Here is a 56795-nt window from a genome sequence, read left to right as displayed (position 1 = left end):
GCGTTGACGTCCTGGTGCGCGGCCAGCGGAGCGGCGATCTCGGCGGTCCGGCCGGACAGGATGTTGACGACGCCGCCGGGCACGTCGGAGGTGGCCAGTACCTCGCCGAGCGACAGGGCCGGGAGCGGGAACCGCTCGGAGGCGATCACGACCGCCGTGTTGCCGGTGGCGATCACCGGGGCGATCACCGACACCAGGCCCAGGAACGACGACTCCTGGGGCGCGAGCACGGCCACCACGCCCGTCGGCTCCGGGGTGGAGAGGTTGAAGTACGGGCCCGCGACCGGGTTGGCGCCGCCGACGACCTGGGCGATCTTGTCGGTCCAGCCCGCGTACCAGACCCAGCGGTCGACCGCCGCGTCGACCTGGGCGGCGGCCTCGGCCTGCGACAGGCCCTCGGCCTCCGCCACCTCCCGGACGAACTGCTCCCTGCGGCCCTCCAGCATCTCGGCGACGCGGTAGAGGACCTGCCCGCGGTTGTACGCGGTCGCGCCCGACCAGCCGCCGAACGCCTTCCGCGCGGCGACGACCGCGTCCCGGGCGTCCTTGCGGGAGGAGAGGGGCGCGTTGGCCAGCCATGTGCCCTGCGAGTCGGTCACCTCGTACACCCGGCCGCTCTCGGAACGCGGGAACTTCCCGCCGACGTACAGCTTGTATGTCTTGAAGACCGACAGGCGCGGTGCGGCGCCCGCGGTGCCTTCGGGCTCTCCGGGCCGCTCGCCCTTCCCGGCCTTCGCGGTCTTCCCGGTCTTCCCGGTCTTCTCGGGCTTGTCAGACATCGAGGTACGCCTCCAGGCCGTGGCGGCCGCCCTCGCGGCCGGAGCCCGACTCCTTGTAGCCGCCGAACGGCGAGGTGGGGTCGAACTTGTTGAACGTGTTGGACCAGACGACACCGGCGCGCAGCCTGTTCGCGACCGCCAGGACGCGGGAGCCCTTCTCCGACCAGATGCCGGCGGAGAGGCCGTACGGGGTGTTGTTCGCCTTGGCGACCGCCTCGTCGGGCGTGCGGAAGGTCAGCACCGACAGGACCGGGCCGAAGATCTCCTCGCGGGCGACGGTGTGCGCCTGCGTGACGCCCGTGAACAGCGTCGGGGCGAACCAGTAGCCGGTGGACGGCAGCTCGCAGGCGGGGGACCAGCGCTCGGCGCCCTCGGCCTCGCCGCGCTCGGCCAGCGCGGTGATGCGGGCCAGCTGCTCGGCGGAGTTGATCGCGCCGATGTCGGTGTTCTTGTCGAGCGGGTCGCCCAGGCGCAGGGTGGTCAGCCTGCGCTTGAGCGCGTCGAGGAGCTCGTCCTGGACCGACTCCTGCACCAGCAGCCGGGAGCCCGCGCAGCAGACCTGGCCCTGGTTGAAGAAGATGCCGTTCACGATGCCCTCGACGGCCTGGTCGAGCGGGGCGTCGTCGAAGACGATGTTCGCGCCCTTGCCGCCGAGTTCGAGGGTGAGCTTCTTGCGGGTGCCCGCGACCGTGCGGGCGATCTCCTTGCCGACCGCCGTGGAGCCGGTGAAGGCGACCTTGTCCACGTCCGGGTGGGCGACGAGCGCCGCGCCCGCGTCCCCGTAGCCGGGCACGATGTTCACGACGCCCTTGGGCAGGCCCGCCTGGCGGCAGACGTCCGCGAAGAAGAGAGCGGAGAGGGGGGTCGTCTCGGCGGGCTTCAGGACGACCGTGTTGCCGGTCGCGAGGGCCGGGGCGATCTTCCAGGCCAGCATGAGGAGGGGGAAGTTCCAGGGGATGACCTGGCCCGCGACGCCGAGCGGGCGCGGGCTCGCGCCACTGTGCCCGTTTGTCGTCCTCCGGCCGAACCCCGCGTGCTCCAGCTTGTCGGCCCAGCCCGCGTAGTAGAAGAAGTGCGCGGCGACCAGCGGCAGGTCGCTGTCGCGGGTCTCCTTGATCGGCTTGCCGTTGTCCAGCGTCTCCAGGACGGCCAGCTCGCGGCTGCGCTCCTGGACGATGCGGGCGATGCGGAAGAGGTACTTGGCGCGCTCGGAGCCCGGCAGCGCCGACCACGAGGCGAAGGCCCGGCGGGCGGCCCGCACCGCGCGGTCGACGTCGGCCTCACCGGCCTGCGCGACCTCGGACAGCACCTCCTCGGTGGCCGGGGCGACCGTCTTGAACACCCGGCCGTCCGCGGCCTCGGTGAACTCGCCGTCGATGAACAGACCGTAGGACGGCGCGATGTCGACGACCGCGCGCGACTCGGGCGCGGGGGCGTACTCGAATGCCGATGCCGGCTTTTCCATGCTCATGGGTGTCAGTCCACCGTCACGTAGTCGGGGCCGGAGTACCGGCCGGTGGCGAGCTTCTGACGCTGCATCAGCAGATCGTTCAGGAGCGAGGACGCGCCGAAGCGGAACCAGTGGTTGTCCAGCCAGTCCCCGCCCGCGGTCTCGTTGACCAGGACCAGGAACTTCAAGGCGTCCTTGGCGGTGCGGATGCCGCCCGCGGGCTTCACGCCGACCTGGACCCCGGTCTGCGCCCGGAAGTCCCGCACCGCCTCCAGCATCAGCAGGGTGTTCGCGGGGGTCGCGTTCACCCCCACCTTGCCGGTCGAGGTCTTGATGAAGTCGGCGCCCGCCAGCATGCCGAGCCAGCTCGCGCGCCGGATGTTGTCGTACGTCGACAGCTCGCCGGTCTCGAAGATGACCTTCAGCCGGGCGGCGCCCGAGGCCTCCTTCACGGCGACGATCTCCTCGTACACCTTCAGGTAGCGGCCCGCGAGGAACGCGCCGCGGTCGATGACCATGTCGATCTCGTCGGCGCCCGCGGCGACGGCGTCGCGCACGTCGGCGAGCTTCACCCCCAGCGCGGCGCGGCCCGCCGGGAAGGCGGTGGCCACGGAGGCGACCAGCACGCCGGAGCCGGCGACGGCCTCCTTGGCGGCGGCCACCATGTCGGGGTAGACGCAGACGGCGGCCGTCGTGGGCGCCGTGCGGTCCGTCGGGTCGGGGTGGACGGCCTTGGCGCCGAGCGCCCGGACCTTGCCCGGGGTGTCCGCGCCCTCCAGGGTCGTCAGGTCGACCATGGAGATGGCGAGGTCCAGCGCGTACGCCTTCGCGGTGGTCTTGATCGAGCGGGTGCCGAGCGCGGCGGCGCGCGCCTCCAGGCCGACCGCGTCGACGCCGGGCAGCCCGTGGAGGAAGCGACGCAGCGAGCTGTCGGACGCGGTCACGTCGCCGAGGGGGCTGCCGCCCGCGCGCGGGGCGGTGGGCGGGTGCGCGGCGTTGGGTGCAGAGGTGGGCATGGTCACGAGGGGAGCATATCTACGCGCGTAGCGGCTGTCACCCCCTCGCGTTCCGGGACGCGAGGGGCCCCTGGGGCGGGAGGCCATGTACGTGGCGGCCGCCGGGCGTCGGGCACAATCGGGACCATGACGACCCCGGACCACCAGTCACCCGCGCCGGACGCCCCGGAACCCGAGTCCAAGGACCGGATCTACCGCTCGGCCGGCGGGATCGCCGGCGGCGTCCTGCTGCTCGCGATCTTCGGCTGGCTGGGGATCGACGCGCTGATCGCCGGCGAGGGCCGCACGCCGTGGATCGCGCTCGCCGCGCTGCTGCTGTCGGTTCCGCTGATCGTCGCCTTCACCCTGCGCCCCGCCGTCTTCGCCGACGACGACCGGCTGCGCGTCCGGAACCCCTTCCGCGTGATCGTGCTGCCCTGGGGCACGGTCGCCTCGCTGCGGTCGGGTTACTCCAACGAGGTGACCGACACGGCGGGCACCAAGTTCCAGCTGTGGGCCGTGCCCGTCTCGCTGCGCGCCCGCAAGCGCGCCGCCCGCCGCCAGGCCCGTGCCGAGTCCGGGCGGGGCGGCGCCGGCCCCGTGCTCCCGGACGCGCCCGTGCGCGCGCAGACCGACCAGGTCATGGACGAGCTGCGCGAGCTGTTCGAGGCCCGGGCGCAGGCGCCGGGCTCGCGGGGCGAGGTGTCGGTGCGCTGGGCGTACGAGGTGCTGGCGCCCGCGGCGGCCGGGGCGGTGCTGCTCGCGATCCTGCTGGCGGTGGGCTGAGGCCCTCGGCCCACCGGGAGCGCGGTGGGCCGGCAGGCGCCCGGCGTCAGGACGGCCGGGCGCCTTCGCTCGTTCGTCCGTGCCGTCTTGCGCGGGCGTCCGTGCCTGTGCCGTCTTGCGTGGGCGCCTGTGCCGTCCGTGCCTGTGCTGTCTTGCGCGGGCGCCTGTGCCGTCCGTGCCTGTGCCGTCCTGCGGTCGTTGGTCAGATGCCCGCCGCCGCGGCCACGTCCCGCTTGAGGGACTCCAGCACCTCGCGGGCCTTGGCGCGGGCCGCCGGCAGTTCCCCGGGGGAGCCGACCGGGACCACGGCCTCCAGGTAGCACTTGAGCTTCGGCTCGGTGCCGCTGGGGCGGACGATGACGCGGGCGCCGTCCAGCGTGTAGCGCAGGCCGTCGGTGGGCGGCAGCGTGTCCGTCCCCTGCGACAGGTCCTCGGTCCTCGTGACCGGCAGGCCCGCGAGGCTCGCCGGGGGCTGCTCGCGCAGCCGGCGCATCGCGTCCGCGATCAGGGACAGGTCCGCGACCCGCGCCGACAGCTGGTCCGTGGCGTGCAGGCCGTGCTCCACGGCGAGGTCGTCGAGCAGGTCGAGCAGCGTGCGCCCCCGCTCCTTCAGCTCGGAGGCGAGCTCCGTGACGAGGAGGGCGGCCGTGATGCCGTCCTTGTCCCGCACGCCCTCGGGGTCGACGCAGTAGCCGAGCGCCTCCTCGTAGCCGTAGCGCAGGCCGTCGACGCGGGCGATCCACTTGAAGCCGGTCAGCGTCTCCTCGTACGGCAGGCCCGCCTTCTCGGCGATCCGGCCGAGGAGCGAGGAGGAGACGATGGACTCGGCGAACGTGCCGCGCGCCCCGCGGTCCACCAGATGCGCCGCGAGCAGCGCGCCCACCTCGTCACCGCGCAGCATGCGCCAGTCGCCGCCGTCCTTCACGGCCACGGCGCAGCGGTCGGCGTCGGGGTCGTTGGCGATCACCAGGTCCGGCTCCGCCGCGCGGGCCGCGGCGAACGCCAGGTCCATCGCGCCCGGCTCCTCCGGGTTGGGGAAGGCGACCGTCGGGAAGTCCGGGTCGGGCTCGGCCTGCTCGGCGACCAGCACCGGCTCGGGGAAGCCCGCGCGGGCGAACGCCGCCAGGAGGGTGTCCCTGCCGACGCCGTGCATCGGGGTGTAGACCGTACGGGCGGTGCGCGCGGAGCCGGCCGACAGCGCGGCGCCGGTGCGCTCCAGGTAGGCCTCCAGGACGTCGTCGCCGAGGACCTCCCAGCCGGAGTCCGGGCGCGGGACGTCGTGCAGGCTCGCGACCGCGTCGATCAGGGCGGCGATCTCCGCGTCGGCCGGCGGCACGATCTGGGAGCCGTCGCCGAGGTACACCTTGTAGCCGTTGTCGCGCGGCGGGTTGTGGCTCGCGGTCACCTCGACGCCCGCGACCGCGCCCAGGTGCCGGACGGCGAAGGCCAGGACGGGGGTGGGGAGGGGGCGGGGGAGCACGGCCGCGCGCAGGCCGGCGCCGGTCATCACGGCGGCGGTGTCGCGGGCGAAGTCCGCCGACTTGTGGCGGGCGTCGTACCCGATGACGACGAGTCCGTCGCCCTGCCCCCGGTCCTTGAGGTACGCGGCGAGGCCGGCGGCCGCCCTGACCACCACGGCCCGGTTCATCCGCATCGGGCCCGCGCCCAGCTCGCCGCGCAGGCCCGCGGTGCCGAACCGGAGCGTGCCGGAGAAGCGCGCGGCGAGCTCGGCGGTGTCACCGGCGTCGAGCAGTGCGGCGAGCTCCTCGCGGGTCTCCGCGTCCGGGTCCTCGGCGAGCCATGTCTTCGCCCGCGCGATCAGTTCGTCCTGCACGTCGGGTCCAGCCTCTCTTGTTCGTACGGGGTGGGTCGCTCCGCCGGGCTCCTCCAGGGTGCCCGGTCGGAGGCGGGTGCGTCTCGGGGACCCTCGCCGGTCGGGTCGTGCGTTCGTTCCGTGCCGTCGTGGTCCGGGGTGGCCGCCGGGTGCGTCTCGGGGGCCCTCGCCGGTCGGGTCGTGCGTTCGTTCCGTGCCGTCGTGGCCGGGACGCCCGCCGCGGCGAGGGGGCGGGTGCGCGCCGGGGGGTGTCCGTGCTCGGTCCGGCGGGAGCCGTACGGCCCTGGGAGGGCGGGCGGCGGCGGACGCCGGCCGCTGCGCGCGGACACCCCCCGACACGCCCCCTTCCCGCCGTACGCGGCCGCCGGTCCGCCGGGGCCGGCGTCGCACCCCCGGGCGGGTCAGATCTTGTTCAGCACCTGGACCAGCAGGGAGCCCATGCGCGTCGCCGAGTCGCGGCCCGCCTGCAGGACCTCCTCGTGGTTGAGGGGCTCGCCCGTCATGCCGGCGGCGAGATTGGTGACCAGGGAGATGCCGAGGACCTCGGCGCCCGCCTCGCGGGCCGCGATGGCCTCCAGGACCGTGGACATGCCGACCAGGTCGGCGCCGATGGTGCGGGCCATGCGGATCTCGGCGGGCGTCTCGTAGTGCGGCCCGGGGAACTGGGCGTACACGCCCTCCTCCAGGGTCGGGTCGACCTCCTTGCACAGCGCGCGCAGGCGCGGCGAGTACAGGTCGGTCAGGTCGACGAAGTTCGCGCCGACGATCGGGGACGTCGCCGTGAGGTTGATGTGGTCGCTGATCAGCACCGGCTGGCCGGGGCGCATGCCCGCGCGCAGGCCGCCGCAGCCGTTGGTCAGCACGATCGTCTTGCAGCCGGCGGCCACGGCGGTGCGCACGCCGTGCGCGACCGCGGCGACACCGCGTCCCTCGTAGTAGTGCGTGCGGCCCAGGAAGACGAGCGCGCGGCGGTCGCCGATCCGGTAGGAGCGGATCTTGCCGCCGTGGCCCTCGACCGCCGGCGGCGGGAAGCCGGGCAGCTCGGTGACCTGGAGCTCGGCCTCGGGCTCGCCGAGCGCGTCGACGGCCGGGGCCCAGCCGGAGCCCATCACGAGGGCGACGTCGTGGGTGTCGGCGCCCGTGAGGTCGCGCAGGCGCGAGGCGGCGGCGTCGGCGGCGGCGTAGGGGTCGCCCTGGATGTCGTCCGGAAGAAGAGATGCGTTCACGCGCACGAGGGTAGCCGGTCGCGGCCTACGCGCGTAGATGAAGACAGGTCACGGGTTGCCATCGTTGTCAGAGAGGCCTCCGGGGCCGCTGTGGCACCTGATTCGGGGAGCGACACGGCCGCTGCCGGGCCGACGTTCCCCCGCGCGGCCGAGCCGGCGTCCCGTGGGGGCGGGGCGACGTTGCCACGCGTGGCCGGGGCGATGTCCCGTGCGCGGCCGGGACCGCCTCCCTGTCCGTGGCCGGTTCGTGCCCCCTGCGCGTGGCGCGTCGGTGTCTTCCGCGAGTTCCGCCCATGGCCGGAACGGTGTCTTCCGTCGTAGCGCTCAGCAGGGGCGTTTGCGCAGCTCCATGACGTAGTCGTGGGGGGCGCCCGCCGACTCGGCGGCGTCCGCCAGCTCGCCGAGGTAGCGGGCGGAGGGCAGCCCGCCCTCGTAGCCGTTGAGCACGTACAGCCAGGCCGGCTCCTCGCCCTCCAGGGTCTGCACCCGCACCCGCATGCGCCGGTACATGCCGAGGCCGACGCCCTCCCAGCGGTCCAGGGAGTCCTCGTCGGGCGGCGCGAGCTCGTACAGCGCGACGAAGACCTCCGAGAGCGGTTCCTCGACGACGGTCGCCAGTGCGCCCTCCCAGCCCATGTGCTCGCCGCCGAAGGTCAGCCGCCAGCCGCTGAGCCAGCCGGTGGCGCGCAGCGGGGAGTGCGGGGCGCGGCGGGACATCAGCCGCGCGTCGAGATTGCCGGCGTACGCGGCGTAGAGCGACATGGGTCGAGACTACGGCAGCAGTGGCGTGTGTCACTTCGGGGCGGGAACGGACGTACGGCGTTCGTGGGAGCCGTGCCGTCCCCGGTGGCCAGGGAGAACCCTCCCGGCGGACGCCGCCCCCGCCCCCGGGGAGAAGCACCTTGGCGCGTGCGGGACAATGGAGTACGTGACTCGGATCGTGATCATCGGTGGCGGACCCGGCGGATACGAGGCGGCGCTGGTGGCCGCCCAGCTCGGCGCGGAGGTGACCGTCGTCGACTGCGACGGCCTCGGCGGCGCGTCGGTGCTCACCGACTGCGTGCCGTCGAAGACCCTCATCGCCACGGCCGAGGTGATGACGACCTTCGACTCCTCCTACGAGGAGCTCGGGATCATCGTGGCCGACGACACCCCGCACATCGACACGCCCGCGCGGGTCGTGGGCGTGGACCTCGGCAAGGTCAACCGGCGTGTGAAGCGCCTCGCGCTCGCCCAGTCGCACGACATCACGGCCTCCGTGACCCGGGCCGGCGCCCGGGTGCTGCGCGGCCGCGGCCGCCTGGAGGGCCAGCAGGCCATGGACGGCTCCCGCAAGGTGGTCGTGCGGGCCGCGGACGGCACCGAGGAGGCGCTGACCGCCGACGCCGTGCTGATCGCCACCGGCGGCCACCCGCGCGAGCTGCCCGACGCGCAGCCCGACGGCGAGCGCATCCTCAACTGGACGCAGGTCTACGACCTCGACGAACTGCCCGAGGAACTCATCGTCGTCGGCTCCGGCGTCACCGGCGCCGAGTTCGCGGGCGCGTACCAGGCGCTCGGCTCCCGTGTGACGCTGGTCTCCAGCCGCGACCGCGTGCTGCCGGGCGAGGACCCGGACGCCGCCGCGGTCCTGGAGGACGTCTTCCGGCGGCGCGGCATGAACGTGATGGCCCGCTCGCGCGCGCAGTCCGCCAAGCGCGTGGGCGACCGGGTCGAGGTCACGCTCTCCGACGGCCGCGTCATCTCCGGCACGCACTGCCTGATGGCGGTCGGCGCCATCCCGAACTCCAGCGGCATGGGCCTGGAGGAGGCCGGGGTCAAGCTCCGGGAGTCCGGCCACATCTGGACCGACAAGGTCTCCCGCACGACGGCCCCCGGCGTGTACGCGGCCGGCGACGTCACCGGCGTCTTCGCGCTCGCCTCGGTCGCCGCGATGCAGGGCCGCATCGCCATGTACCACTTCCTCGGCGACGCGGTGGCCCCGCTGAACCTGAAGACGGTCTCCTCGAACGTCTTCACCGACCCCGAGATCGCCACCGTCGGCTACTCGCAGGCCGACGTGGACGCCGGCAAGATCGAGGCCAAGGTCGTGAAGCTGCCGCTGCTGCGCAACCCGCGCGCCAAGATGCAGGGCATCCGGGACGGCTTCGTCAAGATCTTCTGCCGTCCGGGCACCGGTATCGTCGTCGGCGGCGTTGTCGTGGCGCCGCGCGCCTCGGAACTGATCCACCCGATTTCGATCGCGGTCGACAACAATCTGACGGTCGAGCAGATCGCCAACGCGTTCACGGTCTATCCGTCGCTGTCCGGCTCGATCGCCGAGGTGGCCCGGCAGTTGCACACGAGGAAGACCGAGGGCGGGAGCTGACGGGAGCGCCGGTGCCCCCGGGGGACCGGCGACTCTCGGTCACCGGGAAGCGGCCGGTCAACCGTAAGGCCTACCCGTGGGGTAGGGGCGTATACCACTTCCCATGCTTCTGTGCGAACAACTTCTGTTATTCGGCGCAAACTGCTGAAAGCATCCGGTCGTTGGCGTTACTGTCAGTTTCGTGTTCGCTGCAGAACGTCGCCAATTGATCCTCGAAATGGTGCGAGCGAACGGTGCCGTGTCGCTCCGTGAGCTCGCCCGCGTCGTCCAGACCTCCGAAGTGACCGTACGGCGGGACGTGCGCGCACTGGAGGCAGAAGGACTCCTCGACCGCCGGCACGGCGGTGCGGTACTGCCGGGCGGGTTCACGCGGGAGTCCGGCTTTCCGCAGAAGTCACATCTCGCGACCGCCGAGAAGACGGCCATCGCCGACCTCGCCGCGAGCTTCGTCGAAGAGGGCGAGGCCATCGTGGTGGGTGCGGGCACCACGACGCAAGAGCTGGCGCGCCGGCTCGCGCGGGTGCCCGGGCTGACCGTCGTCACCAACTCCCTCCTGGTGGCCCAGGCGCTGGCCCATGCCAACCGCGTGGAGGTCGTGATGACCGGCGGCACCCTGCGCGGTTCCAACTACGCCCTGGTGGGCAGCGGTGCCGAGCAGTCGCTCCAGGGGCTGCGGGTCTCCCGGGCCTTCCTGTCCGGCAGCGGGCTGACCGCCGAGCGCGGCCTGTCCACCTCCAACATGCTGTCGGCCAGCGTCGACCGGGCGCTCGTGCAGGCGGCCGCCGAGGTGGTCGTGCTCGCCGACCACACCAAGCTCGGCACGGACACCATGTTCCAGACGGTGCCCACGGACGTCATCACCCGGCTGGTGACCGACGAGCCCCCGGCCCACGACGACCGCGCCGCCACCGAGCTGCAGGCCCTGGCCGATCAGGGTGTGCAGATCGCGGTGGCCGGGTCCTCGGCGGGCGGCGGCGACGCGGCCCCGGCGGGACGGCAGCAGCCGCGCCGGGACGTGCCGCTGCCCGGTCCGCGCCGGGGCCAGATGCCGGCCGGCGGACCGCAGCTGCGCAGCGCCGCCTCGGTGCTGGGCGAGCAGCAGCAGAACGAGCGGGAGCGGGCCCGCGTGGCCGACCTGCGGCGCCGCTAGTGCCGTGACCGGAAGGGTCCACCGGCTCGCGGCGTCCGGCGCGGCACTCCCCCTGGCTCTTCGAGCAGGGGGACCCCACGCCGCGCTGCCGGAGCCACCCGGGTACGCCCGCTACGAGGGTGGTCCTCCGCCTTGCGACGCACCGCACCGGACGCCGCGAGCCCACGGCAGACCTTTCCGGTCACGGCACTGGCCGCCACGAGGGAACGGAGAGCCTCCGACGCGCCCGCCCGCACCCGGTGCGCGGCGGGCGTCGGTGTCCTCGCCCGGTTCCAGAGGAGCGGGGGACCAGGGCCGGTGAGCGGCTGTGCGGGGCGCGGCGGGCACGCCGACGGCCCCCGGCGGGTGCCGGGGGCCGTCGGTGAACCGCTCCGAACGGCGTGGGCCGCGGTCAGTCCTTGATCTCGCAGATCGGGGCGCCGGAGGTGATGGAGGCGCCGACCTCGGCGGCCAGGCCCTTGACGGTGCCCGCGCGGTGGGCGTTGAGCGGCTGCTCCATCTTCATGGCCTCCAGGACGACGATCAGGTCGCCCTCCTTCACCTCCTGGCCCTCCTCGACGGCGACCTTGACGATCGTGCCCTGCATCGGGGAGGCGAGGGTGTCGCCGGAGGCCGCGGGGCCGGACTTCTTCGCCGCGCGCCGCTTGGGCTTGGCGCCCGCCGCGAGGCCGGTGCGGGCCAGGGACATGCCCAGCGAGGCGGGCAGGGAGACCTCCAGGCGCTTGCCGCCGACCTCGACGACGACCGTCTCGCGGGTGACGTCCTCCTCGGCCTCGCCCTCGGCGGGGGCGGCGAAGGGCTTGATGTCGTTGACGAACTCGGTCTCGATCCACCGGGTGTGCACCGTGAACGGGTCCGTCGAGCCGGTCAGCTCGGGCGCGAACGCCGGGTCCTTGACCACCGTGCGGTGGAAGGGGATGGCGGTGGCCATGCCCTCGACCCGGAACTCCTCGAGGGCCCGCGAGGCGCGCTGCAGCGCCTGCTCGCGGGTGGCGCCGGTGACGATCAGCTTGGCCAGCAGCGAGTCCCAGGCCGGGCCGATGACCGAGCCGGACTCCACGCCCGCGTCCAGGCGCACGCCCGGACCCGAGGGCGCCTCGAAGCGGGTGACCGTGCCGGGGGCGGGCAGGAAGTTACGGCCCGGGTCCTCGCCGTTGATGCGGAACTCGAAGGAGTGGCCGCGCAGCGGCGGGTCGTCGTAGCCCAGCTCCTCGCCGTCGGCGATGCGGAACATCTCCCGCACCAGGTCGATGCCGGAGACCTCCTCGGTGACCGGGTGCTCCACCTGCAGCCGGGTGTTGACCTCCAGGAAGGAGATCGTGCCGTCCGCGCCGACGAGGAACTCCACCGTGCCGGCGCCGACGTAGCCGGCCTCCTTCAGGATCGCCTTGGAGGACGAGTAGAGCTGCTCCAGCTGGGCCTCGGACAGGAACGGCGCCGGGGCCTCCTCCACCAGCTTCTGGTGGCGGCGCTGCAGGGAGCAGTCGCGGGTGGAGACGACCACCACGTTGCCGTGGGTGTCGGCCAGGCACTGGGTCTCCACGTGCCGCGGCTTGTCCAGGTAGCGCTCGACGAAGCACTCGCCGCGGCCGAAGGCGGCCACCGCCTCGCGCACGGCCGAGTCGTACAGCTCGGGGACCTCTTCGAGGGTGCGGGCGACCTTCAGGCCGCGGCCGCCGCCGCCGAAGGCGGCCTTGATGGCGATCGGCAGGCCGTGCTCCTTCGCGAAGGCGACGACCTCCTCCGCGCCCGAGACCGGGTCCGGCGTGCCCGCGACCAGCGGGGCGCCCGCGCGCTGCGCGATGTGCCGGGCGGCCACCTTGTCGCCCAGGTCGCGGATCGCGGCCGGCGGCGGGCCGATCCAGATCAGGCCCGCGTCCAGCACCGCCTGCGCGAACTCGGCGTTCTCCGAGAGGAAGCCGTAGCCGGGGTGGACCGCGTCCGCCCCGGAGTCCTTCGCCGCCTGGAGCACCTTGGCGATGTCCAGGTAACTGGTGGCCGGGGTGTCCCCGCCCAGTGCGAACGCCTCGTCCGCCGCACGGACGTGCAGGGCGTCCCGGTCCGGGTCGGCGTACACGGCAACGCTCGCGATCCCGGCGTCCCGGCACGCCCGGGCGACACGGACAGCGATCTCACCGCGGTTGGCGATCAGCACCTTGCGCACGTTGGCTCCCTCTCCTTGAAACAAGCTGAGTTTAGGGAGGGCCGACACGACGTTTCGACCCGTCCTCAATGGTGAGCTTGCCCACACGGAGCGTGATTCGAGGCCCGCTCGACCGCGAAATCCCTTGTCGCACCAGGGTACGCAGGGGTCCTGGGGAGAACCCTAGTCCTCCGGTGTGCTCAAGGTCTCTGTGAGAGCGTGCTGCGGCCCACCCGGTTTCTTTGTGGAGTCCCTACGAATGGCCCAATGATTCTTTGCCCCCGCCGGGTCCCTTGTCCCGGGGTTTACCCGTTAGTAGCGTTCACGATGTCTCGAACGTACTTGGGGTAACACGGCCGAAGGTGGGTGGGACCGGTGGTACGCAGACCGGTGGCGTGGGCGGCGGCGATCGTGCTCCTCCTGGAGGGGGTCGGGGTCGCCCTGCTCAACTGGCTCCTGGGGGTCGTCGTCGACCGGCAGGACATGTCCCTCGCGGGCCTCGACCCGCACGCGATGTCCGTCTCGTCGAAGGCCGCGGGGATCGTCTTCGGTCTGTACTTCGCGTTCTGCGCGGTCGTGGCCCTGCGCGTCGCCCAGCGCGACCGGCCCCCGGCGGGCGTCGGCCGCATCCTGCTGATCAGCGCCGCGGTGGTGCACGCCCTGCTCGGCGCGTTCTGCGTGGGCCTGGTGGGCTGGGGCGCGTTCGCGTTCATGATGGTCGTGCTGGGGATGCTGCTCCTCCTGCTGCTGGGCTACGACCGCCGCGAGGGCGCCGGAGCCGCCACGGGGCCCGGTGGCGCGGAGCCGGGGCCCGGCGGCACGGAGGCCGGCAGCGGAGGCAAGGAGGGCGGCAGCGGCGGTCCGGCACGGCCGCCCGCCCCTGCGGCCCCCTAGAGCCCCTACCGGAGCCCCTACGGCCTACCGGGGTGCCGCGTGCTCGGCGGGGGTCCGGGGACGCGGGCCGGGCGCGCGGCGGCCCCGGTCCCGCCCGGGCGCGCGGCGGCGGGCCCGGTTCCGGCGCCGGCTCAGTCCCGGGGCGCCCACAACTCCGTGATGCCGACGCCCAGATCCGCGAGCAGGCGGCGCAGCAGCGGCAGCGAGAGGCCGATGACGTTGCCCGAGTCGCCGTCGATGCCGTCGACGAACGGGGCGGAGCGGCCGTCCAGGGTGAACGCGCCCGCGACGTGGAGGGGCTCGCCCGAGGCGACGTAGGCGGCGATCTCCTCGTCGGTCGGCTCGCCGAAGCGGACCACGGTGGAGCCGACCGCCGAGACGAAGCGCCCGGCCGTCGTGTCGTACACGCAGTGCCCGGTCTGCAGCGTGCCCGCGCGGCCGCGCATCGCCTTCCAGCGCGCCGTGGCCTCCTCGGCGTCCGCGGGTTTGCCGAGCGCCTGCCCGTCCAGGTCGAGGACGGAGTCGCAGCCGACCACCAGGGCGCCCGCGGCCTCGGGCCGGGCCGCGACGACGGACGCCTTCGCCTCGGCCAGCGCGAGCGCCAGCTCGGCCGGGGTGGGGGCGGTCACGGCGTCCTCGTCGAACCCGCTCACGATCACCTCGGGGGCGAGGCCGGCCTGGCGGAGCAGTCCGAGGCGGGCGGGGGACTGCGAGGCGAGCACGAGTCTGCGGCGCTGATCGGTCATGCGGTCAGCGTATCGGCGCCGCTCACCGGGTGCCGATCACGATCATCACGAGCACCATGGCCAGGGCCACGAGAACACCGAGGCGGCGCAGCATGTCCTGCATGTCGCGCAGTTCCTTCGGGGGTTCGTTCTCGGGGTCGGACCACAGCATGCAACCGATCGTGCGTCCCCGCAGCTCCGGGCGCCTGAGTACGCGTACTCAACTCCTCCGGCGGACCGTCCCGGGCGTCCGGGCCGGCCCGCCGGAACCGGGGTCAGGCGGGCCAGTACGTGCGGCCCCACGCGCGCGGGCCCGGGACGGGCAGCCGGCCGCGGGCCACCCGCGCGGGGTCGGCCCAGGCGTCCGCGCGCGGCTCCTCGGGCGCGCCGGACGGGGCGGACGCCTCCGCCGCCGCGGCGCGCGCCCTGACCACCGCCAGGGCGGCGGCCAGCTCCTCCGGGGTCGGATTGCCCCGTACGACCTTGATCGTCATGTCCGCTCCCAGGGCTAGAGGGGGATGTTGCCGTGCTTCTTCGGGGGCAGGTTCTCCCGCTTGGTGCGCAGCTGGCGCAGGCCGCGGACCACGTGGGCCCGGGTGTCGGAGGGCAGGACCACCGCGTCGACGTAGCCGCGCTCGGCCGCCGCGTAGGGGTTGAGGAGCGTGTCCTCGTACTCCTGGACGAGCCGGGCCCTGACCGCCTCGACGTCCTCGCCGTTCGCCTCGGCCTCGGCGATCGTGCGGCGGTGCAGGATGTTCACCGCGCCCTGCGCGCCCATCACCGCGATCTGCGCGGTCGGCCAGGCCAGGTTCAGGTCCGCGCCCAGGTGCTTGGAGCCCATGACGTCGTAGGCGCCGCCGAACGCCTTGCGGGTGATGACGGTGATCAGCGGGACCGTCGCCTCCGCGTACGCGTAGATGAGCTTGGCGCCGCGGCGGATGATGCCCTCGTGCTCCTGGCCGACGCCGGGCAGGAAGCCGGGGACGTCGACGAAGGTGAGCACGGGCACGTTGAAGGCGTCGCAGGTGCGCACGAAGCGCGCGGCCTTCTCGGAGGCGTCGATGTCCAGGCAGCCGGCGAGCTGGAGCGGCTGGTTGGCCACGATGCCCACCGGGTGGCCCTCGACGCGGCCGAAGCCGGTGAGGATGTTCGGCGCGAACAGGGCCTGCGTCTCGAAGAACTCGGCGTCGTCCAGGACGTGCTCGATCACCGTGTGCATGTCGTACGGCTGGTTCGCGCTGTCCGGGATCAGCGTGTCCAGCTCGCGGTCCTCGTCCGTGAGCGCCAGGTCCGCCTCCTCGGGGAAGACGGGCGGCTCGCTGAGGTTGTTCGAGGGCAGGTACGACAGGAGCTGCTTGACGTACTCGACGGCGTCCTTCTCGTCGCCCGCCATGTGGTGGGCCACGCCCGAGGCGGTGTTGTGGGTGCGGGCCCCGCCCAGCTCCTCGAAGCCGACGTCCTCGCCGGTGACGGTCTTGATGACGTCGGGCCCGGTGATGAACATGTGCGAGGTCCGGTCGACCATCACCGTGAAGTCGGTGATCGCCGGGGAGTAGACCGCGCCGCCCGCGCACGGGCCGACGACCAGGCTGATCTGCGGGATCACACCGGAGGCGTGGGTGTTGCGGCGGAAGATCTCGCCGTACATGCCGAGCGAGGCCACGCCCTCCTGGATGCGGGCGCCACCGGAGTCGTTGATGCCGACGACCGGGCAGCCGGTCTTCAGCGCGAAGTCCATCACCTTCATGATCTTCTGGCCGAAGACCTCGCCGAGGGCGCCGCCGAAGACGGTGAAGTCCTGCGAGAAGACGGCCACGGGGCGGCCGTCGACCGTGCCGTAGCCGGTGACGACGCCGTCGCCGTACGGGCGGTTGCTCTCCAGGCCGAAGTCGGTCGAGCGGTGCCGCGCGAACTCGTCCAGCTCCACGAAGGAGCCCTCGTCCAGCAGCAGCCCGATGCGCTCACGGGCCGTCAGCTTCCCCTTGGCGTGCTGCTTCTCCACGGCGCGCTGGGAGCCGGCGTGCGTCGCCTCCCCGATGCGCCGCCGCAGATCCGCGATCTTTCCCGCGGTGGTGTGGATGTCGGCCTGTTGCGGCTGTTCCTGCTCGGACATCGGGATGCGGCTCCCTACCTGCTCAAAGGGGACGTGAAGGGGCGTACGGGGGTTCGTGCCCGTGAACCCGGCGGGGAACCGGGGAGGGCGGTCGCGGTTTTCGGCCTGGCTGGTGACTCATTGCTACTGACTCGTAGGGTAATGGGGCGTCCGCCGGTCGGCAGTGCGGCGTTTCCCACACCTAGGGTGGGTTGCATGACGCCGCGAGATCATTCAGACGCCCATGACGGACCCTGGTCGGACCTGGAGCGGCCGCCGCTGAGCGCCGCGTCCCTGCGGCGCGCGCTGGTGCGCGGCGGCAGTCTGTGGCGGGAGGTCGAGGTGGTGCGCCGCACCGGCTCGACCAACACCGACCTCGTGGCCCGCGCCGCCGCGGGCGAGGCGGCCGAGGGCGCGGTCCTGGTCGCCGAGGCGCAGGACGCCGGGCGCGGCCGCCTCGACCGGCGGTGGACGGCGCCCGCCCGCTCCGGCCTCTTCTTCTCCGTGCTGCTCACCCCCACCGGCGTCCCCGTGCAGCGGTACGGCTGGCTGCCGCTGCTCGCCGGCGTCGCCACGGCGACCGCGCTGTCCCGCGTCGCGGGCGTCGACACGGCCCTGAAGTGGCCCAACGACCTGCTCGTCACGGTGGACGGCGAGGAGCGCAAGGCGGGCGGCATCCTCGCCGAGCGGGCCGGGGCGGACGGCGTCGTGATCGGCATCGGCGTCAACGTCACCCTGCGCGCGGACGAACTGCCCGTCCCCACCGCCGGGTCCCTCGCCCTCGCGGGCGCGGCCACCACGGACCGCGACCCGCTGCTGCGGGCCGTCCTGCGCTCCCTGGAGCAGTGGTACGGCGACTGGCGTGCCGCGGGCGGCGACCCCGGGGAGTCGGGACTGCTGGAGACGTACGCCGCCGGCTGCGCCACGCTCGGCCGCACCGTCCGCGCCGAACTGCCCGGCGACCGGTCCGTCACCGGCGAGGCGGTCGCGGTGGACGGCGACGGCCGCCTCGTGCTCGCCACGGAGAAGGGCGTGCAGGAGCCGGTCGGCGCGGGCGACATCGTGCACCTGCGGCCCGCGGAGGACGCGTGAGGCGGCGGAGGGGACACGTGAGCCGGGTGGCCGAAGGGGTACCCGTGGCCGTTGATGAGGAACGGGACGCGGCCGCGCCGGACGACTCGGGAGTGAGCCACAGCACACCTGCCGTAGAGTTGAGGCCGGTCGATACCTGACCGTGGCAGATCGGAAGGGCAGCAGGCGTGACCGTCGACGACTCGGGCTCCGGCACGGGCGCAGGATCCGCCCCCGAGGGTGATCCGGGGCGCACCGCCGGTTCCCCCGCCGACTCGTCGGCCACGCGGAGCGAGCGGACGGCGGCGCACCCCCGGGTGGACGCGCCCGACGCCCAGTCCGGCGAGAACCCGCTCGCCCTGCGCCTCGAACAGCTCATCCTCGGGGCCGAGCGCCGCTACACCCCCTTCCAGGCCGCCCGCAGCGCCGGTGTCTCCATGGAGCTGGCGTCCCGCTTCTGGCGGGCGATGGGCTTCGCCGACATCGGCCAGGCCAGAGCCCTGACCGAGGCGGACGTCCTCGCACTGCGGCGCCTGGCCGGCCTCGTCGAGGCCGGGCTGCTCAGCGAGGCCATGGCCGTCCAGGTCGCCCGCTCCACCGGCCAGACCACGGCCCGCCTCGCCGAATGGCAGATCGACTCCTTCCTGGAGGGCCTCACCGAGCCGCCCGAGCCGGGGATGACGCGCACCGAGGTGACGTACCCCCTGATCGAGCTGCTGCTGCCGGAGCTGGAGGAGTTCCTCGTCTACGTGTGGCGGCGCCAGCTCGCCGCCGCGACCGGCCGCGTCGTGCAGGCCGGGGACGACGAGGAGATGGTCGACCGGCGCCTGGCCGTGGGCTTCGCCGACCTCGTCGGCTTCACCCGGCTGACCCGCCGCATGGAGGAGGAGGAACTCGGCGAGCTCGTCGAGGCCTTCGAGACCACGGCCGCGGACCTGGTCGCCGCGCACGGCGGCCGGCTGATCAAGACCCTGGGCGACGAGGTGCTGTACGCGGCGGACGACGCCGGCGTGGCCGCGGAGATCGCCCTGCGCCTCATCGAGACGATGGCCAACGACGAGACCATGCCGGAGCTGCGCGTCGGCATGGCGTTCGGCACGGTGACGACCCGCATGGGCGACGTCTTCGGCACCACCGTGAACCTGGCCTCCCGGCTCACCTCCATAGCTCCTCGCGACGCGGTCCTGGTGGACGGCGCCTTCGCCGAGGAGCTGATCCGCACCGGTGAGGCACCCGTCTCGGAGACGGAGGCGGCGGAGGAGGCCGCCGCGGCGGAGAAGGAGGGCGAGGAGCCCCCGACGTACCGTTTCGCCCTCCAGCCGATGTGGCAGCGCCCGGTCCGCGGCCTGGGCGTGGTCGAGCCCTGGCTGCTGACGCGCCGGGAGTCCTGAGCGGGACGCGGCCGCGCGGAGCGGTGACGCCTCCCGCCGACGCGCCGGGAGCCCTGGGCGGGCCGGTGCCGTTCGCGGAGGTTCCTGGCCGGGGCCGTGACCGCCCGTCGGGGCGTCCCGCACCGCCGCGCCACCGGCGGGCGCGCTCCGGCCGCCCGGTGGCGTCGCGCTCCGGCCGCTCAGCGCCGTCCACCGCCGAAGAGGTCCACGCACAGGTCGAGGATCGGCACGCACAGACCGGAGCCGGGGCGGGACGGGGAGGGCGCCGGGACCCCGGGCGTACGGCTCGGGGCCGGGGCGGTGGTCGCGGCCGGCGGCCGGGTGGCCGCGGGCGGGCGCGGCGTCGGCCGGGCGGGGGTGTGCGCGGGAGGAGCCGGGGTCGTCGTCCCCCGGTCCGCCGGGGGCCGGGCGGACGCCTTGGCGGGAGGGTCCGCCGGCTCGTCCGCCGAGGTCGGGACGGGCGCCTTGGAGGCGGTCGCCGCCGAGGGGCCAGAGGACGCGGCCGTGCCACGGCCCTCGCCGTCCGCCGCCGGTGGGGGCGTACGGGACGTGCCGTCGGCGGGAGCCGACGGGAATGTGCTCCCGGTGGCCGCCGCCGCGCTGTCGCCGTCCGGGCCCGGTGCCGTGTGCACCGGGCCGGCCGGGCCCCGGGCGGCCGCCGCGCCGCCGCCCGGCGACTCCGCCGCCGGATGCATCAGGCTCAGCGCCCCGGCGGCCAGCGCGAGCCCTCCGGCAGCGAGCAGCACGCGCCGCGGACGCGGCCGCCGGTGCCGGCCGCGCACCCGCCGGAGCCACCCGGAGGCGACCGCCGTCATGGACGCGGTCGAGGCCGCGGTGGCAGGGGCGGACGTGGTCGCGGCCGTGCCGGCGGGGGCGGTGACGGTCGTGGTGGCGGGGGTGGCAGCCGTGGCTGGGGTGGTAGCCGTGGCGGGCGTCCTCTCCGCCTCCTCCTTCGCGGCCTTCCTCGCGGCTCCCTCCGCGCTGTCCGCTTCCGGCGGCCCGGGCGTCCGGGGCGCGGTCCTCGCGGGCCGTGCGGGGAGTACGACCTTGACGGACAGGGTGGCTCCTGGAGCTGCCGCCGCCGGTGGCGCCTTCTCCGCGCCCGTCGCCGGGCCGGTCGTCCGGGGTGCGGTTCTCGCGGGCTGCGCGGGGAGCGTGACCTTCGGGGACCGGGTGGTTCCCGCTGCTTCCGCCTTCGGCGGCGTCCTCTGCGCGCCCGTGGTCGGCTCGGTCGTCCGGGGTGCGGTTCTCGCGGGCCGCGGGGGAAGCGTGACCTTCGGGGACCGGGCGGCCCCTGCCGCCCCCGCCTTCGGCGGAGTCCCCTCCGCGCCCTTCGCCGGCCCGTGCGTCCGCCGCGCGGCCTTCGCGGGACCCGCGGCTCCCTCGGCTCCTGCGGTTCCCGTGGACTCCGTCTCCGTCCCCTCGGCGGGCGTCTTCTCCGCGCCGTCCGCCGGTTCGCGTGACGGGCGTACGGTTTCCGCGGTTCTCGCGGGTCCCGTGGCTTCCGCGGGCCCCGTGGCCTCCGCGGTCCTCACGGGTGCCGTGGCCCCTGCTCGCGTCGCTTCCGGCGGTGTCCTCTCCGTGCCGTCCGCCGCCCCGCGCTCCCGGGACGCGGACCCCGAGGACTCCTCGGACCCCGCGGACCCCGCAGGTCCCGCGGACGCCGCGGCCCCTGCTCCCGTCGCTTCCGCCGGTGTACTCGCCATGGTGATCCCTCCCCGCCGCGGGCGGCGCCCCCCGGCGCGCTCACGCCTGGGCAGGCTATGCACGCGCTGGTCCGGCGCGGGCCGGGGCCGGGCGCGGTTCACTCGAACGGGGAATGGACGCAGGCGCCGGGAGCGGTGCTCCCGCCCGGCCTTTTCCCGGGCCGCGCCCGGTGCGATGATCTGGACGACAGGAGTTAACCCGCGTTAACAAGGAGGGTGTCATGGCCGAGCAGGAAGCCGGGCGGCGGTTCGGGGAGCACGTCGTCGTACGGCGGCACGGGCACGTCGCGGAGTTCGTCCTCGACCGGCCCAAGGCCATGAACGCGGTGTCCACGGAGATGGCCCGCTCGATCGCCGCCGCCTGCGAGGCCCTGGCCGCCGACCGCGACGTGCGCGCGGTCGTCCTCACCTCCACCCACGAGCGCGCCTTCTGCGTCGGCGCCGATCTGAAGGAGCGCAACTCCCTCACCGACGCGGAGCTGGTGCGGCAGCGCCCGACCGCGCGGGCCGCGTACACCGGCGTCCTGGAGCTGCCCGTGCCGACGGTCGCCGCCGTGCACGGCTTCGCGCTGGGCGGCGGCTTCGAGCTCGCGCTCTCCTGCGACCTGATCGTGGCCGACCGTACGGCCGTCGTGGGGCTGCCCGAGGTGTCCGTCGGCGTGATCCCCGGCGGCGGCGGCACGCAGCTGCTGCCGCGCCGGGTCGGTGCGGCGCGCGCGGCCGAGCTGATCTTCTCGGCGCGCCGCGTCGAGGCGGCCGAGGCACGCGAGCTGGGGCTCGTCGACGAGCTGGTGGACGAGGGACGGGACCGGGAGGAGGCGCTGGCCCTGGCCGCACGCATCGCCGGGAACTCGCCGGTCGGCCTGCGCGCCGCCAAGCGGGCCCTGCGCCTGGGTCACGGGCTCGACCTGCGGACCGGTCTGGAGGTGGAGGACGCGGCCTGGCGCTCGGTGGCGTTCTCCGGCGACCGCGCCGAGGGCGTCGCGGCCTTCAACGAGAAGCGGAAGCCGCAGTGGCCTGGGGAGTAGCGAAGCCGGGCGGAGAGCCGTCCGTGGCGTAGGCGTAGGCACGGGTGCGGGTGCGGGTGCGGGTGCCTGTGTCGGCACGGACGCGGACAGGGCGCGTGTGGGCGCGGACCCTGGGTGCGTACGAGTGCGGGTGCGCACGGACAGAGGCGCGCACGGGGGCTTCGTGACCGTGTTCCGGCCGCTGTGACGTGCCCGTATTCCCCCGTGTGCCGCTTCCATGCCCGCGGCCCCCTGTTCGCCGCCTCGATGTCCCAAAGAGTGGCAAAACTACCTAACCTGGGACGATGGGTGAGGACAGACGCCTTCGGGCCGTGGTGGCGCTGGCGCAGGGCATGGCGGCGGCGCACTCTCCGCGCGAGTCCTGGCGGGCGGCCGCGCTGGGGGCCCGGGACGCGCTGGGCGGAAACTTCGCGGCGCTCTCGGTGTGGGAGCGCGAGTGCGGCCGGCTGCGGGTCCTCGCGAACGTGGGGGAGCTGACGCCGGACGAGGAGGAGTTCCCGACCGGCGAGGCCTACCCGGTCCACCAGTTCCCGGAGATCACCGAGTTCCTGCACGAGCGCTGGGCCGGGGGCGGGGGGCCCAACGCCTGGGTCGAGACCGCGAGCGGCACCGCGACCGGGCGGGCCGGGTACTGCCACCAGCGCGTCGCGGCCCTGCGCCGGCGCGGCCGCGGCTGCTGCGTCGTCGCCCCGGTCGTGCTGCACGGCCGCGCCTGGGGCGAGCTGTACGTGGCCCGGCCGCCGGGCGAGCCCGTCTTCGACCGCGCCGACGCCGACTTCGCCACCGTCCTCGCCTCGGTCGTCGCCGCCGGGATAGCCCAGACCGAGCGCCTGGAGGAGGCCCGCCGCCTGGCCTTCACCGACGCGCTCACGGGGCTCGCCAACCGCCGTGCCGTGGACGTCTGCCTGGAGGAGGCGGTCGAGCGCCACCGCGGGGAGGGGGCCGTGGTCAGCCTGGTGGTCTGCGACGTCAACGGGCTCAAGAAGGTCAACGACACCCGGGGGCACGCGGTGGGCGACCGGCTCCTCGAACGGTTCGGCTCGGTGCTCTCGCTGTGCGGCGCGATGCTCCCGGGCGCGCTCGCCGCCCGGCTCGGCGGCGACGAGTTCTGCCTGCTCGCGGTGGGTCCGGACGCCGACGCCGTGGTCCGGGTGGCCGACGAACTGTGCCGCCGGGCGGCCGAGTTGGAGCTCGGTGAGGGCGTGGCCTGCGGGGTCGCCTCGACCCAGGACCCGATCGGGCCGGTGCTCTCGGCGCGCCGGCTGTTCCGGCTCGCGGACGCGGCGCAGTACCGCGCCAAGGCCGTCCGCGCCGGGAAGCCGGTGGTCGCCGGGCGCGAGGGTGAGGGTCCGGAGGACCCGGTCGTACGGCTGGCCGACGCCCCGCCCCCCGAAGGGGCGGGCGAGCGGCGGCGCTTCAGAGGCCGCCGCTCCTAGCCGTACGCCCGGTCGTGCGTCCGGTCATGCGTCCGGCCGCGCGCCCGCCGCGGCCGCGGACGGCTCCGGCCGCACATCCGGCCGTACGCCTCTCCGGCCGCGGACGGCGGTCGTCCGGGCGTAAGGGTCCGTTCCGTATTCCGCCCGTGACATCCGTAGATTCACTGCGTAGGCTCCTGAATATGAATATGCACACTGTGGTGGTGGGGACCTCCGGGGCCACCGCGTCCGACGTGCTCGCCGTGGCGCGGGGCGGTGCCCGCGTCGAACTCTCCGGCGAGGCGGTGACCGCCCTCACCGCGGCCCGCGAGACCGTGGACGCGCTCGCGGCCAAGCCGGACCCGGTGTACGGCGTCTCCACCGGCTTCGGCGCCCTCGCGACCCGGCACATCGGCCCCGAACTGCGGGCGCGGCTGCAGCGCAACATCGTCCGCTCGCACGCCGCCGGCATGGGCCCCCGCGTGGAGCGCGAGGTCGTCCGCGCCCTGATGTTCCTGCGCCTGAAGACGGTGTGCTCGGGCCGCACGGGCGTCCGGCCCTCCGTCGCGCAGGCCATGGCGGACGTCCTGAACGCCGGCATCACCCCGGTCGTGCACGAGTACGGCTCGCTGGGCTGCTCCGGGGACCTCGCCCCGCTGTCCCACTGCGCCCTGACGCTGATGGGCGAGGGCGAGGCGGAGGGACCCGACGGCATGGTGCGCCCGGCCGCCGAACTCCTCGCCGCGCACGGGATCGCCCCCGTGGAACTGCGCGAGAAGGAGGGCCTCGCGCTCCTCAACGGCACCGACGGCATGCTCGGCATGCTGGTCATGGCCCTCGCGGACCTCGACGTCCTCTACAGGTCGGCGGACGTCACGGCGGCCCTGTCCCTGGAGGCGCTGCTCGGCACGGACAAGGTGCTGGCACCCGAGCTGCACGCGATCCGCCCGCACCCCGGCCAGGCCGCGTCCGCCGCCAACATGCTCGCCGTGCTGAAGGGCTCGGGGCTGACGGGACATCACCAGGACGACGCGCCGCGCGTGCAGGACGCGTACTCGGTGCGCTGCGCGCCGCAGGTCGCGGGTGCGGGCCGGGACACGCTCGCCCACGCCCGGCTGGTCGCCGAGCGCGAACTGGCCGCCGCCGTCGACAACCCGGTGGTCCTGCCCGACGGCCGCGTGGAGTCGAACGGCAACTTCCACGGGGCGCCCGTCGCGTACGTGCTGGACTTCCTGGCCATCGCGGCGGCGGACCTCGCCTCGATCGCCGAGCGCCGCACCGACCGGCTGCTCGACAAGAACCGCAGCCACGGGCTGCCGCCGTTCCTCGCGGACGACGCGGGCGTGGACTCGGGCCTGATGATCGCCCAGTACACGCAGGCGGCGCTGGTGAGCGAGATGAAGCGGCTGGCCGTGCCCGCCTCGGCCGACTCCATCCCGTCCTCGGCGATGCAGGAGGACCACGTCTCCATGGGCTGGTCGGCGGCGCGCAAGCTGCGCACGGCGGTCGGCGACCTCTCGCGCGTGCTGGCGGTCGAGCTGTACGCCGCCACGCGCGCGGTCGAGCTGCGCGAGGGGCTGACCCCGGCGCCGGCCACCCGCGCGGTCGTCGACGCGGCCCGCGCGGCGGGGGTCGCGGGCCCGGGGCCCGACCGCTACCTGGCCCCGGACCTGGAGGCCGCGGACGCCTTCGTCCGCACCGGCGGGCTGCTGGCGGCGGTGGAGGCGGTGACGGGGCCGCTGAGGTGACGCGGCGGCCGCCGGAGCGGTCGGGGCGGGGGCGGGTGCGGCCTCAGGCCGTCGCGCGCTCCCGCCGCACCGAGTACACGACGAAACCCGCTCCCAGGCCCAGCAGCAGCGTGCCGCCGGCCACGTACGGCGTCGTGTCGAAGCTGCCGGTGTCGGCGAGCCGGGCGCCGTCCGCGGAGTCCGTCGACGAGGTCTGTGAGGTCCGAGAAGCCCGGGAGGTCTGAGAGGTCCGCGCGACGGACGAGACCGCGGTGGTGTCCGCCGTGCCGTCCGCCGTGGTGGACGCCGCGGTCCCCGCGTCCGCCCCGGCCCGCGTGGACGTCGTCGTCGCGGTGGTGCGGAGGACGTCCTCCGGGGCGGTCCGGTCCACCGTCGCGTTCGCGGACGGGACGAACCACAGCGCGCCCAGCAGGGTCCCTGCTGCGGTGGCGGTCAGCAACGAGCGACGAGCGGCGGACACTGAATATCGATCCCCTTGTGGCGCTGGCGAATTGGCCGTATGAGGGGATGCTAATGAAAGGCGCGGGTCGCGGGAAAGTCGTGGGCGTCCGGGGCCGTACGCTCCGTCCCATGAGCACTCCTGAGACATCATCCTTTGTCCGGCTTCGCGTCGACCTCGTGCTGGAGATCACTGACGCCGAGGCCCTCACCGGGGCCGCGCTGGGCAGAATCGCCGACTCCGCCGCCGCGGGCGACCTGCCGGCCGGCGAGCGCGCGCACGCCGAGAGCGCGGTGACGGAGGACACGGCCGAGGCCCTCGCCTATCTCGTCGATCCGTTCGACCTGGTCAGCGCGGTGCCCGGGATCGACCTCGCGCAGGCGTCGTGGAGCAGCGAGGAGGTCGACCACGATCCGGATTCGCTCGAATGGGACCTCGACGACGATGATGACGACAGCGGCTACGACGGTGACGGCGATCGCGACGGCGAGGAGGCCGGAGTGCGCTGACGCGCTTGGGGAAAACTTGACCCCGGGCGGCAACCGGCCCCCGGGGTTTCGTCGTCTCAGCAGGCGCGGTGACCGATGTACGCACCATGCGCCGCGGGACGTGGCGTGCCCCACACATGCGATGGATGTGGAACGGGACGAACCGGTCGTAGCGTTGAAGTCTTAACGGGGACTCTCGGGGTTTTGGGGATTCGGCAACGATGGAGAAGCGTGTGATGACGGACAGTAGGCGGCGCAGGGGCCTGGCGGCCGCGTCCGCCCTGCTCGGCGGTGTACTGGTGCTCTCTGCGTGCAGCGGAAGCGAGGCCGACGGCGACTCGGGCGGGGGGACCACCTCTCAGGCGAAGGCCGACGAGGCGGCCGCCGAGAAGAGCTCCGAGGCCCAGATCAAGATCACTCCCGGCGACGGCTCCGACAACGCCTCCATCAACAACGCCGCCAAGGTGACCGTGGCCAAGGGCACCCTCACGGACGTCACGATGAAGACCGCGGACGGGCAGGCCGTGCCCGGGGAGATATCGGCCGACAAGAAGAGCTGGGCGCCCAGCGGGCAGCTGGAGCGCGCCACCACGTACAGGATCTCGGCGGTGGCCGCGGACTCGGAGGGCCGCAAGGCCCACGAGAACGCCTCGTTCACCACGGTCTCCCCGGCCAACAGCTTCATCGGCAACTTCACGCCCGAGGACGGCTCCACCGTCGGCGTCGGCATGCCGGTCTCGATCAACTTCGACAAGGCGATCACCAACAAGGCCGCGGTGCAGAAGGGCGTCACCGTGACCTCCAGCTCCGGCCAGGAGGTCGTCGGCCACTGGTTCAGCGCCAACCGCCTGGACTTCCGGCCCGAGGAGTACTGGAAGGGCGGCTCCAAGGTCACCCTGAAGCTGTCCCTCGACGGCGTCGAGGGCGCGGACGGCGTCTATGGCGTGCAGCAGAAGACCGTCAGCTTCACGATCGGCCGCAACCAGGTCTCCGTCGTCGACGCCCAGACCAAGCAGATGAAGGTCATGCGCGACGGCAAGGTCGTCAAGACCATCCCGATCTCCGCGGGCTCGCCGGAGAACAAGACGTACGAGGGCCAGATGGTGATCTCCGAGAAGTTCAAGGAGACCCGGATGAACGGCGCGACCGTCGGCTTCACCGACGACGACGGCGAGGGCGAGTACGACATCAAGGACGTGCCGCACGCCATGCGCCTGTCCACCTCCGGCACCTTCATCCACGGCAACTACTGGGGCGCGAAGTCCATCTTCGGCTCGGTGAACACCAGCCACGGCTGTGTCGGCCTGTCCGACACCAAGGGCGCGAACGACCCGAACACCGCGGCCGCCTGGTTCTACAACAACTCGCTGATCGGCGACGTGGTCGTCGTCAAGAACACCGGCGACAAGACCATCGCCCCGGACAACGGCCTCAACGGCTGGAACATGGACTGGGCCACCTGGAAGCAGGGCTCGGCGGTCTGACGCCGCGCGCCTCCCGGCCGGCACCTCGTACGACGGCGCCGGTCCCCCTCCGGAGGGGGACCGGCGCCGTCGGCGTTCCCGGGGCCGGAGCGCCGGCCCGGCGCGGCCACAGGCTTCTCATCGTTCTCTTATGCCGGCCTTACGTCTTCATCACGCGCCGTCCCTACCTTGCCGCCATGTTCTTCACCTATCTGAGGCGCGAGCTGCGCCGCCGCAGGAAGGCGGCGCTCGTCGTCGCCTCCGGCCTCGCGCTGGGCATCGCGCTGGTCATCGTGGTCACCTCCGTGTCGTCCGGCATGGAGAAGGCACAGGGCAAGGTCCTGCAGTCGCTGTACGGGCTCGGCACCGACATGACCGTCACCAAGGCGGCCCAGGCGCCTCAGGAGGGGGAGCGGCGGGGGCCGCGCTTCGAGTTCGACGCCCGCGACGGCGACTCCGACGAGGAGCAGAGCAGCGACCGCGTCATGGTGCAGGGCTTCCAGACCCTGGCGGCGGGCACGGTGACGAAGGTCGGCGGCCAGAAGGGCGTCGCGGACGCCGTCGGCGGGCTGAGCCTGAACGTGGTGAAGGTCAGCGGGCAGTTCCGGCGCGGCGAGCTCCAGCAGGACCAGGGCTCCGGCCGGCAGGGCGGTCCGGGCGGCGGTGGGTCCGGCGGCCAGCCGCAGGGCCGGGTCCAGGGCGGCGGCGCCGACTTCGACGTCGACAGCTACACGGTCTACGGCACGGACGTCACCGAGCCCGCCCTGGGCCCGCTGACCTCCTCGAAGATCACCGAGGGCCGTACCTTCAAGACCTCCGAGACGGACGCGAAGGTCGTCGTCGCCGACGCCTCCTACGCGAAGGAGAAGAAGCTCGACCTCGGCGACAGCGTCACCGTCAAGGGCACGAAGTTCGAGGTCGTCGGCATCGCGACGCCCGACAGCGGGGACGCGGCGGCCGACCTCTACCTCCCGCTGGAGCAGGCCCAGACGCTGAGCGACTCCCAGGACGAGGTCACCACGATCTACGTCAGGGCGTCCGACTCGCAGCGGATCGACGCGGTGAAGTCGACCATCCAGGAGAACATCCCGGGGACGACCGTCACCACCTCCGCCGACCTCGCCGACACGGTCTCCGGCTCCCTGTCGACCGCCTCCGACCTCGCCTCCGACGTCGGCAAGTGGCTGTCCGCCGTGGTCCTCGCGGCCGCCTTCCTGGTCGCCGGGCTGCTGACCTCCTCGGCGGTCTCGCGCCGCGTGCGCGAGTTCGGCACCCTCAAGGCGCTCGGCTGGCGCTCCGGCCGCGTGACCCGGCAGGTCGTCGGCGAGGCCGTCGTCAACGGACTGGTCGGCGGCGTCCTCGGCATCGCCCTCGGTCTGGCCGGCGCGTACGCCGTCACCGCGATCAGCCCCACGCTGCAGGCGCAGGTCGGCGCCACCGGCGGTGGCGGCGGCGCGGGCGGTCCCGGCGGGGGCGGTGGCTTCATGGGCGGCGGCGGCCCCGGCCGGCAGGCGTCCCAGGCCCTGGAGGTCGCGCTGACCGCGCCCGTCGGCCTCACCACCATCGCCGTCGCGGTCGGCCTCGCGGTCGCCGGCGGCCTGATCGCGGGCGCGTTCGGCGGCTGGCGCGCCTCCCGGCTGCGGCCCGCGGACGCCCTGCGCCGCGTCGAGTAGTCCGGCAGTCCGGCCCCCCTCCCGTATCCCAGTCCCAGGAGCTGCACCATGTACGAACTCAGAGGCGTCACCAAGCGCTACACACGGGGCAAGGCCACCGTCGACGCGCTCGCCGGCGTCGACCTGACCATCCCGGACGGCGACCGGCTCGTCATCCAGGGCCCCACCGGCGGCGGCAAGTCCACCCTGCTGCAGATGCTCGGCGGACTCGACCGGCCGACCGCCGGCAGCATCGGCCTCGACGGCACGGACCTGGCGAAGCTCTCCGAGGCGAAGCTCACCCAGGTGCGCAGCGAGAAGATCGGCTTCGTCTTCCAGAGCTTCAACCTCATCCCCACGCTCACCGCCCAGGAGAACGTCGAGACCGCGCTCGTGCCGCTGCGGCTGAAGGCGGGGGAGCGGCGGGAGCGGGCCGCCGAGGCGCTGAGGTCGGTCGGTCTCGGCGAGCGGCTCGGCCACCTCCCGTCGGAGCTGTCCGGCGGGCAGCAGCAGCGCGTCGCGATCGCCCGCGCGCTGGTCAAGCAGCCGAAGGTGCTGCTCGCCGACGAACCCACCGGCAACCTCGACGAGTCCACGCGCGACGAGATCATGGACGTGCTGGAGGGCCTGTGGAAGGAGCACGGGCTCACTTTCGTGATGGTCACCCACGACTCGTCCCTGGCCGAAAAGGCCCCGCGCCTCGTGACCATCCGCAAGGGGAGGATCACGGTGAAGGAGAACGCGGGGGCGTGATGCGTCCGGAGGCGGCGTACAAGGGCAGATGCCTGCCCGGGGCGATGCGGTCAGCGCCTGACGATTCGGTGATTTCCGATCGGTTGCGTAGCTAATCAGTCAACTCTTCACACACGTCACACTATTGAGCACGCGATCACCTCCCCGGCATACTGCGTGCACCGGGGGGTGCGTACGGCTGCGTGCGGGGATTCCCCCTGGCCGGACGGGCGGTCTCGTTCGTCCGGACTTCAGCTCCAGGGGGAGTTTTGCGCAGACAAGTGAAGAGAGCATGCGCTGCCGCAGTGGCCACCGCGGCCGCCGTGGCGCTGACGGCGGGCCTGACCAGCCCGGCGTCGGCCGGAGCCCGGCTCGCGAACGGCGCCGGTACGGCCGGCACCACCGCCGGGAACCACCGCATCACCCTGATCACGGGTGACCGCGTCGTCGTCGACGGGAAAGGCCGCCCCGTGGGCGTGCAGCGGGCGAAGGGCCGGGAGGGGATACCCTTCCGGATACGCAGGGCCGACGGCCACACCCTCGTGGTGCCCGCCGACGCGGCCCGCCTGATCGCCACCGGCAAGCTCGACCAGCGGCTGTTCGACATCACGGTGCTGAACAAGTCCGTGACCCGCAAGGCCCAGAAGAAGGGCCTGAAGGTGATCGTCGGTTACAAGGGCGCCGCCGCCGGAGCCCGCGAGGACGTCCGCGACGCGGGCGGCACCCAGGTCCGCCGCACCCTGAAGGCCCTGAACGCGGACGCGGTCCAGACCCCGAAGGGCGACGCGCACGAGCTGTGGAACGCGGTGACCGACACCGACGGCACCACCGCCTCCGGCATCGCGGGCATCTGGCTCGACGGCATCCGCAGGGTGAGCCTGGACAAGTCCGTACCGCAGATCGGCGCGCCCACGGCGTGGAAGGCCGGCTACGACGGCAAGGGTGTCAGGATCGCCGTCCTGGACACCGGCATCGACGCGACGCACGACGACCTCAAGGGCCAGGTCGTCGCGGCGAAGAACTTCTCCGCCGCCAAGGGCACGAACGACGCCTACGGCCACGGCACGCACGTCGCCTCCATCGCGGCGGGCACGGGCGCGAAGTCGGGCGGTACGTACAAGGGCGTCGCCCCGGGGGCCGAGCTGCTCAACGGCAAGGTCCTCGACGACTCCGGCTACGGCGAGGACTCCGGCATCCTCGCCGGCATGGAGTGGGCCGCCGCGCAGGGCGCCGACGTGGTGAACCTCAGCCTGGGCGGCCTCGACACGCCCGGGACCGACCCGCTGGAAGCGCAGATCGACAAGCTCTCCGCCGAGACGGGCGTGCTCTTCGCGGTCGCCGCGGGCAACGAGGGCGAGTTCGGTGAGCAGACCGTCGGCTCCCCGGGCAGCGCGGCCGCCGCGCTCACGGTCGGCGCCGTCGACGACAACGACAAGCTCGCGGACTTCTCCAGCCGTGGTCCCGGCGCGGACGGCCAGATCAAGCCCGACGTGACGGCGCCGGGTGTGGCCATCACCGCGGCCTCCGCCAAGGGCAGCGTCATCGCGCGGGAGGTCGGCGAGAGCCCGGCCGGCTATGTGACGATCGACGGCACGTCGATGGCGACCCCGCACGTCGCGGGCGCGGCGGCGATCCTGAAGCAGCGGCACCCGGAGTGGACGTACGCCGAGCTCAAGGGCGCCCTCACGGCGTCCGCCAAGGGCGGCGCGTACACCCCGTTCCAGCAGGGCACCGGCCGTATCCAGGTGGACAGGGCGCTCGAGCAGACGGTGATCGCCGACCCGGTGTCGGTGAGCTTCGGCACCCAGCAGTGGCCGCACACCGACGACACCCCGGTGACCAAGGGGGTGACGTACAGGAACCTCGGAGAGGAGGACGTCACCCTCACGCTGTCGGTCGCGGGCACGGGCCCCAAGGGCCAGGCGGCTCCCGCCGGGTTCTTCACGCTCGGCGCGGACACGGTGACGGTCCCGGCGGGCGGCACCGCCTCCGTCGACCTGACCGCCGACACCAGGCTGGGCGGCACCGTCGACGGCGCGTACTCCGCGTACGTGACCGCCACGGGCGGCGGCCGGACGGTGCGCACCGCGGCCGCCGTGCAGCGCGAGGTGGAGTCGTACGACGTCACCTTCGAGCACATCGGCAGGGACGGCAGGCCGACGGACGTCCACAACACCACGCTGGACGGTTACTCGGGGCTCGGAGCGGACCGCGGCTACACCGTCCCGGCCACCGGCTCCGGCACGGCGACCCTGCGGGTGCCCAAGGGCACGTACCTGCTGGACTCCTGGATCGCCAAGGACCTGGAGACCTTCAAGGGCGGCATCGACTGGCTGGTCCAGCCGAAGCTGGCCGTCACGAAGAACACGACCGTGACGCTCGACGCCCGTAGGACGAAGGCGGCCGACATCACGGTGCCGGACAAGAAGGCCAAGCAGGTGTCCGCGTCGATCGACTACGTCTACGACGCAGCGGGCATCGCCATCAGTGTCGGCCTCGACACCTTCGCCAACGTGCGCATGGCCCACCTCGGCCCGGAGGCGAGCGGTCTGCAGCAGACGTGGGGCGGCCAGTGGACCAAGGGCGGCTCCGCCGAGTACGACGTGGCCACCACCGCCGAGGTCAAGAAGATCGTGCCGGACAAGGTCCGCCACTACAAGGCGGGCGAGTTCGCCACGGTGCGCAACGACCTCGCGTCCGGGGCGGCGGGCAAGACCGGCGGCCTCGACGTCATCGGCGTCCTCCCCGAGAACGCCGTCTTCGGCTCCGCCGTGGAGCAGAAGCTGCGGAGCTCGCGCACGCTGTACCTCTCGACGTCCGACAAGGTCCGGTGGACGTTCGACTTCACGCAGTACTCGGGCAAGAAGGACGACCAGGGCCTCCCGGTCCCCGAGGCCTACTACTCGCTCGGTGACCCGCAGACCTTCAAGGCGGGCAAGAAGTACACGAAGACCTTCAACAAGGCGGTCTTCGGCCCGGCGCTGGGCGCGGACCACGGCCTCTTCCGCGAGGGCAACACGCTCTACGGCTCGCTGCCGCTGTTCGCCGACGGCAGCAAGCACGCGGGTTCGTCCGACTTCACCTCGGTCAGCACCACCCTCTACCGCAACGGCAAGAAGGTCGGCACCAACAAGGACCCGCTGTTCGGGGAGGAGTTCACGGTCCCGTCCGGGGACGCCGCGTACAAGCTGACCACGTCGGTCGAGCGCAGCTCCAGGATCGCCGCGGCCTCCACCCGCATCGACGCGAGCTGGACGTTCCGCTCCAAGAAGCCCGGCACCGACGGCGTGAAGCTGCCCGCCTCCGTGGCCCGCTTCAGCCCGTCGCTCGACGACACCAACCGCGCGACGGCCGGGAAGAAGGTCACCGTCCCGGTCACCGTCCAGGGCACGGCCGCCGGCAAGAACCTGAAGTCGCTGTCGGTGTACGTGTCGTACGACGGCGGCAAGAAGTGGACCAAGCTCACCGTCAAGAGCGGCAAGGTCACCTACAAGAACCCGGCCAAGGGCAAGGCGATCTCCTACCGCGCCAAAATCACCGACAAGAAGGGCAACGAGTCGGTGGTGTCGATCTACAACGCGTACTACGGGAAGTGAGCCCTCGGCCCGCTGAACCGGTTCGCCGAGCGCTGACGCGCCGGGGCGGCCCGCCGGAGATTCTTTCTCCGGCGGGCCGTCCGTGTTCGTATGGGCGTATGACCGTGCGAACCGTGGAGTACATCCGCTACCGGATCCCCGAGGAGCAGTCGGCCGAGTTCCTGGCCGCCTACACCCGTGCCGTCGCGCACCTGGCGGCGGCCCCGCAGTGCGTCGAGTACGAGCTGACGCGCTGGGAGGAGGACTTCGAGCACTTCGTGCTGCGCATCGTGTGGACCTCGGCCGAGGAGTACGTCGAGGGGTTCCGCACCTCGGAGCTGTTCCCCGACTTCCTCGCCGAGGTCGAGCCGTTCACCGGCCGCATCGAGGAGATGCGCCACTACACGCCGACCACGGTGCGCGGCACGGGCGGCGCCGTGCCGGCCCTCCACGAGCGCGCGGGCGGCCCCGAGGCCCTCGCCCGGCTCGTCGAGGTCTTCCACGACAGGGCCCTGAAGGACGACGTCCTGGCGCCGGTCTTCGCGGGCCTCCTGCCCGAGCAGGCGGAGCAGATCGCGCTCCGGCTCGGCGAGGCGGCCGGCGGACCGGTCGCGGACCTCGAGCAGCCCGGCGGGCCCGACCACGTGATCGCCCGCCACCTCGGCCGCACCCTCACCGAGCCGCAGCGGCGCCGCTGGGTGAACCTGCTCCAGGACGCGGCGGACGAGGCCGGCCTGCCGGCGGACGCCGAGTTCCGGGCGGCGTTCCTCGCCCACGTCGAGCGGACCACGCGGCGCGTCGCGCACTTCTCCGCGTCGGACGCGGCGGGCCCGGCGGGGCCGCAGCGGCCGAAGGAGACGTGAGGGGCGGTCCGGCGCACCGGACGCGGCGTCGGCTGCGGCTGCGGCGACGGCTGCGCGGCCGCCGCCCGCGCGTCCTCAGGCCGGCGCCGTGCCCGTCCCCGCGCGGGTCGCGTCCGCGCCCCAGCTCGCCAGCAGGCGCAGCGCCTCCGCGGACGGCGTACCGGCCTCCGCGTGGTACGTGATGAGCATCTGCTCCGGCTCGGCCGGCGGCTGGAACGACTCGAAGTTCAGCGTCAGGTCGCCCACCAGCGGATGGCGCAGCGCCTTCACACCGTGGGACTTCTCCTTGACGTCGTGCCGTGCCCACAGCTGCCGGAACTCCGGGCTCTTCACCGACAACTCGCCCACCAGCGCCGACAGCTGGGGGTCGTCCGGGTGGCGGCCCGCGTTCATCCGCAGCATGCCGACGATGTCCGTGGCCTTGGACTCCCAGTCGGCGAACAACTGGCGGTAGTCGGGCCGCAGGAACACCAGGCGCGCCCAGTTGCGCTCCTGCGCCGGCAGCTCGGACCAGTCGCCGAACAGGGCGGCGGCCATCCGGTTCCAGGCCAGGATCTGCGTACGCCGCCCGGTGACGTACGCGGGGGTGCCCTCGAAGGTGTCGAGCAGCTGCCGCAGGGACGGCCGCACCTGCTGCGCCCGGTACGCGTGCTTCCTGCGCTGCGGCCGCGGCCTCGCCAGATGCGTCAGGTGCGCGTGCTCGGCGTCGCTCAGGCGCAGCGCGCGGGCGATGGAGTCGAGCACCTCGGCCGACACGTTGCGCCCGTTGCCCTGTTCCAGCCGGGTGTAGTACGCGACGGAGACCCCGGCCAGCTGCGCCAGCTCCTCGCGCCGCAGCCCCGGCACCCGGCGGTGCCGCCCGAAGTCCGGCAGCCCCACGTCCTCCGGCTTCAGCCGCGCCCGGCGGGTGCGCAGGAACTCGCTCAGCTCCGCACGCCGGTCCAGCGCGCGGCCGGCCTCCCCGGTTCCGTCCGAGGAGTCCGTGGCGAGAGGATGCTGCTGGTCCATAGACCCAGTATCCCCGGTCGTACGCACGTCAGCCTGACCCCGCCAGTAGTAGGACCACTGGACGTACGCAAAGCTGTGACCTGGGTGGATGTCACAGGAGGAGGCAGAGTGGCACAAGTGCCGGACGGAACGTCCGGCCGGTCCACGACTCCTCGGCAGGATTGGAAGAGGCATGACCACCGTCGCCGCGTACGCCGCCCCCGCAGGCAAGGCCCCTCTGGAGCGCACCACCATCGAGCGCCGCGAGGTCGGGGAGAACGACGTCCTCATCGAGATCAGGTTCGCGGGCATCTGCCACTCGGACATCCACATGGCCCGTGAGGGCTGGGGCGAGGCGATCTTCCCGATGGTGCCGGGGCACGAGATCGCCGGTGTCGTCACCGAGGTCGGCTCCGGTGTCACCAAGTTCGAGGTCGGCGACCACGCGGGCGTCGGCTGCATGGTCGACTCCTGCCGCGAGTGCGACAACTGCAAGGCCGGTCTGGAGCAGTACTGCGCCAAGGGCAACGTGCAGACGTACGGCGCCGTCGGCAGGGACGGCGAGGTGACCTACGGCGGCTACTCGACGCACATCGTCGTCGACCAGGACTTCGCCCTCCGCATCCCGGACGGGCTGTCCCTCGACGTCGCCGCGCCGCTGCTGTGCGCCGGCATCACCACGTACTCCCCGCTGAAGCACTGGAACGCCGGTCCCGGCAAGAAGGTCGCCGTCCTCGGCATGGGCGGCCTCGGCCACATGGGCGTCAAGATCGCGCACGCGCTCGGCGCCGAGGTGACGGTGCTGTCGCAGTCCCTGCGCAAGAAGGACGACGGCCTGAAGCTGGGCGCCGACCACTACTACGCCACCAGCGACCCGGAGACCTTCGAGAAGCTGCGCGGCTCCTTCGACCTCATCCTGTCGACGGTGTCGGCGCCGCTGGACTTCGGCGCGTACCTGTCCCTGCTGAAGACGGACGGCGCGCTGGTGAACGTGGGCGCCCCCGAGGAGCCCATCTCGCTCAACCTCTTCTCCGTGATCGGCGGCCGCAAGACCCTCGCCGGTTCCATGATCGGCGGCATCCGGGAGACCCAGGAGATGCTGGACTTCTGCGCGGAGCACGGGATCGGCGCCGAGATCGAGCTGATCTCCGCGTCCGAGATCAACGAGGCGTACGAGCGGGTGCTGGCGAGCGACGTCCGCTACCGCTTCGTGATCGACGCCGCGACGATCTGAGCCGTCGGACCCGCCTCCCGTCCCGCCGGGCCCGGACGGGGACGGGAACGCACGGGCCCGCCACCGCCCCCGCCGGCGGTGGCGGGCCCGTGCGCGTGAACGGACCCGTACGCGTCGGGGGAGCGCGCCGTGCGCCGGTTCCTCACCGGTGCGCGGCGCGGGGACCCGGAGGAGCGCCGCCGTGCGCGGGGCGGGGCGTCAGCCCTCGGCCCCGGCGACGCCGACCGGGCAGGACACGCCCGTGCCGCCGATGCCGCAGTAGCCCGCCGGGTTCTTGTCCAGGTACTGCTGGTGGTAGCCCTCGGCCGGGTGGAAGCGGCGGCCCTCGGCCGGGAGGATCTCCGTCGTGATCGTGCGGTGGCCCGCGGCCGTGAGCACCTTCTGGTAGGCCTCGCGGGACGCCTCGGCCGCGGCGGCCTGCTCCGGGGTGTGGGTGTGGATCGCCGAGCGGTACTGCGTGCCCACGTCGTTGCCCTGGCGGAAGCCCTGCGTGGGGTCGTGGGACTCCCAGAAGACCCGCAGCAGCTCCTCGTAGGAGATCCGCTCCGGGTCGTGGACCACCCGCACCGCCTCGGTGTGGCCGGTCAGGCCCGAGCACACCTCCTCGTACGTGGGGTTCTCGGTGTGGCCGCCCTGGTAGCCGACCAGGGTGGTGTACACGCCCTCGGAGAGCCGCCAGAACGTGCGCTCGGCACCCCAGAAGCAGCCCAGGGCGAAGTCGGCGATCTCCAGGCCCTGCGGGTAGGGGCCCTGGAGCGGGGTGCCGAGGACGGTGTGGCGCTCGGGGACCGTGTACGACGGCTCGGGGCGACCGCGCAGGGCCTGTTCGGGGGTGGGCAGCTGCGGCGTGCGGCTGTACAGGAACATGCGGTCTCCACGGTGTCCGAAGGAGTGGGATCCGAGCACCACAACGCCTGGTCAGGGGCCGTCATTCCGGACCGGCCGGGGACCGGCCGGGGAGAGGGCGGGAGGGGGAGGGCCGGGCGGTTCCCCGGGACTCCGGCGGACGGAGGGAGCCCAGGGACTTCCGGCGGAGGGGTCCCAGGCACTCCCGGCGGAGGGGTCCGCCGGGAGCACGGCGGCTCAGTGCAGCAGCGTCGCCGGGCTGCCGCCGTTGGCCTCGTAGCCGGCCACCGCCAGCGCCCGGTACACCGCGTACTCGGCGGCCGGGTCCGCGGTCAGGGTCCAGGGCAGCGCGCCGACGTGGCCGTCGACGTGCACCAGCTGGCTCATCGCCTCGGCCCAGCGCTCGCCGCGCACCAGGAAGAACACCAGCAGGTGCCGCACGTGGGCCAGCATCGGGTCGTCCGGGCGGGCCGAGTGCACCGCGTACAGCGCGCCGTGCACCGCCTTGGTGACGACCTCGCTCTCGTAGAAGCCGCGGACCAGGTTCACCTCGGGGAGGTGCTCGAAGACCGCGAAGAGCGGCATCGCGGCGAGCAGTGAGCCGCGGGGCGCCCGGGCGGCCGCGGCCTCCGCGAAGGAGTACGCCTCCTCCCGCGAGCCGTGCCACTTCTCGCACCAGTAGTGCAGGGCCGCCAGATGCGCTCCCATGTGCGCGGGCGCCCGGTCCAGGATCTTCAGCCAGAGCTTCTCGAACTCGGCCCGCCCGTAGCCGAGCCCACGGCCCACCGACAGCTCGACGATGTACGGGATCGGGTCGCCGGGGGCCAGCAGCGCCGCGTCCGCGCACGCCTCCCGGGCCTCCTCCATGATGATCCGGAACGCGTCCGTCCCGGGCGTCGCCGTCCGCCACGCCTGCTGGACCAGGAACTCCGCGTGCACCGCGGCCCCGCCCGCGTCCTTGGGCGCCTCGGTCCGCCACACCCGCAGCCACTGCCCGCCCGGCGTGTCGCCCACGCCGCCGGGGCGCTGCTGCAGCTCCAGCGACGCCGCGCCCGCGAACGCCTGCACGCGCTGCCAGCGCACCTCCCCGTCCGTCTCCGTCCCGGCGAGCAGCTGCGCCGCCGCGCGGTAGTCCTGCGTGCGCTGCACCAGGTCCAGGACCTGCAGCAGGTCCTCGTCGGAGCCGGGCATGCGGACGTCCAGCTCCTCCTGGCGCGCGAAGCCGTAGGTCGCCGGGTCCGCGCCGTCCGGGTGGCCGGGCGCGACCTGCTGGATGCCGGCGCGCCTGCGCATCATGATCGGCCCGATGACGAAGCCCAGCATGACCAGCGCCATCAGGACCCAGAGAATCTCCATGCCACAAGCGAACCAGACCGGTCGGACAATTGGCCAACCTGGTGAGGGAGAAAGCTGTTTCCGGGCCGGTCCGGGGGGCTCCGCCCCACCGGAGCCGGAGGTTCCGCCAGTACCGGGCCCGGAATTCCGTCCGTACCGGGCCCAGGGTTCCGTCCGTACGGAGGGCCGGGTTCCGTCCGCGCCGCGGTCCGGGCTCCGTCCGCCTCGCGCGCCCGCGGCGGCCGTTCTCCGCCATGTGCGCCGTCGCGCCCCGGCGTGGCCGCCGCAGGGCGCGGCGGCGCACTACGCTCGGTGTCCATGAGCGACAGGCACATCAGTCAGCACTTCGAGACCGTGGCGATCCACGCGGGCAACACCGCCGATCCCCTCACCGGCGCGGTCGTCCCGCCGATCTACCAGGTCTCGACCTACAAGCAGGACGGCGTCGGAGGCCTGCGCGGCGGCTACGAGTACAGCCGCAGCGCCAACCCGACCCGGACCGCCCTGGAAGAGAACCTCGCGGCCCTGGAGGGCGGCCGCCGCGGCCTCGCGTTCGCGTCCGGGCTGGCCGCCGAGGACTGCCTGTTGCGTACGCTGCTGGCCCCCGGCGACCACGTGGTCATCCCCAACGACGCGTACGGCGGCACGTTCCGCCTCTTCGCGCAGGTCGTCTCGCGGTGGGGCGTCGCCTGGTCCGTGGCCGACACGAGCGACCCGGCCGCGGTGCGGGCCGCCATCACCGAGAAGACGAAGGTCGTCTGGGTGGAGACCCCCTCCAACCCGCTGCTCGGCATCACCGACGTCGCCGCGGTCGCGCAGGTCGCGCGCGAGGCGGGCGTGAAGCTCGTCGTCGACAACACCTTCGCCAGCCCCTACCTCCAGCAGCCGCTGGCGCTCGGCGCCGACGTCGTCGTGCACTCGCTCACCAAGTACATGGGCGGCCACTCCGACGTCGTCGGCGGCGCGCTCGTCGTGGCCGACGAGGGGCTCGGCGAGGAGCTGGCGTACCACCAGAACGCGATGGGCGCCGTCGCCGGCCCCTTCGACTCCTGGCTGGTGCTGCGCGGCATCAAGACGCTGCCGGTGCGCATGGACCGGCACAGCGAGAACGCCGGCCGGGTCGCCGAGATGCTGACCCGGCACCCGCGCGTGACGCACGTGCTGTACCCGGGCCTGCCGGACCACCCCGGCCACGAGACCGCCGCGAAGCAGATGCGGGCGTTCGGCGGCATGGTCTCCTTCCGCGTCGAGGGCGGCGAGGAGGCGGCCGTCGAGGTCTGCAACCGCACCGGGGTGTTCACCCTGGGCGAGTCCCTGGGCGGCGTCGAGTCCCTGATCGAGCACCCCGGGCGCATGACGCACGCCTCCGCGGCCGGCTCCGCCCTGGAGGTCCCCGCCGACCTCGTGCGCCTCTCCGTGGGCATCGAGAACGTCGACGACCTCCTCCAGGACCTCCAGCAGGCCCTGGGCTGAGCGATCCGGGGCCGGCGGGCCCCCGGGCCGAGTGCTCCGGGGCCGCCGGGTCCCGGGCCGTCGGGTTCCCGGCCGAGTGCTCCGGAGCCCTCCGGCCCCGGCCGGTCACCAGCCCGTCAGCGGCGGAGTCGTGTCGGACGGCGGCTGCACCCACGGCCGCGCCACGGACGCCCACACCAGGAAGGCCGTGGCCGCGGCCACCAGCAGCAGCCACAGCAGCCGCCGCGCGGCCGTCCTGCGCCTTAGCATGCGGTCGCCGCGCCGCACCGTGTCCGCGTACAGCTCCGGAGGCACGGACGGCGCGGGGCCCTCCTCCAGCAGCCGCCGGACCATGTCCTCCTTGCGTATCGGCCGCGTCATGAGGGCGCCGCCTCCGCCACCGTGCGGGCCGGACCCCGCGGCGGGCGCAGCAGGGCCGTCGTCGCCCGCGCGCAGATCGCCCGTACGCGCTCCGCGGGCAGCCCGAGCAGCGCCGCCGTCTGCTCCTCGGCCACGCCCTCGTACAGGCGCAGGACGAGGACGAGCCGCTGCTGGGGCGTGAGGGCGCACAGGACGCCGCCGTCCGCGGCCGCCGGGCGGGCGCGCTGCCGCAGGAGGGCGGGGGCGAGGCCGTCGCGGTGGTACTGGAAGCCGTGCGCGAAGCGCACCGCGAGCTGCCGCCGGGCGTGGTCGTAGGGGTCCTCGCCGCGCAGCCGGTGCCAGGAGGCGTACGTGTGGGCGAGGCTGAGGGCCAGCAGGCGACGCGCGCGCGGGTTGTCGCCGGGGGACTCCGCGGTCAGCAGCGTGGCGGCGTGCAGCAGCCGCCCTGCCGCGCCCGCGACGAACGCCTCGAACTCCCGGGCACGGCGGGCGCCCCGGAACGCCTGCCGTTCTCGCACCGCGCCTCCCGCCTGAGCCCGCCCGAGGGAAAGGGAGCCCTGCCGCCGGCAGCGGCGGCGGCCGCGGACGACGGGGACCCGATCTCATATGAGGCCAGGCGGGGCCCGCCGGTCAAGAGGCCGGGCGCGAACCGGCGTGCACCGGACCGGACCGGACGCCGGCCGGGCCGGGACGGGCGGGACCGGGCGGCACGGGACCCGGGTCCGGGCGTCACCGGAACCGTCACCGGAACAGGGGCGGCCGGGACGGGGACGAGCCGTCGCCCGGACCACCGGCGGCACCGCCCGGGACGACGACGGCGGTGCTGCGCCAGATGGCGGCCGGCGAGGCGGCGCTGCCCCGGGTGACGACGGCGGTGCCGCGCCATGGCGAGGCGGTGCTGCGCCCGAACGGCGGCCGGCGAGGCGGCGCTGCTGCGGGTGGCGACGGCGGTGCTCAGGCCGTCGGCGGCGTCTCCGGGGCCGGCGCGCTCATGCGGTCGGAGAGCGCGGTGTTGAAGCGCGACAGGAGCGTGCAGAACGCCTCACGCTCCTCCGGCTCCCAGTTCCGGGTCAGTTCGGCCATCAGCTGCCGCCGCGACGTGCGGACCTCGTCCAGGCGGGCCTGGCCGCGCGGCGACAGCTGGAGCACCACCGCACGGCCGTCCTCCGGGTGGGAGGTGCGCTTGACGAGCCCGGTGTCGACGAGCGGGGCGACCTGCCGGGTGACCGTCGACGAGTCGATGCCCATGCTCGCGGCGAGCGCCTTGACGCCCATCGGGCCTTCCTTGTCGAGGCGGTTGAGCAGCAGGTACGCGGCGCGGTCCATGGAGTTGCGCACCTGCCCGACACCGCCGAGCCGGGTCTGTTCGGCACGGCGCGCGAACAACGCCACCTCGTGCTGGAGCGTTTCGAGAAGACCGGTGTCACCGACGGTCGTCATGTCCATCGACATTTCAGGTGTTGTGGGCATGGCCGGGGGCTCACTTCATACGTGGGGCTGGGTTGGGGGACAGGGTACGCGGACGGAGCGGAGGTCGTACCGGGGCTGCGTAAACCGGTCTCGTGCGGCGATCACCCCAGTGGGGCACGGCGTGAACTGCGAGACTGGAGTACATGAGCTACAGCACGGCCGACTCGCTGCCGTCCGTCACCCTCGACGACGTGCGTGGCGCCCAGAAGATGCTCGCGGGCGTGTCCAGGGTGACGGCGATGGAGGGCAGCAGGTACCTGTCGCGCCTCGTGGGCGCGCCCGTGCACTTCAAGTGCGAGAACCTCCAGCGGACGGGCTCCTTCAAGCTGCGGGGCGCGTACGTGCGGATCGCGGGGCTGATGCCGGAGGAGCGGGCGGCCGGCGTGGTCGCGGCGAGCGCCGGGAACCACGCGCAGGGCGTCGCGCTCGCCTCCTCCCTGCTCGGGGTGCGCTCCACGGTCTTCATGCCGACCGGCGCCCCGCTGCCCAAGGTGGCGGCGACCCGGCACTACGGCGCGGAGGTGCGCACGCACGGCACGGTGGTCGACGAGACCCTGGCGGCGGCCCAGGAGTACGCGGCCGGGACCGGAGCCGTCTTCATCCACCCCTTCGACCACCCCGACATCATCGCCGGCCAGGGCACGGTCGGCCTGGAGGTCCTGGAGCAGTGCCCGGAGGTGCGCACGGTCGTCGTGGGCATCGGCGGCGGCGGTCTCGCGGCGGGCGTCGCGGTCGCGGTGAAGGCGCTGCGGCCGGACGTGCGGGTCGTCGGCGTGCAGGCCGCCGGCGCGGCGGCGTACCCGCCCTCGCTGGCGGCCGGGCGCCCGGTGTCGATCGGCAACCCGGCGACCATGGCCGACGGCATCAAGGTCGGGCGGCCCGGCGACGTGCCGTTCGGGATCATCGGCGACCTCGTGGACGAGGTGCGCACGGTGTCCGAGGACGCCCTGTCCAGCGCGCTGCTGCTGTGCCTGGAGCGAGCGAAGCTGGTCGTGGAGCCGGCCGGCGCGAGCCCGGTCGCGGCGCTGCTGAGCGAGCCGGACACGTTCGAGGGACCGGTCGTCGCGGTGTTGTCCGGCGGCAACGTCGACCCGCTGCTGATGCAGCGCATCCTGCGGCACGGCATGGCCGCGGGCGGCCGCTACCTGGCGGTGCGGCTGCGGCTGACCGACCGCCCCGGTGCCCTCGCCCGGCTGCTCGGCGTGCTGACGGTCGTCGACGCCAACGTCCTCGACGTGAGCCACATCCGCACCGACCCGCGGCTCGAACTCACGGAGGCGGAGGTCGAGCTGCACCTGGAGACGAAGGGGCCGGCGCACTGCGCCGAGGTCAACCTGGCGCTGCGCGAGGCGGGGTACACGGTCATCGACTGACCCGACCGGCTGACCCGACCGACTCGGCCGTCCGATCGACTGGCCGATCGGCCGACTCGACCGACCCGGCCGGGGCGGGACCGGGGCGGTGGCGACGGCGGGAGAGGGGCGCCCGTGGAAGCGCGGGGGCGCGGGGATCCGGCCGCGCTCCCGTGGGCCTCGTCCGCGGGGGATAACCGGTTGAGGAGACGCGATACATCGCGTTACGGTGTGTCTTGTGATGTGGGACCGCCGTACTCCGGTCCGCCGCGGACCAGGGCGGGCCGAGGGGGAATCGCGGAGCGAAACGGGTCGCGGCGACGGTCAAACCGGGTGAAACTTAGCTCTTCGCGCAGCTCTTTCCGTCGGACGACCACCACTCGACCATCTCTTGGGGGATCTCATGCCGGGCGCCATCTACGCCGAAGGCCTGGTGAAGACCTTCGGCAAGGTAAGAGCCCTGGACGGCGTCGACCTCGACGTCCCGGAGGGGACCGTCCTCGGCCTGCTGGGGCCGAACGGCGCGGGGAAGACCACCGCGGTCCGCTGTCTGACCACCCTGCTGCGCCCGGACCGGGGCAGGGCGGTCGTCGCGGGCATCGACGTACTGGAGAAGCCGAACGAGGTACGGCGCTCGATCGGCCTGTCCGGCCAGTTCGCGGCGGTCGACGAGTACCTCACCGGCCGCGAGAACCTCCAGATGGTCGGCCGGCTGTACCAGATGAGGGGGAGGGACGCGAAGGCGCGGGCCGTGGAGCTGCTGGAGCAGTTCGGGCTCGCGGACGCGGCCGACCGGCCCGCCAGGACCTACTCGGGCGGCATGCGCCGGCGCCTCGACCTCGCCGCCGCGCTCGTCGTCTCGCCGCCGGTCATGTTCATGGACGAGCCGACCACCGGTCTGGACCCGCGCAACCGGCAGCAGCTGTGGGAGGTCATCAAGCAGCTCGTCTCCGGCGGCACGACCCTGCTGCTGACCACGCAGTACCTGGAGGAGGCCGACCACCTCGCCCACGACATCTGCGTCGTCGACCACGGCCGCGTCATCGCGCGCGGCACCTCCGACGAGCTCAAGGCGCGCACCGGCGGCGAGCGCGTGGAGGTCGTCGTGCACGACCGGGGGCACGTCGCGGCCGCCGCCGGGGTCCTGCGCGGCTTCGGCACGGGCGACACCGGCGTCGACGAGCACACGCGCCGCCTCACGGTGCCCGTCACCGGCGGCGCCAGGCTGCTCGCGGAGGTCATCCGGGAGCTGGACGCCCGCGGCATCGAGATCGACGACATCGGCCTGCGCCGCCCCACCCTCGACGACGTGTTCATCTCGCTCACGGGCCACGCCGCCGAGACGCGGGACGGGACCGGGGAGGACGACGGGACCGGGAGGGACGACGCGACCGGCGGGAGCGGCAGGACCGCCGGAGCCGGCGGGAGCGGGCAGGACGACAGAGCGGCCGCCGGAGTGCGGGGCCGCCGCACGAAGGAGGCCGCCCAGTGAGTTCCGTGATCCACCCCGTACCCACCGCACCGCCGGGGAACGCCCTGGTGCAGTCCGTGCGCGACTCCCTCGTCGTCGCCCAGCGCAACCTGATCAGGATGTCGCGCATCCCGGAGGTGATCCTCTTCGGCCTCCTCCAGCCGGTCATGTTCGTGGTGCTGTTCAGCTACGTCTTCGGCGGCTCGATGCAGATCGGCGGCAGCACGAGCGCCGCCGACTACCGCAACTTCCTGATCGCCGGCGTCTTCGCCCAGACGGTCACCTTCGCCACCGCGGGCGCCGGCGCGGGCATCGCCGACGACATGCACAAGGGGCTCGTCGACCGCTTCCGCTCCCTGCCCATGGCGCGCGGCGCGGTCCTCACCGGCCGGACGCTCGCCGACCTCGTGCAGACCGCGCTGACCCTGCTGGTGCTGGCCGTGGTGGCGCTGCTGGTCGGCTGGCGCGTCGGGTCCCACGGCGACACGAACGCCGGGAAGGTCGTCGCCGCCTTCGCCCTGCTGCTCCTGGTCGGCTACGCGTTCACCTGGATCGGCGCCCTGATCGGCCTGTCCGTGCGCACCCCCGAGGCGGCCACCTCCGGCGGGCTGATCTGGCTCTTCCCGGTCACGTTCATCTCGAACGCGTTCGTGGACGCGGGCAACATGACGCCCTGGCTGCGGCACATCGCCGAGTGGAACCCGTTCAGCGCCGTCGTGCAGGCCTGCCGCATACTCTTCGGCAACCCCGGGGTCTCGCAGTCCGACGCCTGGCCGATGGCCCATCCGGTGTGGGCGTCGCTGATCTACTCGGTGGTGATCATCCTGGTGTTCCGCACCCTCGCCGTGCGCAAGTACCGCTCGGCGGCATGACGAGGCCCCCGGCGCCTCGCGCCGGGGGCCATGGGTCCGTCACCGTGCCCGCTCAGCCGTTGTACGGCTCAGCCTTCAGGATCTTCACCGAGGCCAGCTTGCCGTTCGGGAGCTCGTACTGCGCGTCCTCGCCGACCTTCTTGCCGTTCACGCCGGAGCCCAGCGGGGACTGCGGCGAGTACGTCTCGATGTCGGAGCTCGCGTACTCGCGCGAGGCGAGCAGGAAGGTCAGCGTGTCGTCCTCGTCACCGTCGAAGGCGATGGTCACGACCATGCCGGGCGCCACCGCACCGTCCGCCGCCGGGGCCTCGCCCACCTTGGCGTTCTCCAGGAGCTGGGTCAGCTGGCGCACGCGGAGCTCCTGCTTGCCCTGCTCCTCCTTGGCCGCGTGGTACCCGCCGTTCTCGCGCAGGTCGCCCTCCTCGCGCGCGGCCGCGATCTTGGCTGAGATCTCGGCGCGTGCGGGACCAGACAGGTACTCAAGCTCATCCTTGAGCTTGTTGTACGCCTCCTGGGTCAGCCAGGTGACGTTCTCGCTGGTCTGGGTCACAGGTGCTCCTCGTCGGTACTGGGAATACAAAGCATCGCCCTACCCAGAAGAATGTTCTCCCATGGGTGGGCGAAACCACGAGCCTAACAATTGGATGGCCGAAGGGGGAGGACATAAGCCCTCGAAGTTACGTAAGTCGAGGTAGGTGCCGTCTTCGGACCAGGTGGCCGGCGGCCCGGTGCGGCCGGGGCCCAGGGGGGCGCGACCCGTCCGGCACGGCGCCCTTCTCCGGGCTCGCGCCCGGCCGCAGGCCCGGACGGCCACCGGCCCGGACGGTCGCCCGCCGGGCCGCGGACGCGGTGCCCGGCGGCGCGGGTCAGTCGGCGTGGCAGCCGAGCAGCTCCGCCGAGGTGCCCCGCGACGTCGTACGGAGGGTGACCACCTTGTCGATGCGGGTGGTGTCCTGGTCGAAGCGGAAGTCGGCGCGGCCCACCTCGGCGCCGTCCTCGGCCTGCGAGCGCAGCGTGCAGTAGCCGTCGGCGTCGGCGTCCTTGCGCACCTCCAGGTGCACGTCGACCGAGGAGTCCGAGGTGCTGAAGCTGATGACCTGGGCGCTGATCCTGTTCCCGCCGACGTAGTGGTAGGCGAACCAGCCGATCAGCACCAGCAGGGCCACGCCCAGGACGCCGCCGACCACCTTGAGCGTGCGGTCGGCGCGCTCGTCCGCGGTGCGGCCGTAGCGGCCCTCGGGCGGCCGCGTGCTCACCGTGCTCATGGGCGTCCTCTCGACAGGGGGCCGGGACCGCCGTCCCGCGGGGAGAAAGCGGTCGTGGACCCCGGAATTTTCCGTCCCCCAAATCGGTCACTATAGAAGCGTCACACCGCACCGTACGACACGGGGCGCCGACTTATGAGGATCGAGTCTTGACTGACCAGCTGCGACTGATGGCCGTCCACGCCCACCCCGACGACGAGTCGAGCAAGGGCGCGGCCACCATGGCGAAGTACGTGTCCGAGGGGGTGGACGTGCTGGTGGTGACCTGCACGGGCGGGGAGCGCGGCTCCATCCTCAACCCGAAGCTGCAGGGCGACAAGTACGTCGAGGAGCACATCCACGAGGTACGCAAGAAGGAGATGGACGAGGCGCGCGAGATCCTCGGCGTCAAGCAGGACTGGCTCGGCTTCGTCGACTCCGGGCTGCCCGAGGGCGACCCGCTGCCGCCGCTGCCCGAGGGCTGCTTCGCGCTGGAGGACGTCGACAAGGCGGCCGGCGAGCTGGTCCGCAGGATCCGTTCCTTCCGCCCGCAGGTGATCACCACCTACGACGAGAACGGCGGCTACCCGCACCCCGACCACATCATGACCCACAAGATCACGATGGTGGCGTTCGAGGGTGCGGCGGACACCGAGAAGTACCCGGAGCAGGAGTTCGGCCCGGCCTTCCAGCCGCTGAAGGTCTACTACAACCAGGGCTTCAACCGCCCGCGCACCGAGGCGCTGCACCACGCCATGCTGGAGCGCGGCCTGGAGTCGCCGTACGGGGACTGGCTCAAGCGCTGGGACGAGTCCGAGCGCGTGGAGCGCACGCTCACCACGCACGTGCCCTGCGCCGACTTCTACGAGATCCGCGACAAGGCGCTGATCGCGCACGCCACGCAGATCGACCCCGACGGCGGCTGGTTCCGGGTCCCGATGGAGATCCAGAAGGCGGTCTGGCCGACCGAGGACTACGAGCTCGCGAAGTCCCTCGTCGACACCTCCATCCCCGAGGACGACCTCTTCGCGGGCATCCGGGACAATGGATGACATGAGCGCAAGCGCAAGCCTGGCAATGACGCACTTCGTCTCCCTCGCCAAGGAGGTGGACGAGAACAAGGTCACCCCTGGCGTCCTGGGCTTCATCGTCTTCGCGGTGATGGCCGTGGCGGTGTGGGGCCTGATGAAGTCGATGAACCGCCACATGGGCAAGGTCGACTTCAAGGAGGCCTCCGACGAGGACGGCTCCCGCACGGACCGCAAGCAGGGTCCGGCCTCGTCCGCGGCGGGCTGACCGCGCGCGGGCCGGACGGGCTCGCACCACGACTCCACGGCACCCGGATGCCGTGGAGTCCTGACGCGTACGCGTACGCGGACCGCCGCGTAACCCGCCGGCCGCGCGTACGACCGGCGGCGGCCCGCCCGGGCCGCCGCTCCGGCGACCGGCCGGCCGGGCCTCCGCCATGGCCGCCCTCCCCGGCCGGGCCTACGCCGACCGGGCCGTGACCGGCACCCCCATGATCTCGCGGGCGTGGCGGCTGGGGACCATGCCCAGGCGCCACGCCTGCCAGCCCGACTCCAGGCTCACGCCCCGCTCCAGCAGCAGCTGGTAGGCCTCCGCGTAGTCGTCGAGGCGCCCGTCCCTGACCGGGTTCCCGGTGCGCAGCAGCTGGGCCAGCTCCTCCTGGGCCACCGCGGTGCCGACCTCCACGCCGCCGGGGGAGGCGTACGGCAGCAGGGTGCAGCGCAGGAAGCGCGCCCAGTCCTCGCCGCGGCGGTCGCCGTAGGAGGCGAACAGGGCCGCCGCCTCGTCGCACAGGGCGAGGGCCGCCCCGGTGCGGGCGTTGCCCGCGTCCACCACAGCCAGTTCCAGGCACGTCCACGCCTCGCCGTGGGCCACCCCGATGCGCTGGAAGTCGGCGCGGGCGTCCACCAGCAGCTGCCGGGCGAAGCCGGAGTTGCGCAGCGAGCCCGTCCGGGCCGCCCGCTGGTCGCGGGTCACCCGGGCCGAGTGGTGCCGGGCGCAGGCCAGCCCGTACACGTCCCGCATCCGCGAGAACATCGTGCGTGAGCGCTCCAGCTCCCGCACCGCCCGGTCCAGGTCGCCGGTCTCCTCCAGCGCCTGCCCCAGGTAGTACACCGTCCACGCCTCGCCGCGCGCGTCCTCGTTGTCGCGGTGGCGGGTGGCGGCCCGGTTCAGCGCGTCGACCGCGGCGGACCCGTCGCCGTCGACGAGCCGGGCCCGCGCCAGCTGCGTCATGGCCCACGCCTCGCCGCGCGCGTCGCGGGTGCGGCCGTACAGGTCGAGCGCCGCACGCAGCTCCTCCTCGGCCCGCGCCACCTCGCCGGTGCGCAGCCGCAGCTGGCCGAGCTGGTAGTGCGCCCACGCCTCGCCGTGCACGGACTCGCTCGCGCGGTGCAGCTCCAGGGACTCCGTGAGCAGTTCGAGGGCCTCGGCGAGCCGGGCCCGGTCGCGCTCCACGGCGGCCAGCGCGTGCATCGTCCAGGCGCGGTCACCGGCCAGTTCCGGGGAGGCCTGCAGGTCGAGGGCCTCGCGGAGCTTGGCCGCCGCCTCGGTGAGGTTGCCCTGGTGGTGCAGGGTGATGCCGAGCGAGCCCAGCGCGCGGGCCGCGCCCGCGTCGTGGCGCGTCTCGAAGTAGAGGTCGACCACGGAGGAGAGCGTCGTACGGGCCTTGTCCAGCTCGCCCAGGTGACGGGCGGCGATGCCGGTGCGCCACTGCACCGACCGCATGAGCAGTCCCTGGTCCACAGCCTGGGCCAGCTCGCTGATCTCGCCGAGGCGGTACAGGTCGCCGCGTAGCAGGCAGTAGTCGCACAGCGCGCCGAGCAGGTTCAGCACCGCCGCCTGGTCCACGCCCTCCGCGTGCCGCAGGGTGGCCGTGATGAAGCTCGACTCGTCGTCGAGCCAGCGCAGCGCCGCGTCCAGGGACGTGAAGCCGTGCGGCCCGAACCGGTCCGCGCGCGTCGAGGTCCTGCCGTCCACCAGCCGGATCACCGAGTCGGCCAGTTCGGCGTAGTCCACGATGAGCCGCTCCTGCGCGGCCGCGCGCTCGGCGGCCTCCTCCTCGTCCAGCAGCCGGGCGTGCGCGAAGGCCCGTACGAGGTCGTGCAGGCGGTAGCGGCTGCCGCGGACGTGGCCGACCAGACCGGCCCGGGACAGCGCCTCCAGGTGGCGGGCGGCCTCCGGTTCGTCCGCCGCCAGCAGGGCCGCCGCCGCGGCCTTGCCGAGCGAGGCCCGCCCCGCCAGGGCCAGTCGGCGCAGCAGCCGGCGCGCGGGCTCGGACTGGTCGGTGTAGCGCAGCCACAGGACCCGCTCGACCGGGTCGACCGGGCCGTACGCCGCGAGGTCGGCGGCCAGCTGCCGGGGCGTGCGCGGCCCGAGCGAGGAGCCCGCGATCCGCAGGGCCAGCGGCAGTCCGCCGCACAGCTCCCGGACGCGGTCGGAGGCCTCGGCGTCGTAGGGGTCGGAGGCGTCCTGGGCGGCCGCGGCCAGCAGCTCCTCCGCGCCGGCCTGGTCCAGCGCCTCCACCGGCAGCTGGTGCACCCGGGCGGGCAGGTCCCCGGGGAGCTCCAGCGGGCGGCGGGCGGTGACCAGGACGACGCTGTCGGAGCGCTCGGGCACCAGCGTGCGCACCTGCTCGGGATCGGAGGCGTCGTCGAGGACGATCGCGACGGGCAGGCCCGTCAGGTGCTGGTGGTACAGCTCGCTCAGCCGGCGCACCTGCTGCTCCTGGGAGGAGCGCTCGCGGAACAGCAGCTGCTCGCGGGCGGCGCCGAGCCGGTTCAGCAGGTGCAGCAGCGCGTCGCGGGTGGACAGCGGCCGCTCCCCGGGGCTGTCGCCGCGCAGGTCGACCACGCAGGCGCCGCGGAACTGGTCCCTCAGCGCGTGCGCCGCGTGCACGGCCAGCGTGGTGCGGCCCGATCCGGGCGCGCCGTGCAGCACGATCACCGTCGGCCTCGTCTCCGTGCTCGCGCGGCCCGCGTGCACCCACTGCGCGATCCGCGCCATCTGCTGCCTGCGGCCCGCGAAGGGGCCCTCGGCGCGGGGCAGGTGGTCGAAGGAGCGCTCCAGGACGTTGCGGCGGCGGGCGGCCGCGCTCTTGTCCGTGCGCCGCAGCTGCGGCGAGCCCTTCTTCGCGCCGGCGGCCGAGGACAGCACCCGCTGCTGGTCGAGGAACGGGCGGATGCCGCGCACCTCCAGGGCGGTCAGCCACTGCAGCCGCAGCTGCTCGGGGCCGCCCGGCTGGCCCAGCGCCCCGGCCCGGCGGCTCGCGGCCGGCAGGTGCGACGCCGTCACCTTCGCCACGGTCGCCGCCGCGCCGGCGACCGCCACGACCGCGCCGGTGCCCAGCGCGGTGCCCGCGCCCGTGCCGAACGACAGGTCCGCCACCGCCGCGGCGACCGCCGCGACGGCCGCCACCAGCAGGGGGGTCCCCGCGCCCTCGCGCGCGTAGCGCCGGCCGAACGTCAGCCGGTCCGCCTCCGTCTCGTCCAGCGCCTTCGTGTACGCCTCGTACTCCTCCGCGGCCGTCCGCGCCATCGCGTCCAGCGCGGCGCGCGCCCGCGACAGCAGCACGCTCCCGTCGGTGCGGCCGCCCGAGCGCCGCACCTCCTCCTCCACGGCCCGTGCCAACAGCCGTTCGGCTTCCGCCCGGTGGCTGTCCCGCATGTCACGCCCCCCTCTGCCGGTATCGGCTCTCCCGGCCCTCCAGTGTCCTGCTCGCGCCCGGCTCGCGCGAGAGAGCCGGGAGCACTCGAGTCGCTGCGGAACGGGAGGAGCCGGACGCGCCCCCGCGGGGAACGCCGCCGCGGCGGCGGACCGGGGGAGGCGAACGGTGCCGTGACCCCGGCGGCCCCGCGCGCGGACACCGGACGGACCGCCCCGCCCCGTGGTGCGTGGCCGGATCGGGGTACTGCGGCAGGATGGACCCCATGCCGAACCGACTGGCCCGTGAGACGTCCCCCTACCTGCTCCAGCACGCCGACAACCCCGTCGACTGGTGGCCCTGGTCGGCCGGGGCCTTCGAGGAGGCACGCGAACGGGGGGTGCCCGTGCTGCTCAGCGTCGGGTACAGCTCCTGCCACTGGTGCCACGTCATGGCGCACGAGTCCTTCGAGGACGAGGAGACGGCCGCCTACCTGAACGAGCACTTCGTCAGCGTCAAGGTCGACCGCGAGGAGCGCCCCGACGTCGACGCCGTGTACATGGAGGCCGTGCAGGCGGCCACAGGACACGGCGGCTGGCCCATGACCGTCTTCCTCACCCCGGACGCCGAGCCGTTCTACTTCGGCACCTACTTCCCGCCCGAGCCCCGCCACGGCATGCCCTCCTTCCGGCAGGTCCTCGAAGGCGTGCGGAACGCCTGGACGGACCGGTACGACGAGGTCGCCGACGTGGCCGGGAAGATCACCCGCGACCTCGCCGGGCGGGAGCCGGCGTTCGGCGGCACGCAGGTCCCCGGCGAGGAGGAGCTGGCCCAGGCCCTGCTCGGCCTCACCCGCGAGTACGACGCCTCGTACGGGGGCTTCGGCGGCGCGCCGAAGTTCCCGCCGTCGATGGTGCTGGAGTTCCTGCTGCGCCACCACGCCCGCACCGGTTCCGAGGGCGCCCTGCAGATGGCCTCCGACACCGCGGAGCGGATGGCCCGCGGCGGCCTCTACGACCAGCTCGGCGGAGGCTTCGCCCGCTACTCCGTGGACCGGGAGTGGGTGGTGCCGCACTTCGAGAAGATGCTCTACGACAACGCGCTGCTGCTGCGCGTGTACGCCCACCTGTGGCGGGCCACCGGCTCCGAGCTCGCGCGGCGCGTGGCCCTGGAGACCGCCGACTTCATGGTGCGCGAGCTGCGCACGGACGAGGGCGGGTTCGCCTCGGCGCTCGACGCGGACAGCGAGGAGGAGGTGCCGGGCGAAGCCCGTCCGCAGAAGGGCGGTGGTGGGCGACGGGAGGGCGGCACGGGCAGGCACGTCGAGGGCGCCTACTACGTGTGGACCCCGCAGCAGCTGCGCGAGGTGCTCGGGGACGCCGACGCGGAGCTGGCCGCCGCCCACTTCGGCGTGACCGAGGAGGGCACCTTCGAGCACGGCGCGTCCGTCCTGCAACTGCCGCAGGACGAAGGCGTGTTCGACGCCGGGCGGATCGCCTCCGTCCGGGAGCGGCTGCTCGCGGCCCGCGCGCGGCGGCCCGCCCCCGGCCGCGACGACAAGGTGGTCGCCGCCTGGAACGGCCTCGCGGTCGCCGCCCTGGCCGAGACCGGCGCCTACTTCGGCCGGCCCGACCTCGTCGAGGCCGCGACCGCCGCCGCCGACCTCCTCGTCCGGCTGCACCTGGACGAGCACGGCCGCCTCGCCCGCACCTCCAAGGACGGGCGGGCCGGGACCAACGCGGGCGTCCTGGAGGACTACGCCGACGTCTCCGAGGGCTTCCTCGCGCTGGCCGCCGTGACCGGCGAGGGCGTCTGGCTGGAGTTCGCGGGCCTCCTGCTCGACCAGGTCCTCGCCCGGTTCGCGGACGAGGGGTCGGGCGCCCTGTACGACACCGCGGCCGACGCCGAGCGGCTGATCCGCCGCCCGCAGGACCCGACGGACAACGCCACCCCCTCCGGCTGGAACGCGGCCGCGGGCGCCCTGCTCGCCTACGCCGCCCACACCGGCTCGGAGCGCCACCGCACCGCCGCCGAACGGGCGCTCGGCGTGGTCGGGGCGCTCGGCCCGCGCGTCCCGCGCTTCGTCGGCTGGGGCCTGGCGACCGCCGAGGCGCTGCTCGACGGCCCGCGCGAGGTCGCGGTCGTGGGCCCGGCCGACGACCCCGCGACCCGGGAGCTGCACCGCACCGCCCTGCTCGGCACCGCGCCCGGCGCGGTCGTCGCCGCCGGCGCCCCCGGCAGCGACGAGCTGCCGCTGCTCGCCGACCGCCCCCTGGTCGGCGGCCGCCCGGCCGCGTACGTCTGCCGCAACTTCACCTGCGACGCCCCGACGACCGACGCGGACGCCCTCAAGGAGGCCCTGAACGGCTGAAACGTGCGGTTCGGACGGGATGCGGAGTGATACGTCCCACTAGCATCCCGAGCGTTACGAAACACGCTCTTTATCGGAAGACCTCCCGGACTTCACAGTTCCCCCTTAGTCTCTCCTGCGAGACGGCGTGAGCGAACGCCCGCCGTCTCGGGGGGACTTGGGGATCTGGGGGGATCTTTTGCTGACGTCTGTCTTCATCGCGGCCGTCTCACTCGCACTGTTCTGGATGGCGGCCTTCACCCTGTGGTGGCAGATGCACGCGTGGCGTACGCCCGAGGTGCTGGCCTCCACGAGATTCGGAAGACCGGAGGGCGGAGAGGGCCTGTCCTTCTCGCTCCTCCTACCGGCCCGGCACGAACAGGCCGTGCTGGACCACACGATCCAGCGGCTGCTGCAGTCGCGCCACACCGACTTCGAGATCATCGTCATCGTCGGGCACGACGACCCGGAGACCACCGAGGTGGCCTGCGCGGCGGCGGACCGCGACCCGCGCGTGCGCGTCGTCGTCGACACCCACGAGAAGAAGAACAAGCCGAAGGCCATGAACACGGCGCTGCCGTACTGCCGCGGCGACGTCGTCGGAGTCTTCGACGCCGAGGACCAGGTCCATCCCGACCTCCTCGCCCACGTCGACCACGCCTTCCGCGCCACCGGCGCCGACGTCGTCCAGGGCGGCGTCCAGCTCATCAACTTCCACTCCAGCTGGTACAGCCTGCGCAACTGCCTGGAGTACTTCTTCTGGTTCCGCTCCCGGCTCCACCTGCACGCCCAGAAGGGGTTCATCCCGCTCGGCGGCAACACCGTCTTCGTCCGCACCGAGGTGCTGCGCGACGCCAAGGGCTGGGACCCCGACTGCCTCGCCGAGGACTGCGACCTGGGGGTCCGCCTCTCCAGCGCCGGCAAGAGGGTCGTCGTCGCCTACGACTCCGACATGGTCACCCGCGAGGAGACCCCGGGCAGCCTGGTCTCCCTGCTCAAGCAGCGCACCCGGTGGAACCAGGGCTTCCTGCAGGTCTACCGCAAGGGGGACTGGAAGCGGCTGCCCGGGTTCGGCCAGCGGCTGCTCGCCCGCTACACGCTGATGACACCGTTCCTGCAGGCGGCCTCCGGCGTGCTCATCCCGCTCAACGCGGCCATCGCGCTGTTCCTGGACGTACCGGTCGGCGTCGCCTTCGTCACCTTCCTGCCGGCCGTCACCGCCCTGGTCACCTTCGTCTTCGAGGTCGTCGGACTGCACGACTTCGGCAGGCAGTACGGCCTGCGCGTCCGGCCCGTCCACTACCTCAAGCTCGTCGTCGGCGGGCCCTTCTACCAGGTGCTCCTCGCGGGCGCGGCGATCCGCGCCGTGTGGCGGGAGCAGCGGGGCCGCAGCGACTGGGAGCTGACCTCGCATGTCGGCGCGCACCTCACCGAAGTGACCCGAGAGGACGTCCCCGCGTGACCTCCACACTTCCCGCGACGGCCACCGCCCCGGCCGCCGCGCAGACACCCCCTGCCCGCACGGACCGTCCCGGCCGCCGGACGAGACCTCCGGGGCTCCGCTCGTCCCGCTCCGACCAGGTGCTCTGCGGGCTGCTGCTCGTGGCGGTCGTCGCCGTCCAGGGCTGGAACATCACCCACTACCCGACCCTCAGCGACGACGAGGGCACCTACCTCGCCCAGGCCTGGGCCGTGCAGCAGGGCGAGGGCCTGGCCCACTACACCTACTGGTACGACCACCCGCCGCTGGGCTGGATCCAGATCGCCCTGCTCACCTGGGTCCCCTCGCTGGTCAGCCCCGAGTCGATGACCGTCGGCCCGATGCGGATCGCGATGCTGCTGGTCTCCGCCGCCAGTGCGGTCCTGCTCTACGTGCTCGCGCGGCGCCTGGCGCTGCCCCGCTGGGCCGCGGGCCTGGCCATGGCGCTCTTCGGGCTCTCGCCGCTGTCGGTCGTCCTGCAGCGCGAGATCTTCCTCGACAACCTCGCGGTGATGTGGACGCTGCTGGCGTTCTGCCTGGCCGCCTCGCCCAGCCGCCACCTGTGGCACCACTTCGGCGCGGGCATCGCCGCCGCCACGGCCGTGCTCACCAAGGAGACGATGCTCGTCGTCCTGCCCGCCCTGCTCGTCACCATGTGGCGCCACAGCCACCGCGACACCCGCAAGTTCGCCCTCACCGGCGCGATCACGGCCTGCGCCCTGATCGGCGTCTCGTACCCGCTGTTCGCGCTGCTCAAGGGCGAGCTGCTGCCGGGCGGCGGCCATGTGTCGCTGTGGGAGGGCATCACGTACCAGATGAGCCGCCCGGGCTCCGGGTTCGTCCTCGACGAGGGCTCGGGCTCGTACGGCGTGCTGCAGTCCTGGCTCTACTACGACCGGGTCCTGCCGCTCGGCGGCCTCGCGGGCGCCGTGCTGCTCCTGGCCGTGTGGCGCTGGTCGGTGACCGCGCGGGCGCTGGCCGGACCGGCGCTCGCCGTCGGCATCCTCGCCCTGGTCGCGCTGCGCCCGTCCGGCTACCTGCCCGCGATGTACATCATCCAGGCGCTGCCCTTCCTCGCGCTGGTGCTGGCCGGGGCCGCCGCGAGCGTCGCCCACGCGGTGCTGCGCCGGGGCCGCCGCGAGGGCGAGCGCCGGTACGTCACCGGGATCCGCGTCGTGGCCGCCGCGCTGCTCGCCGCCGCGGCCGCCGTGTACGTCGTGCCGCGCTGGTACGACGGCGACCGCACCGCCGTGACCGCCGACGCCAACGCGCCCTACCGGGGCGCCGCCCGCTGGCTCGCCACCGAGGTCGAGGACCGCGCGGACCAGCGGGTGCTCGTCGACGACGCGCTCTGGCTCGACCTCGTGCACGCCGGGTACGAACCGGGCCCCGGCGCGATCTGGTTCTACAAGGCCGACCTCGACCCGGCCGTCACCGAGACGATGCCGCGCGGCTGGCGCGACCTCGACTACGTCGTCGCCTCCCCGACGGTGCGGCGGGACGCCGTCGACCTGCCCACCGTCAGGGACGCGCTGGAGCACTCCCGGACCGTCGCCTCCTTCGGCGAGGGACCGGCCCGCATCGAGATCCGGCAGGTCACGGCGGACGCCGCCGTCGGCGCGAGCAGGGGGGACGCCCG

General features: G+C 73.6%; 47 protein-coding genes (2 of these 47 cut by a window edge). 25 read left to right on the top strand and 22 right to left on the bottom strand.

Annotation, left to right across the window (positions count from 1 at the left end):
- The 3 genes in view from IE271_RS05110 to deoC are tightly spaced (at most 11 nt apart) and all read right to left on the bottom strand, a layout consistent with a single transcriptional unit that may run on beyond the window.
- Nucleotides 1–779, bottom strand: the 5' portion of a protein-coding gene (locus IE271_RS05110) for an aldehyde dehydrogenase family protein (protein WP_229919121.1). 208 nt of this gene lie to the left of the window's left edge; 779 of the gene's 987 nt are visible here — the first part of the coding sequence; the start codon lies at nt 777–779; its stop codon lies off the left edge, out of view.
- Nucleotides 772–2244, bottom strand: coding sequence for an aldehyde dehydrogenase family protein (locus IE271_RS05105; RefSeq protein ID WP_190188995.1), 1473 nt, complete (start codon nt 2242–2244; stop codon nt 772–774). Before IE271_RS05105 ends, IE271_RS05110 begins: the two co-directional genes overlap by 8 nt.
- 11 nt (nt 2245–2255) lie before the next feature.
- Nucleotides 2256–3245 carry a deoxyribose-phosphate aldolase gene (deoC, locus tag IE271_RS05100; RefSeq protein WP_190188994.1) on the bottom strand — a complete coding sequence of 330 codons (990 nt, stop codon included), beginning with the start codon at nt 3243–3245 and terminating at the stop codon, nt 2256–2258.
- A gap of 126 nt (nt 3246–3371) precedes the next feature.
- Here deoC and IE271_RS05095 point away from each other — a divergent pair, with 126 nt between their 5' ends.
- Complete coding sequence (locus IE271_RS05095; RefSeq protein WP_190188933.1) at nt 3372–4010, top strand: PH domain-containing protein; 639 nt, start codon at nt 3372–3374, stop codon at nt 4008–4010.
- Nucleotides 4011–4212: 202 nt separating this feature from the next.
- Here the strand turns inward: IE271_RS05095 and IE271_RS05090 are convergent, their stop codons facing one another.
- The 3 genes from IE271_RS05090 to IE271_RS05080 form a co-directional block, all read right to left on the bottom strand.
- Nucleotides 4213–5844, bottom strand: a complete 1632-nt coding sequence (locus IE271_RS05090; protein ID WP_190188932.1) for a phospho-sugar mutase — start codon at nt 5842–5844, stop codon at nt 4213–4215.
- Nucleotides 5845–6245: 401 nt separating this feature from the next.
- A complete protein-coding gene (locus tag IE271_RS05085) occupies nt 6246–7070 on the bottom strand; it encodes a purine-nucleoside phosphorylase (protein WP_190188931.1) in 825 nt (274 codons plus the stop codon).
- A gap of 324 nt (nt 7071–7394) precedes the next feature.
- Nucleotides 7395–7832 (bottom strand): gamma-glutamylcyclotransferase family protein, encoded by a 438-nt coding sequence (locus tag IE271_RS05080; RefSeq protein ID WP_190188930.1) that lies wholly within the window; start codon nt 7830–7832, stop codon nt 7395–7397.
- A gap of 157 nt (nt 7833–7989) precedes the next feature.
- Between IE271_RS05080 and IE271_RS05075 the strand changes: the two genes are divergently transcribed.
- Together IE271_RS05075 and IE271_RS05070 are read left to right on the top strand one after the other, a co-directional pair.
- Nucleotides 7990–9438, top strand: coding sequence for an NAD(P)H-quinone dehydrogenase (locus IE271_RS05075; RefSeq protein WP_190188929.1), 1449 nt, complete (start codon nt 7990–7992; stop codon nt 9436–9438).
- A 181-nt stretch (nt 9439–9619) separates the two neighbouring features.
- Nucleotides 9620–10588, top strand: a complete 969-nt coding sequence (locus tag IE271_RS05070; protein WP_190188928.1) for a DeoR/GlpR family DNA-binding transcription regulator — start codon at nt 9620–9622, stop codon at nt 10586–10588.
- Between the two features lie 391 nt (nt 10589–10979).
- On the opposite strand, the gene IE271_RS05065 is transcribed toward IE271_RS05070, so the two are convergent.
- Nucleotides 10980–12752, bottom strand: a complete 1773-nt coding sequence (locus tag IE271_RS05065) for an acetyl/propionyl/methylcrotonyl-CoA carboxylase subunit alpha (protein WP_190188927.1) — start codon at nt 12750–12752, stop codon at nt 10980–10982.
- Between the two features lie 354 nt (nt 12753–13106).
- Between IE271_RS05065 and IE271_RS05060 the strand changes: the two genes are divergently transcribed.
- Complete coding sequence (locus tag IE271_RS05060; protein WP_190188926.1) at nt 13107–13625, top strand: hypothetical protein; 519 nt, start codon at nt 13107–13109, stop codon at nt 13623–13625.
- Nucleotides 13626–13756: 131 nt separating this feature from the next.
- Here IE271_RS05060 and IE271_RS05055 read toward each other — a convergent pair whose 3' ends face one another.
- The 4 genes from IE271_RS05055 to IE271_RS05045 all read right to left on the bottom strand — a co-directional run bounded on the left by IE271_RS05055 (nt 13757) and on the right by IE271_RS05045 (nt 16463).
- Complete coding sequence (locus IE271_RS05055; RefSeq protein ID WP_190188925.1) at nt 13757–14371, bottom strand: nucleoside triphosphate pyrophosphatase; 615 nt, start codon at nt 14369–14371, stop codon at nt 13757–13759.
- Nucleotides 14372–14393: 22 nt separating this feature from the next.
- Nucleotides 14394–14522, bottom strand: a complete 129-nt coding sequence (gene mmpB / locus IE271_RS43245) for a morphogenic membrane protein MmpB (protein ID WP_268256168.1) — start codon at nt 14520–14522, stop codon at nt 14394–14396.
- 103 nt (nt 14523–14625) lie between these two features.
- Nucleotides 14626–14844, bottom strand: a complete 219-nt coding sequence (locus tag IE271_RS05050) for an acyl-CoA carboxylase epsilon subunit (protein ID WP_190188924.1) — start codon at nt 14842–14844, stop codon at nt 14626–14628.
- A 14-nt stretch (nt 14845–14858) separates the two neighbouring features.
- On the bottom strand, nt 14859–16463 hold the full coding sequence (locus IE271_RS05045) for an acyl-CoA carboxylase subunit beta (RefSeq protein ID WP_190188923.1): 1605 nt from the start codon (nt 16461–16463) through the stop codon (nt 14859–14861).
- Between the two features lie 195 nt (nt 16464–16658).
- Between IE271_RS05045 and IE271_RS05040 the strand changes: the two genes are divergently transcribed.
- Both IE271_RS05040 and IE271_RS05035 read left to right on the top strand, forming a co-directional pair.
- On the top strand, nt 16659–17534 hold the full coding sequence (locus IE271_RS05040; RefSeq protein ID WP_190188922.1) for a biotin--[acetyl-CoA-carboxylase] ligase: 876 nt from the start codon (nt 16659–16661) through the stop codon (nt 17532–17534).
- Between the two features lie 167 nt (nt 17535–17701).
- Entirely contained in the window at nt 17702–18904 is a 1203-nt protein-coding gene (locus IE271_RS05035) for an adenylate/guanylate cyclase domain-containing protein (protein WP_190188921.1), read from the top strand.
- A gap of 179 nt (nt 18905–19083) precedes the next feature.
- Here IE271_RS05035 and IE271_RS05030 read toward each other — a convergent pair whose 3' ends face one another.
- On the bottom strand, nt 19084–19650 hold the full coding sequence (locus IE271_RS05030) for a hypothetical protein (protein ID WP_190188920.1): 567 nt from the start codon (nt 19648–19650) through the stop codon (nt 19084–19086).
- 1181 nt (nt 19651–20831) lie between these two features.
- Between IE271_RS05030 and IE271_RS05025 the strand changes: the two genes are divergently transcribed.
- From IE271_RS05025 to hutH, 3 genes are all read left to right on the top strand, one after another.
- A complete protein-coding gene (locus IE271_RS05025) occupies nt 20832–21638 on the top strand; it encodes an enoyl-CoA hydratase/isomerase family protein (RefSeq protein WP_190188919.1) in 807 nt (268 codons plus the stop codon).
- Between the two features lie 284 nt (nt 21639–21922).
- Nucleotides 21923–23074 (top strand): GGDEF domain-containing protein, encoded by a 1152-nt coding sequence (locus tag IE271_RS05020; RefSeq protein WP_190188918.1) that lies wholly within the window; start codon nt 21923–21925, stop codon nt 23072–23074.
- A gap of 188 nt (nt 23075–23262) precedes the next feature.
- Nucleotides 23263–24801 (top strand): histidine ammonia-lyase, encoded by a 1539-nt coding sequence (hutH, locus tag IE271_RS05015; RefSeq protein ID WP_190188993.1) that lies wholly within the window; start codon nt 23263–23265, stop codon nt 24799–24801.
- 43 nt (nt 24802–24844) lie between these two features.
- Here hutH and IE271_RS05010 read toward each other — a convergent pair whose 3' ends face one another.
- The gene (locus IE271_RS05010) at nt 24845–25261 is read right to left on the bottom strand and encodes an LAETG motif-containing sortase-dependent surface protein (RefSeq protein ID WP_190188917.1); all 417 of its coding nucleotides are present in this window, start codon (nt 25259–25261) and stop codon (nt 24845–24847) included.
- Nucleotides 25262–25371: 110 nt separating this feature from the next.
- Here IE271_RS05010 and IE271_RS05005 point away from each other — a divergent pair, with 110 nt between their 5' ends.
- The 6 genes from IE271_RS05005 to IE271_RS04980 all read left to right on the top strand — a co-directional run bounded on the left by IE271_RS05005 (nt 25372) and on the right by IE271_RS04980 (nt 34013).
- Nucleotides 25372–25749 carry a hypothetical protein gene (locus tag IE271_RS05005; protein WP_190188916.1) on the top strand — a complete coding sequence of 126 codons (378 nt, stop codon included), beginning with the start codon at nt 25372–25374 and terminating at the stop codon, nt 25747–25749.
- 200 nt (nt 25750–25949) lie between these two features.
- Nucleotides 25950–27212: a L,D-transpeptidase gene (locus IE271_RS05000; RefSeq protein ID WP_190188915.1), complete on the top strand. Its 1263-nt coding sequence runs from the start codon at nt 25950–25952 to the stop codon at nt 27210–27212.
- Between the two features lie 176 nt (nt 27213–27388).
- Complete coding sequence (locus IE271_RS04995; protein WP_190188914.1) at nt 27389–28864, top strand: ABC transporter permease; 1476 nt, start codon at nt 27389–27391, stop codon at nt 28862–28864.
- A gap of 48 nt (nt 28865–28912) precedes the next feature.
- Nucleotides 28913–29596: an ABC transporter ATP-binding protein gene (locus IE271_RS04990; protein ID WP_190188913.1), complete on the top strand. Its 684-nt coding sequence runs from the start codon at nt 28913–28915 to the stop codon at nt 29594–29596.
- A 284-nt stretch (nt 29597–29880) separates the two neighbouring features.
- Nucleotides 29881–33171: a S8 family peptidase gene (locus IE271_RS04985; RefSeq protein WP_373308713.1), complete on the top strand. Its 3291-nt coding sequence runs from the start codon at nt 29881–29883 to the stop codon at nt 33169–33171.
- Between the two features lie 98 nt (nt 33172–33269).
- The gene (locus IE271_RS04980; protein ID WP_190188911.1) at nt 33270–34013 is read left to right on the top strand and encodes an antibiotic biosynthesis monooxygenase; all 744 of its coding nucleotides are present in this window, start codon (nt 33270–33272) and stop codon (nt 34011–34013) included.
- A 75-nt stretch (nt 34014–34088) separates the two neighbouring features.
- On the opposite strand, the gene IE271_RS04975 is transcribed toward IE271_RS04980, so the two are convergent.
- Nucleotides 34089–35021: a helix-turn-helix domain-containing protein gene (locus IE271_RS04975; protein WP_190188910.1), complete on the bottom strand. Its 933-nt coding sequence runs from the start codon at nt 35019–35021 to the stop codon at nt 34089–34091.
- A 172-nt stretch (nt 35022–35193) separates the two neighbouring features.
- On the opposite strand from IE271_RS04975, the gene IE271_RS04970 reads away from it, so the two are divergent.
- Entirely contained in the window at nt 35194–36234 is a 1041-nt protein-coding gene (locus IE271_RS04970) for an NAD(P)-dependent alcohol dehydrogenase (RefSeq protein WP_190188909.1), read from the top strand.
- Between the two features lie 198 nt (nt 36235–36432).
- On the opposite strand, the gene msrA is transcribed toward IE271_RS04970, so the two are convergent.
- Together msrA and IE271_RS04960 are read right to left on the bottom strand one after the other, a co-directional pair.
- On the bottom strand, nt 36433–37101 hold the full coding sequence (gene msrA, locus IE271_RS04965; RefSeq protein ID WP_190188908.1) for a peptide-methionine (S)-S-oxide reductase MsrA: 669 nt from the start codon (nt 37099–37101) through the stop codon (nt 36433–36435).
- Nucleotides 37102–37317: 216 nt separating this feature from the next.
- Complete coding sequence (locus tag IE271_RS04960) at nt 37318–38436, bottom strand: hypothetical protein (RefSeq protein WP_190188907.1); 1119 nt, start codon at nt 38434–38436, stop codon at nt 37318–37320.
- A 297-nt stretch (nt 38437–38733) separates the two neighbouring features.
- Between IE271_RS04960 and IE271_RS04955 the strand changes: the two genes are divergently transcribed.
- On the top strand, nt 38734–39888 hold the full coding sequence (locus tag IE271_RS04955; protein WP_190188906.1) for a cystathionine gamma-synthase: 1155 nt from the start codon (nt 38734–38736) through the stop codon (nt 39886–39888).
- Between the two features lie 105 nt (nt 39889–39993).
- On the opposite strand, the gene IE271_RS04950 is transcribed toward IE271_RS04955, so the two are convergent.
- The 3 genes from IE271_RS04950 to IE271_RS04940 form a co-directional block, all read right to left on the bottom strand.
- Nucleotides 39994–40248 (bottom strand): hypothetical protein, encoded by a 255-nt coding sequence (locus IE271_RS04950; protein ID WP_190188905.1) that lies wholly within the window; start codon nt 40246–40248, stop codon nt 39994–39996.
- Nucleotides 40245–40766, bottom strand: a complete 522-nt coding sequence (locus tag IE271_RS04945; protein WP_190188904.1) for a sigma factor-like helix-turn-helix DNA-binding protein — start codon at nt 40764–40766, stop codon at nt 40245–40247. The genes IE271_RS04950 and IE271_RS04945 overlap by 4 nt, the downstream gene beginning before the upstream one ends.
- A gap of 436 nt (nt 40767–41202) precedes the next feature.
- Nucleotides 41203–41700 carry a MarR family winged helix-turn-helix transcriptional regulator gene (locus IE271_RS04940; RefSeq protein ID WP_190188992.1) on the bottom strand — a complete coding sequence of 166 codons (498 nt, stop codon included), beginning with the start codon at nt 41698–41700 and terminating at the stop codon, nt 41203–41205.
- Nucleotides 41701–41861: 161 nt separating this feature from the next.
- On the opposite strand from IE271_RS04940, the gene ilvA reads away from it, so the two are divergent.
- From ilvA to IE271_RS04925, 3 genes are all read left to right on the top strand, one after another.
- Nucleotides 41862–43091, top strand: a complete 1230-nt coding sequence (ilvA, locus tag IE271_RS04935) for a threonine ammonia-lyase (protein ID WP_190188903.1) — start codon at nt 41862–41864, stop codon at nt 43089–43091.
- A gap of 382 nt (nt 43092–43473) precedes the next feature.
- Nucleotides 43474–44562, top strand: a complete 1089-nt coding sequence (locus IE271_RS04930; protein ID WP_190188902.1) for an ATP-binding cassette domain-containing protein — start codon at nt 43474–43476, stop codon at nt 44560–44562.
- On the top strand, nt 44559–45413 hold the full coding sequence (locus IE271_RS04925) for an ABC transporter permease (RefSeq protein ID WP_190188901.1): 855 nt from the start codon (nt 44559–44561) through the stop codon (nt 45411–45413). The genes IE271_RS04930 and IE271_RS04925 overlap by 4 nt, the downstream gene beginning before the upstream one ends.
- Nucleotides 45414–45465: 52 nt before the next feature.
- Here the strand turns inward: IE271_RS04925 and greA are convergent, their stop codons facing one another.
- Nucleotides 45466–45963: a transcription elongation factor GreA gene (gene greA, locus IE271_RS04920; RefSeq protein ID WP_190188900.1), complete on the bottom strand. Its 498-nt coding sequence runs from the start codon at nt 45961–45963 to the stop codon at nt 45466–45468.
- Nucleotides 45964–46279: 316 nt separating this feature from the next.
- Nucleotides 46280–46678 carry a DUF4307 domain-containing protein gene (locus IE271_RS04915; RefSeq protein ID WP_190188899.1) on the bottom strand — a complete coding sequence of 133 codons (399 nt, stop codon included), beginning with the start codon at nt 46676–46678 and terminating at the stop codon, nt 46280–46282.
- A gap of 149 nt (nt 46679–46827) precedes the next feature.
- Between IE271_RS04915 and mca the strand changes: the two genes are divergently transcribed.
- On the top strand, nt 46828–47709 hold the full coding sequence (mca, locus tag IE271_RS04910) for a mycothiol conjugate amidase Mca (RefSeq protein ID WP_190188898.1): 882 nt from the start codon (nt 46828–46830) through the stop codon (nt 47707–47709).
- On the top strand, nt 47702–47953 hold the full coding sequence (locus IE271_RS04905; RefSeq protein WP_190188897.1) for a hypothetical protein: 252 nt from the start codon (nt 47702–47704) through the stop codon (nt 47951–47953). Before mca ends, IE271_RS04905 begins: the two co-directional genes overlap by 8 nt.
- Before the next feature lie 192 nt (nt 47954–48145).
- Here the strand turns inward: IE271_RS04905 and IE271_RS04900 are convergent, their stop codons facing one another.
- The gene (locus IE271_RS04900) at nt 48146–51349 is read right to left on the bottom strand and encodes a tetratricopeptide repeat protein (protein WP_190188896.1); all 3204 of its coding nucleotides are present in this window, start codon (nt 51347–51349) and stop codon (nt 48146–48148) included.
- A gap of 263 nt (nt 51350–51612) precedes the next feature.
- Here IE271_RS04900 and IE271_RS04895 point away from each other — a divergent pair, with 263 nt between their 5' ends.
- The 3 genes from IE271_RS04895 to IE271_RS04885 form a co-directional block, all read left to right on the top strand.
- Complete coding sequence (locus IE271_RS04895) at nt 51613–53697, top strand: thioredoxin domain-containing protein (protein ID WP_190188895.1); 2085 nt, start codon at nt 51613–51615, stop codon at nt 53695–53697.
- A 178-nt stretch (nt 53698–53875) separates the two neighbouring features.
- Nucleotides 53876–55138, top strand: coding sequence for a glycosyltransferase (locus tag IE271_RS04890; protein WP_190188894.1), 1263 nt, complete (start codon nt 53876–53878; stop codon nt 55136–55138).
- Nucleotides 55135–56795, top strand: the 5' portion of a protein-coding gene (locus IE271_RS04885; RefSeq protein ID WP_190188893.1) for an ArnT family glycosyltransferase. 4 nt of this gene lie beyond the right edge of the window; 1661 of the gene's 1665 nt are visible here — the first part of the coding sequence; the start codon lies at nt 55135–55137; its stop codon lies beyond the right edge, outside the window. Before IE271_RS04890 ends, IE271_RS04885 begins: the two co-directional genes overlap by 4 nt.

Origin of the sequence: Streptomyces minutiscleroticus, assembly GCF_014650875.1 — a bacterium.
GTDB classification, from domain to species: domain Bacteria; phylum Actinomycetota; class Actinomycetes; order Streptomycetales; family Streptomycetaceae; genus Streptomyces; species Streptomyces minutiscleroticus.
The sequence above is the reverse complement of the archived record's forward strand: the minus strand, read 5'-3'. Positions and strand labels throughout refer to the sequence as shown.

What these genes read in the sequence shown, in the direction of transcription:
- IE271_RS05105 (WP_190188995.1), bottom strand. Translation starts at nt 2,244, where the DNA reads ATGGAAAAGCCGGCATCGGCATTCGAGTACGCCCCCGCGCCCGAGTCG.
- deoC (WP_190188994.1), bottom strand. Translation starts at nt 3,245, where the DNA reads ATGCCCACCTCTGCACCCAACGCCGCGCACCCGCCCACCGCCCCGCGC.
- IE271_RS05095 (WP_190188933.1), top strand. Translation starts at nt 3,372, where the DNA reads ATGACGACCCCGGACCACCAGTCACCCGCGCCGGACGCCCCGGAACCC.
- IE271_RS05080 (WP_190188930.1), bottom strand. Translation starts at nt 7,832, where the DNA reads ATGTCGCTCTACGCCGCGTACGCCGGCAATCTCGACGCGCGGCTGATG.
- IE271_RS05075 (WP_190188929.1), top strand. Translation starts at nt 7,990, where the DNA reads ATGGAGTACGTGACTCGGATCGTGATCATCGGTGGCGGACCCGGCGGA.
- IE271_RS05055 (WP_190188925.1), bottom strand. Translation starts at nt 14,371, where the DNA reads ATGACCGATCAGCGCCGCAGACTCGTGCTCGCCTCGCAGTCCCCCGCC.
- mmpB (WP_268256168.1), bottom strand. Translation starts at nt 14,522, where the DNA reads ATGCTGTGGTCCGACCCCGAGAACGAACCCCCGAAGGAACTGCGCGAC.
- IE271_RS05050 (WP_190188924.1), bottom strand. Translation starts at nt 14,844, where the DNA reads ATGACGATCAAGGTCGTACGGGGCAATCCGACCCCGGAGGAGCTGGCC.
- IE271_RS05045 (WP_190188923.1), bottom strand. Translation starts at nt 16,463, where the DNA reads ATGTCCGAGCAGGAACAGCCGCAACAGGCCGACATCCACACCACCGCG.
- IE271_RS05040 (WP_190188922.1), top strand. Translation starts at nt 16,659, where the DNA reads ATGACGCCGCGAGATCATTCAGACGCCCATGACGGACCCTGGTCGGAC.
- IE271_RS05025 (WP_190188919.1), top strand. Translation starts at nt 20,832, where the DNA reads ATGGCCGAGCAGGAAGCCGGGCGGCGGTTCGGGGAGCACGTCGTCGTA.
- IE271_RS05020 (WP_190188918.1), top strand. Translation starts at nt 21,923, where the DNA reads ATGGGTGAGGACAGACGCCTTCGGGCCGTGGTGGCGCTGGCGCAGGGC.
- hutH (WP_190188993.1), top strand. Translation starts at nt 23,263, where the DNA reads ATGCACACTGTGGTGGTGGGGACCTCCGGGGCCACCGCGTCCGACGTG.
- IE271_RS05005 (WP_190188916.1), top strand. Translation starts at nt 25,372, where the DNA reads ATGAGCACTCCTGAGACATCATCCTTTGTCCGGCTTCGCGTCGACCTC.
- IE271_RS05000 (WP_190188915.1), top strand. Translation starts at nt 25,950, where the DNA reads ATGGAGAAGCGTGTGATGACGGACAGTAGGCGGCGCAGGGGCCTGGCG.
- IE271_RS04995 (WP_190188914.1), top strand. Translation starts at nt 27,389, where the DNA reads ATGTTCTTCACCTATCTGAGGCGCGAGCTGCGCCGCCGCAGGAAGGCG.
- IE271_RS04990 (WP_190188913.1), top strand. Translation starts at nt 28,913, where the DNA reads ATGTACGAACTCAGAGGCGTCACCAAGCGCTACACACGGGGCAAGGCC.
- IE271_RS04980 (WP_190188911.1), top strand. Translation starts at nt 33,270, where the DNA reads ATGACCGTGCGAACCGTGGAGTACATCCGCTACCGGATCCCCGAGGAG.
- IE271_RS04975 (WP_190188910.1), bottom strand. Translation starts at nt 35,021, where the DNA reads ATGGACCAGCAGCATCCTCTCGCCACGGACTCCTCGGACGGAACCGGG.
- IE271_RS04970 (WP_190188909.1), top strand. Translation starts at nt 35,194, where the DNA reads ATGACCACCGTCGCCGCGTACGCCGCCCCCGCAGGCAAGGCCCCTCTG.
- msrA (WP_190188908.1), bottom strand. Translation starts at nt 37,101, where the DNA reads ATGTTCCTGTACAGCCGCACGCCGCAGCTGCCCACCCCCGAACAGGCC.
- IE271_RS04960 (WP_190188907.1), bottom strand. Translation starts at nt 38,436, where the DNA reads ATGGAGATTCTCTGGGTCCTGATGGCGCTGGTCATGCTGGGCTTCGTC.
- IE271_RS04955 (WP_190188906.1), top strand. Translation starts at nt 38,734, where the DNA reads ATGAGCGACAGGCACATCAGTCAGCACTTCGAGACCGTGGCGATCCAC.
- IE271_RS04950 (WP_190188905.1), bottom strand. Translation starts at nt 40,248, where the DNA reads ATGACGCGGCCGATACGCAAGGAGGACATGGTCCGGCGGCTGCTGGAG.
- IE271_RS04940 (WP_190188992.1), bottom strand. Translation starts at nt 41,700, where the DNA reads ATGTCGATGGACATGACGACCGTCGGTGACACCGGTCTTCTCGAAACG.
- ilvA (WP_190188903.1), top strand. Translation starts at nt 41,862, where the DNA reads ATGAGCTACAGCACGGCCGACTCGCTGCCGTCCGTCACCCTCGACGAC.
- IE271_RS04930 (WP_190188902.1), top strand. Translation starts at nt 43,474, where the DNA reads ATGCCGGGCGCCATCTACGCCGAAGGCCTGGTGAAGACCTTCGGCAAG.
- IE271_RS04915 (WP_190188899.1), bottom strand. Translation starts at nt 46,678, where the DNA reads ATGAGCACGGTGAGCACGCGGCCGCCCGAGGGCCGCTACGGCCGCACC.
- IE271_RS04905 (WP_190188897.1), top strand. Translation starts at nt 47,702, where the DNA reads ATGGATGACATGAGCGCAAGCGCAAGCCTGGCAATGACGCACTTCGTC.
- IE271_RS04900 (WP_190188896.1), bottom strand. Translation starts at nt 51,349, where the DNA reads ATGCGGGACAGCCACCGGGCGGAAGCCGAACGGCTGTTGGCACGGGCC.
- IE271_RS04895 (WP_190188895.1), top strand. Translation starts at nt 51,613, where the DNA reads ATGCCGAACCGACTGGCCCGTGAGACGTCCCCCTACCTGCTCCAGCAC.